Source organism: Guyparkeria sp. WRN-7 (genome assembly GCF_001641825.1).
Classification (GTDB): Bacteria; Pseudomonadota; Gammaproteobacteria; order Halothiobacillales; family Halothiobacillaceae; genus Guyparkeria.
This window is the reverse complement of record NZ_LRFH01000002.1, coordinates 56,869-114,539: the sequence shown is the minus strand read 5'-3', so window position 1 is coordinate 114,539 and position 57,671 is coordinate 56,869. Positions and strand designations below refer to the sequence as shown.

The window sequence follows — 57,671 nt, the reverse complement described above, 5'->3', positions numbered from 1 at the left end:
GTTCCAGCCAGCCCGCAAGCTTGGCCTGGTAGGCCGGGGCCTGATTGGCAAGGCTTTCGGCCGCGCCCTGCAGTGCCAGGAACAGCAGGAAGAAGGCCAGGCCCACCAGCAGGAACAGCAACAGGATCGAGATGATCCCGGGCACGCCGCGGCGTTGCATCCACGCAAGCGGCGGGGCGCTGATGATCGCCAGGAAGGCGGCAAGCAGGAAGGGCGTGACGATGTGGCTGACCGTCTGCAGCCCGGCAAGCAGGATGAATACCGCCGCCCCGCCGACCAGCCAGTGCAGCGCCCCCGCTTTCTGCGGTCGATCGGCAACCAGGCTCACGCGCGGGGTCCCGTCGATTCGGTGATCCCGTGCTGGCGCAACAACGGCTCGATGCTCGGCTCACGTCCACGGAAGGCCTTGAACAGCGCCATGGGGTCCTCGCTGCCACCTCGCTCGAGGATGTGGACCAGGAAGTCGGCACCGGTGCGCTCGTTGAACACGCCGTCCTCCTCGAAACGGGACCAGGCGTCGGCCGACAGCACCTCGGCCCACTTGTAACTGTAGTAGCCGGCGGCATACCCCCCGGCGAAAATATGGGCAAAACCGTGCTGGAAGCGGTTATAGGCGGGCGGCTGGATCACCGCCACCGAGCGACGCACTTCGTCGAGCGTTTCCTGGATGCGAGCGCCGGTGGCCGGGTCGTAGTCCTGGTGCAGCAACAGATCGAACAACGAGAATTCCAGTTGACGGACCATCTGCATGCCGGCCTGGAACTGGCGGGAGGCACGCAGTCGCTCGAACAGTTCCTGCGGCAGCGGCGCTCCCGTCTCGTGGTGGCGAGCGAACAAGTCAAGCGCCTCGCGCTCCCAGCACCAGTTCTCGAGGAACTGGCTGGGCAGCTCGACCGCGTCCCAGGCCACCCCGCTGATGCCGGCGACACTCGCGGCCTCGACCTGGGTCAGCAGGTGATGCAGGCCGTGGCCGAACTCGTGGAACAGGGTGGTGACCTCGTCGTGGGTCAGCAGCGAGGGCTTGCCGCCGACCGGCGGGGTGAAGTTGCAGGTCAGGAACGCGGCCGGTTGCTGGATCTGTCCGTCAGGCAATCGCCGGCGCTGGATCGCCCCGGCCATCCAGGCGCCGCCGCGCTTGTGGGGGCGGGCATAGAGGTCGAGATAGAAACGCCCGCGCGGACGGCCGTCCCGGTCCTCGATCTCGAAGAAACGCACGTCGTCGTGCCATGTGGTCACATCGCTGCGTTCGCGGACCCGGATGCCGAACAGGCGCCCGACCACTGCGAACAGGCCGTCGACCACCCGGTCGGCAGGAAAGTAGGGCTTGAGCTGTTCCTGCGAGATGGCGAAACGCGCTTCACGCAGCTTCTCGGCGTAGAAGGCGACATCCCAAGGCTGCAGGGAGTCCGGGCCGCCCGACTCGCGGGCGAAGGCCTCGAGCTCACCCAGCTCCTGTCGGGCCCGCGGTTCGGCCTGTTCGGCCAGATCCTGCAGAAAGGTCAGCACCTCGGCCGGATCGGTAGCCATTTTGGTCGCCAGCGAGCGCTGGGCGTAGTTGTCGAACCCGAGCAGCTGGGCGAGTTCGTGACGGATCGCCAGGATGCGGTCCATCACCGGGCCGTTGTCCCATTCGCCGGCGTGCGGACCGACGTCCGATGCGCGGGTGACGAATGCCTCGTAAACCGTTTCACGTAACGAGCGATCCTCGGCGTGGGTCATCACCGCGATGAAACTCGGCATCTCGAGCGTTACACGCCAGCCGGCCTGGCCGTCACGCTCGGCGGCGGCACGGAACATGGCTCGTGCCGAGTCGGGCAGGCCGGCCAGTCGGTCTTCGTCGTCGATATCCAGCGACCAGGCGTTGGTGGCATCGAGCAGGTTGTTCGCAAAGCGGGTGGTCAGTTGCGACAACTCGCTCTTGAGCGTCTTGTAGCGCGCCTTTTCCGCCGCCGGCAGATCGACACCCGCAAGGCGGAAATCGCGCAGGGCGTTCTCCACCACCCGGCGCTGCTCGATCGATAACGTGTCGAAATCGTCGCGTTCGCTGACGGCCCGATATGCGGCGAACAGTGCCTCGTTCTGGCCCAGCTCGGTGGCGTAGTCCGACAGCTTGGGCAGGCACGCCTCGTAGGCCTTGCGCAGTTCCGGTGTGTTGACCACCGCGTTCAGATGGCTCACCGGTGACCAGGCCCGATCAAGGCGGTCTTCGAGGGCCTCCATCGGGGCGACGAAATTGTCCCAGCTGTAGGGGGCCCCTTGTTCGAGGCGTTCGGCGATCGCCTGCCGATTCTCTTCGAGTATGTGATCGATCGCCGGCTCGATGTGCGCCGGCTCGATGCGATCAAAGGCGGGCAGGTCGGGGGTGTCGAGCAGGGGGTTGGACATTCTCGGCTCTCGGTGCGATGGGTATGGGGTTCTGAACGCGCGTGGCGCACGCTCACGCGGCCCCGCAGGTTAGCATTTTTTGCCCGAACGACTCGCGCGCGAGTGGCGCGAGCGGCAGTCGCTGGACTAGGCTTGATCCGTTTGAACACATGTTGGGTCGCGGGTTGGCGGACATTGCGCCAACCCTTGGCTCCGCTCCAGCCACGACGGACCGTGATCGAGATCATGAACCTGAACTTCACCCCGCTTGCCGGCCGGTTTTGCACGTTTCTACTGGGCGTCTCGCTTTTTGGCGCCGTGCCGGCAACGGCGGCCAACCCGCCCCAGGTGGTCGTGGAGGCGGCCGAAGCGACCGAGATCGTCGAGGTGGTGAATCTCGACGGGACGGTCAGGAGCCTGCACGAGGCCGAGCTTTCGGTACAGATCGGTGGGCTGGTAGAGGCGGTATTCGTCGATACGGGCGATCAGGTGGTCGCGGGAACACCGTTGCTCGAGCTGGACGCGGAGCTCGAACGTCTCTCGCTCGAGGAGCTGGAGGCGCAACGTCGGGAAGCGGCGGTGAGCCGGCGCGAGGCCGAACGCCGGTTGCGGGAAGCCCGCTCGGTGGGTGCCGGCCGTCATATCGCCGAGACCGAGGTGCAATCCCGGGCGGCTGCCCTTGCCGAAGCCGAGGCGCGCGAATCGCGGTTGTCCGCGGCAACGGCACGCGGCAAGGCCCGTGTGGATCGCCTGCGTGTCGATGCGCCGTTCGATGGCGCGATCGTGGCCCGGCACGCGGAGCGCGGCGAATGGGTCAGTCCCGGCGATGCCCTGTTCGAGCTGGTGGATCTGGATGCTGTTCGTCTGGATTTTCCGGTGCCGCAACGCTTCCATGACCTGCTGGGGGCGCACTCGCGTCTCGAGTACCGCCCGGACGGTGGCAATACCGAGGCATGGCGGCAGGCGAGGGTGGCAACGGTGGTACCCGTGACGGATCCCACCAATCGGACCTTTCTCTTGCGAGCCGACCCGCAGACCGACCAACGGCTCTTGCCGGGCATGGCCGTGGAAGGACGGTTGCGGTTGCCGACCGGCCGCCAGGGCCTGACGGTGGCCCGCGATGCCATCCAGCGTTATCCCGACGGGCGAACCACGGTCTGGGTTGTCACGGGCGACGGGCAGGACACCGTGATCGAGCGGCCCGTGACGCTGGCCGGTGGGTTTGATGAACAGGTCATCGTCACTCACGGCATCGAGGCCGGCGCGGCCGTGGTGGTCAAGGGCAACGAGTCGTTGACCGACGGCATGAGGGTGCGTGTTGCCGACGGGGAGCGGCGCTGATGTTTGCCGCGATCGCGCGCCACGGAACACTCGTGGCGGTCATCACGCTGATTCTCGCGATCCTGGGAGCGGTCGCTGCGCTGCGTATCCCGGTACAGATGATTCCCGATCTCGACGTGCGCACCATCACGGTCGAGACCCGTTGGCCCGGTGCCACCCCGCAGGACATCGAGAAAGAGATCCTGATCGAGCAGGAACGCTACCTGCGCACCATCCCGGCACTGGCCGAACTCAATGCCACGGCCTCCAGTGACCGGGCGGAGATCGAGCTCGAATTCCCCTACGGCACCGACATCACCGAGGCGCTGATCGAGGTCAACAACGCCCTGAGCCAGGTGCCCGATTACCCGCGCAACGTCGACGAGCCCCGCATCGCCGCGACCTCCTTCTCGTCGAATGCCTTCATGTATTTCCGGGTCTCGACACTGCCGGACAATCCGCGCGGGCTGGACATCGACCTGATGCGCGATTTCGTCAACGACGAGGTGCGCCCACGCATGGAAGGGGTGCCGGGAGTCTCGGAGGTAACGCTTCGCGGTGGCACCGAACGGCAGATGCAGATCCACGTCGACGAGCGTCGCCTGGGCCGGCGTGACCTGACACTGCTCGACCTGCGTGATGCGATCCGTGCCCGCAACCAGGACATATCGGGCGGCGAGGTCGATGCCGGCAAGCGTCGCTACCTGCTGCGCACCGTGGGACGTTTCGCCTCGGCCGAGGAGCTGGAACGCCTGGTGATCAGCCGCCGTGGCGACAGCGTGATTCGCCTTGGTGACGTGGCTCGCGTTGAGCAGGGCGGGGCACGGCAGCGCTCACTGGCGTTCGTCAACGGCGAGAAGGTGATCGGCCTGCAGGTGCGTCGCGAGAGCGGTTCGAACGTGATCGAGATCAAGCGCGGCATGCTCGCCGAGGTGGAGCGCATCAACGCGGAGATTCTCGAACCGGCCGGGATGCAGCTCGAACTGAATACCGACGATGCCCGTTACGTCGAGGCCTCGATCCAGAACGTGTGGACGAATCTCGGCATCGGTGCAGCCTTCGCGACCCTCGTGATGTACCTGTTTCTGCGCTCCGGTCGGGCGACCTTGATCGGGGTGGTGGGTATCCCGTTGTGCGCGATCGCGGCATTCCTCGGGCTGCTGATCACCGGGCGCACCATCAACGTGATCTCGCTGGCCGGTGTTGCCTTCGCAATCGGCATGACGGTCGACAACACCATCGTGGTGCTGGAGAACATCGAACGTCTGCGTCGGCGCGGCATGGAGCGTTTCGAGGCGGCCGTAGAGGGCGTGCGGGAGGTCTGGCCGGCCGTGCTCGCCTCCTCGGCCACCACGGTGCTGGTGTTCCTGCCGATCCTGTTCATCCAGGAGGAGGCGGGGCAGCTGTATTCGGACGTCGCGATCGCGATCGGCTCGGCGATCATCGCCTCGATGCTGGTGGCGATCACGCTCGTTCCCACGCTCGGGGCGCGCCTGGCGTTCGGTCGACCGTCACGGGCGTACGCGGATGATCCGCGCTGGCATCGAGGGGTCCAGTCGATGATCCGCGCCATGATCTGCCGGCCGCGGCGCCGGATCGTCACCATGGTCGCGGTGCTCGGGGCCAGTGTCGCGATCGTGCTGCTGCTTACTCCTCCTGCCGAGTACCTGCCGGAAGGCGAGGAGCCCAAGACATTCGCTGCCATGAGCGCGCCGCCGGGGTACAGCCTTGACGAGATGCGTGGCATTGCCGAACAGGTCCAGGCGCACCTGCTGCCGGCCCTCGATGCCGACCCGGCGGCTTTTCAGCCGGGCGAGGGGGCGGTTCCGCCGATCAAGCTGATGGTGATGCTCGTCAGTCCGACTCGGCTGCTGGTGATTTCGGAGACGGTCGAGCCCGATCACATCGAGGCCCTGATGGCGGAGATCACGCGTTTCTACGAAACGTTCCCCGGCATGCGTGCCTTTGCCGCGAAGGGGTCGATCATCTCCAGCAACGATGGCGGCACGCGCAGCATCAGTCTCGACATCGCGGGGGCGGACCTGGCCGATATCTACGCGGTCGCGCGGCGAGCCTACCAGCGCGCGGAGACCATCTTTGACCAGCCGCGCATCCAGACCCGCCCTTCGACGCTGGAACTGGCCCAGCCTCTGGTGGAAATACGCCCCGACTGGGACCGCGCCGCCGAACTGGGACTGGGCCTCGAGGCGATCGGCTTTTCCGTCTCGGCATTGACCGAGGGCGCCTACGTCGACGATTTCTTCCTCGACGACGACAAGATCGACATCTACCTCTATGGCTCGGAGGGGCGCGAGCCGCGCCTGGCGCGCCTGGACGAGATCCTGATCAAGAGCCCCAAGGGGGCGAGCCTGCCGTTATCGACCGTGGCCGATATCGAGACCACGGTCGACACCAGCATCGTGCGGCGCGTCGACGGCAAGCGCATGGTCACGCTCGACATCATTCCACCCGAGTCGGTCGCGCTGGAGACGGGCGTGGCTCGTGTGCGAGAGGAACTGGTTGGCGAGATGCGGGCGGCCGGCGAGATTCCTTCCGGGGTATCCCTGTCTTTGTCCGGGGCCAGCGATCAGCTCGATGCCACGCGCGAGGCGTTGGCGGGCAATTTCGTGATCGCGCTTGCCATTATCTACTTGCTGCTGGTCGCCATCTTCACCCACTGGCGCTATCCGCTTCTGATCATGACGGCGATTCCGCTCGGTATCGCCGGCGGCATCGCGGGCCTGGCATTGATGAATCTGGTGGGCACGCTGTTGCCATTGGTCGGGCTGCCGGCGATCAGTCAGCCGTTCGACATGATCACCATGCTGGGCTTCCTGATCCTGATGGGGACGGTCGTCAACAACCCGATCCTGTTGGTGGAACAGGCGCGTCGGAGCTTCGCCGAGAAGGGTGAGGCGGTCGCCGCGGTGATGGATGCCGTATCGGTACGGCTACGTCCGATCGTGATGACGACGCTCACCACGCTCAGCGGCCTGTCGCCTCTGGTACTGATCCCCGGGGAGGGCACCGAGCTTTATCGGGGCGTTGGTGTGATCGTCATGTTCGGCCTGCTGGGCGCCACCGTCGTGACCCTGACCTTCCTGCCCGCACTGACCGCGACAGTGCTCGCCGTGGTCAGGCGGCGGGCGTCGTCCGGTTGATGCGCGCACAAAAAAGCCCCGAGGCATCGCCCCGGGGCTTTCTTTTTCGATCTGGTTGCGGGAGCAGGATTCGAACCTGCGACCTTCGGGTTATGAGCCCGACGAGCTACCGGACTGCTCCATCCCGCGTCTGGTATGGCGCGCATTGTACGCAGCGGCGGTTGCCTGTCAAGGGATATCGTCGCGGATGTCGTGACAACAACGGACCCGAAAAACAAAAGGCCCCGGCGGTTGCCGGGGCCTTTATCGATCTGGTTGCGGGAGCAGGATTCGAACCTGCGACCTTCGGGTTATGAGCCCGACGAGCTACCGGACTGCTCCATCCCGCGTCTGGTATGAAGCGCATTATACACGGATGGCACCGTTTGTCATCCCCTCACGGAGACCGAAACCGCGAAAGAAAGCGATTTCGGCCCGCTCGACGGCAGACGTCGTTATTTAACGCGCGTACCGGGTGTCGCGCCCTCGTCGGGCGATAGGATGTGCAGATCCGAGCCACCCGAGCCGGCTGCCAGGACCATGCCCTCGGAGACGCCGAACTTCATCTTGCGCGGCGCGAGGTTAGCGACCATCACGGTGTGTCGACCCACCAAGGAGGCCGGGTCGTAGGCAGCCTTGATGCCGGCGAACACCTGGCGCGGACGCTCCTCGCCGATGTCCAGCGACAGGCGCAGCAGCTTGTCCGCCCCCTCGACGTGATCGGCCTCGAGGATCCTGGCGATACGCAGGTCGACGGCGCCGAACTGCTTGATGTCGATGGTCTCGGCGATCGGCTCGATCTCGCGCTTTTCTGCTTTTTCCTGCGGGGCCTTCTTCTGCGCGGCGTTACCACCCGCCTTGGTCTTGGCCTCGTCGGCCGCGTCCTGCTTGGCCGCTTCGAGCAGCGACTCGAGCGAGGATTCCTCGATGCGTTGCATCATCGGCTTGAACTTGTTGATCGGGTGATCGAGCAGCGGCTGATCCAGTCCCTGCCAGGTCAGCGCCTCCACGTTCAGGAAGTCGGCGGCCTTCGCGGCGAGTTTGGGCAGCACGGGCGAGAGGTAGGTCATCAGCACGGCGAAGGCGTTGATGCCGTCGGTGCAGATGTTTTGCACCTCGTCACGGGTGGCCTCGTCCTTGGCCAGCACCCACGGCTTGCGCTCGTCGATGTACTGGTTGGCCCGGTCGGCCAGCGCCATGATCTCGCGCATCGCGGCCGAGTATTCGCGGCGCTCGTAGCGCTCGGCGATGCCGGCGGCCGCATCGGTCATTTCGCGATGCAGTTCCGGACGCTCGAGCGCGGAGGCGAGTTTGCCGTCGAAGTGCTTCTTGATGAAGCCCGCGCAGCGGCTGGCGATGTTGACGACCTTGCCAACCAAGTCCGCGTTCACGCGATAGCGGAAGTCCTCGAGGTTGAGGTCGATGTCGTCGATGCCTGAGCCGAGCTTGGCGGCGAAGTAGTAGCGCAGTGCTTCGGGGTCAAGGTGCTCGAGGTAGGTCTTGGCCTTGATGAAGGTGCCGCGCGACTTGCTCATCTTCTCGCCGTTAAGGGTGAGGAACCCGTGGGCGTGGATGGCATCGGGGGTGCGCATGCCGGCGCCCATCAGCGTGGCGGGCCAGAACAGCGTGTGGAAGTAGGCGATGTCCTTGCCGATGAAGTGCACCAGTTCGGTGTCGGCATCCTTGCCCCAGAATTCGTCGAAGTCCAGGCCTTCGCGGCGGGCCAGCTCGATGAACGAGCCAATGTAGCCGATGGGGGCATCCAGCCAGACATAGAAGAACTTGCCGGGCGCGCCGGGGATCTCGAAGCCGAAGTAGGGCGCATCCCGGGAGATGTCCCACGACTGCAGACCGGACTCGAACCACTCGTTGAGCTTCGCCTTGATCGACGGCTGCACCTGGGCCTCGTCGAGCCAGGTCTGGAGGCGGTCGCCGATCTTGGGCAGGTCGAAGAAGTAATGCTCGGAGTCACGCTCGACCGGCGTGGTTCCGGAGAGGACCGACTTCGGGTTCTTGAGCTCGGTCGGCGAATAGGTCGCGCCGCAGGCCTCGCAGTTGTCGCCGTACTGGTCGTCGGTGCCGCACTTGGGGCAGGTGCCCTTGATGAAGCGGTCCGGCAGGAACATCTGCTCGGTCTCGTCGAAGGCCTGCTTGATGGTCTTGCGACTGATCAGCCCGGCGGCATCCAGCTTGCCGAAGATTTCCTCGGCCATACGGCGGTTGTCGTCGGTGTGCGTGCTGCCGAAGTTGTCGAAGCCGATGCCGAACCCCTGGAAGTCCGCTTCGTGGAGTCGATGGATCTTGGCGATCAGCTCCTCGGGCGTGATGCCTTCCTGCTTGGCGCGCAACATGATGGGCGTGCCGTGGGTGTCGTCGGCGCAGACATAGCGGCAGTCGTTGCCGAACAGGTTCTGCGCGCGCACCCAGATGTCCGTCTGGATGGTCTCGATGACGTGGCCGAGATGCAGTGGACCGTTGGCATAGGGCAGGGCGGAGGTGACGAGAATCCGGCGTTGGTTGTCCATGCGGTTCCGAGTTTCGTTGAACGTTGTGACTGGCCGGGAGACTAGGGCCGCGAGCGGCAGTGCATCCCGGGGGCGGCATTGGTGATGATTGGTTATTCAGGGCGCGGCAGTTTAGCATGCAGGCTTGCCCTGGATTCCGATCCGTCGAGCAACCGCCCACCACCTTCCGCAGGGGAGTGGACCCGCCGGCGACCGGGACGGCCGGTCGGACGGCCCGGGATTGTCGCGGACGGAATGGCAGGCAGCGCCAACCGTTTTCTTTTCAGGACGTCCGACCGCATGCGTATCGCGATTGTCGCCCCCGACCTCCCGGACGAGGTCATCCCCAGCTTTCCCGCCCTTACCGATGCTGCCCGAGCGAAGCCGGGCCTAGCGTTCAGTATCATTACCGGCCCTGCCGCGGCCGAATGGTTTCGTCGGCACCCCGCTGTCGACGAGGTGGTGGTGTTCGATCTTTCCGAACTGACCGCCTCGCGCTGGACGCCGGCGGGCTGGCGTGTCGGGCGCGCCTGGAAGGAGGTGCTGCGAGACCACCCGAAGCTCGAGGAAGCCGAGTACGCCATTGATCCCTACGGTCTTCCGGAAACGCTGGCGGCGACCAAGCGGCTGCGTGGCACGTCGGTTGGTGTGGCTCGTCCCTCCAAGGGCAAGCTCCCGACGCGGCAGCCGTACGATTCGCAATATCCGATCCCGGAAGACCTGCATCGCATTCAGGCAGTCCGCGTGCTGCTGGCCGCCGTGCTCGAATATTCGCTGTACGACCTCAACCCGGATTACGGCCTGTCCATCGAGGCCGAACCGGTGGTGACCGATCTGCTTTTCGATCCCGCGGCCTTGCCCTTCGATGCATCAGGCGTCGACCTGATCCGTCGTCGGCTCGAACAAACCGGTGTGTCGATCGATGACGTCGGTGCCCAGCCGCCCGCCGAGCCGGACGAGTGGCAGCGCCGCCTGACGCAGAGTCGCTACGTCCTGACAGGCAACAATCTCACCGGCTGGCTTGCCGCGGCGCTGGGCATCCCCGGGGTTTGCGTCTGTGCAGACGACGAGGCGAAGACCAACGGTGTGATCACCACGCGTCGTTCCAAGCAGAAGCTGATCAACGTCGATCGCCGCCCCATGAATCAACCGGAAATCGTGGTGGAGTCGATCATCCAGGTGATTACGCACGGCGAAGCCCCTATCGAGCTTCCGGAAGAATCCGAAGCGGTCGAGTCGGCGGCCGACGGCGAGTCCAGTGATGGTCGCGGTGAATGAACGGTACTGAACCGGGCCAGCAAACCCCGGCGTGGGAATGGCGCGAGGACATGGCGCTGGAGAATACCTTGCGCCTGCCGGCCCATGCATCACGGGCGCTGATCCTTCACCGTCTCGATAACGAGACCCTGACGCAGCCCGAGGTGGCGCAATGGCTCGCTGACCCGACGACGCGCGTGCTCGGTGGTGGTTCGAACGTGGTGTTCGTTTGCCCATGGCTCGAGCAGACCGTGCACCTGGCGGCCGCGAAGTGGTGGGTCGAACGCCACAGCGCCGATCGGGTCGACCTGGTGGCCGAAGGCGGAATGGGACTGGATCAGCTGGTCCGCGAGACGGCCGCCCGTGGCTGGTTCGGCCTGGAGGCGCTCGCCGAGATACCGGGGACTGTCGGTGCCGCACCGATGCAGAACGTCGGTGCCTATGGGGTCGAACTGGGTGACCGGGTTCGCTGGGTAGAAGCCTGGGACCGGAACGCCGGCTGCCTGCGTCATCTCGATCGGAACGACTGTCGCTTCGGCTATCGCAGCAGCCGTTTCAAGACCCAAGCCGGCCGATGGCTGATTTTGCGGGTGGGGCTGGCCCTCTCGACCACGCCGCCGGCCGACTGGCCGCCGACGGCCTATCCGGGCCTGGAAGACGCGCTGGCCGAGTGGCAGGAAACCACGGGACTGCCCGCGGCGGAGATGTCGCCACTGGCATACGCCGAAATGATCACGCGGGTGCGGTTGAGCAAGCTGCCCGACTGGCGGTCGCGATTACCCGGAAGCGCCGGCAGCTTCTTCCACAATCCCGTGGTGACGCCCTCGCGAGCACAGGCGCTGGCCGAACGCTGGCCGGGAATGCCACAGTTTCCGGTCGAGGAGGGCGTGAAGATCCCGGCCGGTTGGCTCATCGAACAGGCTGACCTGCGCGGTTATCGCGACGGGGCTGTTGGGGTGTCAAGCCGACATGCCCTCGTGCTCGAGCATTACGGTGGGTCTAGCGGCGAGGTTTTCGCACGCTTCGCCGAATTCGTGCGGGCGCGGGTCAGGGACATCTTCGCCATCGACCTGGTCGTCGAGCCCGAATGCATCACCGATCGATCCCTCGCCGAGCGCGGGTGAGCGAGCGGGAAGGGGCCGGAGCGAAGGCGACGAGTGCATCGCTTGGTACTTTTCCCGGATATCCCCTTGGTGCCTCGGGCCAAAGCAAGTGAACACGCCCCCCGGCTCATGCCGGGGTTTTTCATGTCAGTCCTGTGACTTGCCGTGCTTTTTCGCGATCTCCGCGTCCAGCAGGGCATCGATGTCGTCGAGGTCGAACTCGTTGGTGTCCCCGTTCGAGGTTTCCTTTTCCTCTTCGGGGATCTCGACATCGTCGAGATCGATCACGCCGTTGTCGTCGGCATCCTCGTCACCGGTTTCGCTTGGGCTCTCGTTCGTCTCCGGGGCTTCGCGCTCCGGTGTGGCCGCCGCGGGCGCCGGCGACTCGGCAGGGGTTTCAGCCGCCATGTCCTCTTTCCCCGCGTTCTCCGGCTCATCGGGCATTGGCGCAGTGGTCGTGGCTGTCGCCGTGGGCTGGTCCGGCTCGGCCGCTATGTCCGTGTCCGATGCCTCCGCGTTGGTGGCTTTTTGTCCATCGTCGGCAGAAGCGCTCGCCGCTTCGGTGGCCGCGGCAGTCGCCGCAGTGGATTCCTGAGCCTGGGCGATCAGTGCGTCGATATCCTCGTCACCGCTTCCTGCGTCGGTCTCGGTTTCGGTCTCGGGGGCGGGAGTTGCCGCTGCGCTGTCACCCGGTTCGCTTGTCGCGGCCTCCATTGCCTCGGTCGGCTCTCGACGACCGGTCTGCTCACCACCGACGTCGATGCTGTCGGTGTCGGTGGAGGCGGCGGATTCCATTGCCATTGCCGCGGCCATTTCGTCCGCGGCGTCGATTGACTCCGATTTTGCGGCGGCGGAATCCTCAGCCGCCGGATCCTCACTCTCGGCGGGCGCGGTCTCTTCGACCGGGGCGGCCGACGCCACCAGGTCCTCGCTGAAAATGTTCTCGGCGCGTTGCTGGGCGGTTTCGCAGTCCGCGCCGGCTTCCATCTCCTCGATCATCACGATCGCCTTGAGCACGGTGGCGACGTGGGGCTCCTCGTTGTAGTCGAACTTGCGTCCGTACTCGCGCACCATGACGTTGACGGTTTCCAGCGATTCGTTGAGGTGATTGGCCTGTCGGTCGCGTTGCGTGCGCAGTTCCTCGACTTCCTGTTCCAGCTCGGTCACGCGTTCGTCGTCGGCCTGACTGGCATCCGCGTGTTCTCGGGCCAGGGACAGCAGCTGCTCCAGGTCTTCCTGCCGGACCCGCTGGAATTGACGGGCGACGCCACTGAGGTCATGTCGTTTCGGCTCGAGCCACGGCTCGACCATGGCCTCGACCGCATCAAGGCTGCGGTCGGCGTAAATCTGTTGTTGCTCTTCGTCGAGCTTCATGCCCGGCCAGATACGTTCGATCTGCCGCCCGACCATCTCTTCGGTGGCCTTCAGGATGGGGTCGCGGTCGTCCAGTAAGCGTTCGGCGGCGTCACTGTGGCGGCGCTGACCTCGCCAGACCAGGACCGCCAGGATCACGCTGAGAACGAAGAAGCCGGCCAGCAGTTCGGTGGCGATGATGGCCCAGTCGGAACTCATGAAGTAGTCGAGCATGTGTCGGGATTCCGTGCTGTGTCGAATTGGCGAGTAATGGTTTGGTTTCAGGCGCGTGCCGCGCGAATCAGACGCTGTTTCTTGCGTTTGTTGGCGGCGTGCCAGAGCCAGCCGATCAGTGCGAGCAGGGCGAGCCCGGCCAGCCCGATGAGCGCGGCGATCCACGGGTTGCCTTGCTTCTGGTGCGCCTCGTCGCCGGCGGCGGGCTCGGGTGATTCGGTCTTGTCTTTGGCCGCTTCGACCGGTTCGACCCCCGGCACCTCAAGCGCCAGGGGGAGCGTGATGTCGCGGCCATCGCGGGTCCGGCCGGTAATCTTGCCGGACAACTGGCAGTCCTGTCGGATCGTCCCGGCGGGAAGGTCGATGCGATTGGTTGCGGCGGCGAGCGAGGCCTCGATCGCCGTCGGCCCGGACGCCGAGCACAAGATCCGCGCCTCGATCCGCGAGGCGGCCGGGGCCAGTACCGAAACGTCCTGCTCGACGACCAGGCGGCGTTGCGCAGGCGTCGCCTGCGTTCCCTCGCCATTGTCCGTGGCGGCTTCGATCTCGACGCGGGCCTCGAATGGTTGAGTTCGTGCCAGGGCCACCTTCTTGCGAATCACCCGCTCGAAGGTCGGACCGCTGGCGCGTCCTTCCAGCGTGTAAATGCCGGGGTCGTCGGTGATGTGAATGCGGAAGTGATAGACCCCATCACCGCCGAGCACGTCGGGATCGGCGCCCACATCGTTGAGCGCGAGCTCGTCGACGGAATTTCCCACGGGATCACTGACCTGGACCGACGCGTTGATGTCGTCGGTGAGTCGCGGTTCGACGATCGGTTCGCCGTGGTTGGTGAGAAGCAGCTGGCCGTCGATGGTCTCGCCCGGGTAGATGCGGCTGGGAAGGTCGGGCATGCCGAGCTTGAGGTCGGTGATGACCAGGGCACGATTGTCGGGGTCCTCGGCAGCGAGGATCTGCCAGCTGCCGGCCGGTGGGTCGGTGATGGTGATCAGGTCGCGCCCGGCGCTGTCGTCCCAGCGCCAGTCCTCGAGGCGCGCGGCCAGCGTCGCGTCGACTTCGCCGCCGTCGGGAAGCTTGATACGTGTCGGTTCGGCCCCATCCTCGCGAAAGACGACCAGGGTCAGTTCACTGATGCTGTCGTCGACGCGGAAACGGTTTTCCACCAGCGGCACCCCGGTGCGCGGGGCGGTGGCCTCGAACAATGACAGGAACACGCGCTGCAGATCGGCGTTGCTGCGTGCGCTCAGAGCCAGCCCGCCCGTGCGTTCGGCAATCTCGGTCAGGATTGCGGCATCGGCCGCCTCCGACAGGGCCACGGTATGCACCTGCACGTCCTTGTCGATCAGCGTCGGGATGACCTGTTCGCGCAACCGGGCGGTGGCGCGTTCGTTGACTGCCTCGTCGGGCGAGATGTCCACCTTGCCGTCGGACAACAGGATGATGTTCCGTTGCGTCTCCTCGCCCCAGACGCGGTTTGCGGCCTCGAGTGCGGCGGGTATGTCGGTGAATGGTTCGTTGGAGCGGATGCGTCCCGCCGCCTCGCGCATGCCGCGCTTGGTTTCGCCGGTCGCCTCGGAGGCGGGCAGCACGGTGGTGATGCGGTTGCCGAACAGGTCGACCTGCACGCGGCTCTGTTCCGGTACCAGGTCACCCAGCAATCGCAGGGCCGGCTTGCGCAGGTTCTCGGGGTCGGTCTTCTTCATCGAGCCGGATACGTCGATCAGGACGTGCAGTTCCGGTTTTGAGGCCGCGTGTGCGCCGGGAAGGGCCAGGGCGGCGATCAGCAGGATGAGCAGGGTCGTCAGGGCAAGGCGGTTGGCCCCCGACCCGTCCGGCCGCCAACTGCGCAGGTCGGGCTGGTTCGAGGGGCAGGGGGCATCAAGTCGCGGCACAGTGCTGGTATCCTTGTGATCAAACGCGGTCACTATCTTGCGGGATAGTGCCGCTTCATTTCGTTTGCAACAACACAAAATATCGACGAATCCTATGGCTCAATACATCTTTACCATGAACGGCGTCGGCAAGGTCGTCCCGCCGAAGAAGCACATCCTCAAGGACATCAATCTCAACTTCTTCCCCGGTGCCAAGATCGGCGTGCTCGGCTACAACGGCGCCGGCAAGTCGACGCTGCTGCGCATCATGGCCGGTGTCGACACCGACATCATCGGCGAGGCGCGGCCCCAGCCCGGCACCAAGATCGGTTACCTGAAGCAGGAGCCGGACCTCGATCCCGAGAAGGACGTGCGCGGCAACGTCATGGATGGTGTCGGCGAGATGGCCGAATTACTTGAGCGCTTCAACGAGGTCTCCAACCAGTTCGCCGACCCGGACGCGGACTTCGAGGCGCTGATGGAGGAGCAGTCCACGCTGCAGGACAAGATCGAAGCCGGCGGCGGCTGGGATCTCGACCGCAAGCTCGAGGTGGCCGCCGATGCGCTGCGTCTGCCGCCGTGGGAGGCTGACGTGACCAAGCTCTCCGGTGGCGAGCGCCGTCGTGTCGCCCTGTGCCGTCTGCTGTTGTCCAACCCGGACATGCTGATCCTCGACGAGCCGACCAACCACCTGGATGCCGAGTCCGTCGCCTGGCTGGAGCGCTTCCTGCAGGAGTTCTCCGGCACCGTGGTCGCGGTTACTCACGATCGCTACTTCCTCGACAACGTTGCCGGCTGGATCCTGGAGCTGGACCGCGGCCAGGGTATCCCGTTCGAGGGCAACTATTCGCAGTGGCTGGAGGCCAAGGAGAAGCGTCTCGAGCAGGAAGAGAAGGCCGAGTCCGCCCACCAGAAGGCAATGAAGCAGGAACTCGAGTGGGTGCGCCAGAACCCGAAGGGTCGCCAGGCCAAATCCAAGGCGCGCATGAAGCGCTTCGAGGAACTGCAGTCCGAGGAGTACCAGAAGCGCTCCGAGACCAACGAGATCTACATTCCGCCCGGCCCGCGTCTGGGCGACAAGGTCATCGAGGCAGAAAACCTCACCAAGGCCTTCGGCGACCGCGAGCTCTACCAGGGGCTGTCGTTCTCCGTGCCCAAGGGCGGCATCGTGGGCATCATCGGCCCGAATGGCGTGGGCAAGTCGACGCTGTTCCGCATGCTGATCGGCGAGGAGCAGCCGGACGGTGGCAATATCGAGATCGGCGAGAGTGTCGATCTGGCCTATGTCGGCCAGTCTCGTGAGGACATGGACGACACCAAGACCGTCTGGGAGGAGATTTCGGACGGTTACGACTACATTACCGTCGGCAAGTTCGAGATGCCCTCACGTGCCTATCTGGGCCGCTTCAACTTCAAGGGCCAGGACCAGCAGAAATTCATGAAGGACCTGTCGGGTGGTGAGCGCAACCGCGTGCACCTGGCCAAGCTGCTTAAGTCCGGTGGCAACGTGCTGCTGCTTGACGAGCCGACCAACGACCTCGACGTCGAGACCCTGCGGGCACTGGAAACCGCGCTGCTCGACTTCCCGGGGTCGGCACTGGTGATCTCGCACGATCGCTGGTTCCTCGACCGGATCGCCACGCATATCCTCGCTTTCGAGGACGACGGTTCGGTGCAGTTCTTCGAGGGCAACTTCCAGGAGTACGAGGCCGATCGGCGCAAGCGTCTCGGCGATGCCGCCGACCAACCCAAGCGCGTGAAGTACACTCGTCTCGCGGACTGATCGTGACGGCCGTCGCCCGAAGGGGGCGATGGCGCCTTTCTAGGGAGAAGAAAACGTGGCCAATCCGGCACTCGAACAGGCGATCATCAACAAGATCCGGGACAAGGGCATTGCCCTGCCGGTGCTGCCCGACGTGGCGCTGCGTGCCCGACGGGTGATCGACGACCCCAACAGCTCGGCCAGCGACCTGGTCGAAGTGATATCGCAGGACCCGGCGATTGCGGCCCGTCTGATCCAGGTGGCGAACAGCCCGATGTATCGGGGCGCCCAGCACATCGACAATCTCGCCCAGATCGTCTCGCGGCTGGGCATGCGTACGGTGAGTCAGCTGATCGTCTCCTTGTCGACCAAGCAGCTGTTCCAAGCCGACACGCCGACGATCAAGCGGGTGATGAAGGATCACTGGGCGTTCGCCACGCAGGTGGCGGCCTTGTCGAACCACATCGCCAAACGGCACACGAAGCTGGATGCCGACCAGGCACTGCTGGCCGGGCTGCTGCACAGCGTCGGCGGCATTCCGGTGATCGTCGTCGCCGAGGATATCCCCAAGTTGCTGGAAGCGCCGGCGGTACTCAACGAGCTGGTAGAGAGCCTGCAGTCACGCCTGGGTGGCAACATCGTCAAGGCCTGGGATTTCCCCGACATGTTCGCCGAGGTGATCGAGCACTGCGGCGACCTGGGGTATCAGCACGACGGTGACCCGAATTACAGTGACGTGGTGATCTGCGCGATTGCCCAGGCACGCGGCATTGACCGCACGCCGGACGATCGGCCGATCATGGCCGCCGAAAAGCTGGGTGTGGATCTCGAGTCCAGCATGATCGACGACGAGCTGGACGAGGCGATTCGAGCCCTCGGCGGCTAGGATCGTCATTAGCACGGCGTCACGGTCAGGAACCGAGACACATGACCCCGGTCTCCCCGTGAGCCGGGGTCTTTTTATTGAAGCCCTGCTGACATTCGACACCGCGAAATGAGGTCGCCTGCCATGCGTTTTCCGCTCGTCGTTTCCCTGTTGGCTGTTTTGACGGTCGTGGCCGGTTGCACCACGCACCCGGTCACCGGAAGGAACCAGCTGATGATCATGCCGGAAGGGCAGGCCAACCAGATGGCCTACCAGGCCTATACGCAGATGGCGCGCGAAAAGGACACGTTGCCTGCCTCGTCGCCGATGAGTCGCCGTGTGACCCGGATCACCCAGCGGATCGTGCCGCAGGCGATCCGTGTCTATCCGGCGTCGGCCGGCTGGGCGTGGGAGGCCCGAGTGTTCCATGACGAGAGCATCAATGCCTTCGCGCTGGCCGGCGGCAAGGTGGGCATCAATACCGGCATGCTGAACAAGCTGCGCCCCACCGACGACGAACTGGCCCAGGTGATCAGCCACGAGATTGCCCACGCGCTCTCCGGGCACACGCGCGAGAAGATGTCGATGGCCATGAGCCAGCAGATGGGCTTGTCGGTCGCCTCGGCACTGGGCGGGCTGGACGGACGTACGGCTGCCATGGCGCAGCAGATGGCGACGGTGGCGATCGATCTGCCATTCAGCCGACGGATGGAATACGAGGCGGACGAGGTCGGCCTGCTGCTTGCGGCGCGTGCCGGCTACGACCCGCGCGCGTCCGTGTCGCTATGGCGCAAGATGCAGGCGCACGGCGGTGGTGGTACGCCGGAGTGGCTCAGCACGCACCCGGCCAGCGCCAATCGCATTCAGGCATTGCAGCGCGCGATTCCCTCGATGATGCCTGTCTACCGACAGGCCACGGGCCGCTGAGTCACGATCGATCCATGACGGTCAGGGCCGGAGGGTACTCGCTGCGCTCAGCGGAGCGGGCCGGCGATTCGGTAGCGAGGTTGAGCCGAACCTCGCCCGGGTGAAAGGGCTTGTGGCGGCGGACGACGAGACCGCCTTCGCCACGGCGAACCGCGAGCTGCACGCCGGCCGGACTGGCCGTGCTGCCCGGTTGACCCGGGTAGGGCGTGACCAGGCAGCTGCGGCCGGACTCGGCGGCCAGCTTCAGCCGCCTTCGCAGGGCGAAGCCCAACGGCGGCAGCCAGCTCAATACCAGCGGATAGATGCCGGCCTGCAGCACCTCCTCCGTGGCCCAGCCCAGCTCGCGCGTGTCGCGCGGCCTCACCAGCAGCAGATTTTCCAGCGACACGCCCTCGCGTTGCCAGCGCTCGGCACAGGGCCGGGCCGGCGGGTTGATCAGCGCCACCCGCTCGGTGCGGGAGAGCTCGGCGATCCAGGGAAGTAGCAGGGCGGTGAGACCGTACCCCAGCGAGGCCTGGAACCAGTCACGAAATCCGCTGAGCGGTGTGCGCTCGAGCCGATCGAGGGGGTGTCCGTCGTGTCGAGGGGGCGGGGCGTCGGCGTACAGCTCCACCAGTCCGTCTCGCGGCCAGCCGCCGCCCAGCAGCTCATCCAGCACCGACCATCCGCTGGGGAAGCTGTCTTGTGCCAGCCCGCCGGCCGGCCGGGTCTGTCGCCCGCGCCAGATGTCCTGTCGCGCCAGCAGGTCGGTGAGCGCCTTGCCGTCCAGTTCCCGCTCTCCCATGGTGTCTCGTGACCTCCCTCAGTCGAAGGTGCGCAACACGCCGACGACCCGTCCCTCGACGATCAGCTCCTCGCGTTTCAGGTCGACCTCGATCGGCGTCATCTCGCTGTTCTCCGGGATCAGCCAGACCTTGGCGCCACGACGGCGGTAGCGCTTGACCGTGACCTCGTCAGCCAGGCGCGCGACCACGATCTGACCGTTGCGCACCTCCTCGGTGCGATGCACCGCGAGCAGGTCGCCGTCCATGATCCCGGCATCCCGCATGCTCATGCCGCGCACGCGCAGCAGATAGTCCGCCCGTGGCTGGAATAGCGACGGATTGACCGGGACCTGTGTCTCGACGTGTTCGGCGGCCAGCACCGGGCTGCCCGCCGCGATCCGCCCGACCACGGCCAGTTCCTCGCGGTGGCCGTCGTCGGTCAGGCGGATGCCACGCGAGCGCCCGCCCAGCAGTTCGATCACCCCCTTCTTCGCCAGTGCCTTGAGGTGGCTCTCGGCGGCATTGGGCGAGCGAAAGCCCAGCGCGGCGTTGATCTCCGCCCGGGTCGGCGGCATGCCGGTCTCGTGAATGGTGTCGCGAATGAACGCGAGGATCTCGGCCTGGCGGGGCGTGAGCGGTCTTTGGGGTGTCGATTCGGTCATGGCGCGGCGATAGCGAAAACGGATGACTGAGTGTACTGTAAAAAAGAACAGTATTCACGTTGCGGAGTGATCATGGCCACTGATTCCACCACCAAGACGCCGCCACGAGAAGACACCTTCTGGCTGGCGTTGCGTTTTCCCGAGGCCTGGTTCGAATGCCGTTGTCCCGAGGATGACCGGCGGAACCGACCGGCGGCCGTGCAGCTGGTCGAGCAGGCCGGGCGCTCCCGGGTCGTCGCGGCAAATCGACCGGCGGCAACCCTGGGTATCGAGCCAGGCCAGAGTCTCGCGGTCGCCCGTTCCCGCCACCGGGACGGAGCGACGACGGGCGCAACGCCGTTACGCTGTCTCCCCGCCGACGAGAAGGCGGTGATCGACTGGCTGTCGCAGTGGGGCGAATGGGCCGGGACATATACCTCGCGCGTGACGTGTCCACCGGCGGATGTCATGCCGGGGTTGCTGCTGGAACTGGGTGGCAGTGCCGCACTGTTCGGCGGGCTGGAGGCGCTGGTGCAGACCGTGATGGCTGCCCTGACCGAGCATCACCTGGCGGTGCGGGCGGCCGGAGCGCCACATCCGCGGGCGGCCTGGGCCCTGGCGGCTGTCGTACCCGAGGAAGAAGGCCCATGGCTGTGTGGCCGCCGCACGCAGCTGGCAGCGGTCAGCCGTCTGCCGCTGGCCGCGCTCGACTGGCCCGCGGACTGGATCGGCCGCTTCGAGGAACTGGGGCTGAAGCGGCTGGGCGATGTCCGACGCCTGCCGCGGGATGGTCTGGGCATGCGCACCGACCCGACCCTGCTCGTCGACCTGGATCGCCTGTTCGCCGAACGGGACTGGCCGCTGCCCGATCTGGAGTTGCCGGCCCGTTATGCCCGCGATGTCAGCCTCTGGGACCCGGCGGGGCAGGTCGAACGACTGCTGCTGCTTGCCCGCGCGCCGCTGGTGGGGCTGGCCGATTTCCTGCGACGCCGTCGCCTGGTGACCGCATCGTTCCGCGTGTTGCTGGGGCACGAGATCGGTCCGGCCACCGACGTGACGATCGCCACGGCCGAACCGGGACGGGACGAGCGTCTCTGGCTGGAACAGCTGCGACTGCGTCTGGAAGCCGTCGACGGGATGAGATCGGTCACGTGGCTGCGTGTCGAGGCCGATCGCTTCGTGACGCCGTCATCGGGGCAGGGCAGCCTGTTTGCCGATGACGGCGAGCGCGATCGTGACGAACGGGCGTTGTGGCATCGCCTCCAGGCCCGGCTGGGTGACTCGGGTGTCGGCCGGTTGCAGCGAACCCCCGGTCTGGTGCCGCCGTCGTGCTCGCGGTTGGCAGCGGTCGAGGCCGGCGAGGCCCCGGGTTTGTCGGCCTTGCCGTCGGCGGCGCGATTCCGGCCGCTGTGGTGGCTGGAGGGGACGCAACGCCCCGAGGCGCCCCTGTGTTGCCGGGCGGAGGTCGAGCGGGTGGAGACGGGCTGGTGGTCGGCGGCCGAGGAGGCGGCCGATTACTGCGCGGGCGAACTGCTCAGTGGTCGGGCCGTCTGTCTGCGCCGTGGGCGGGCAGCGGGCGACTGGGAACTGGTCGGTCTCGATGGCTGACGTCTTGGCTGCTACCCCGGCTCAACGTCGGGAGCGACCGTCCGGGTGCAGTCCGCCCCAGCGCCACCAGAGCGTGATGGCCACCAGCAGACCGCTGCTGCCGAACAGGAGGAAGAAGGTCGGCAGCTCGATCGCGAACACGGCGAACAGCAGCATGCCCATCACGCTGCTCACCACCATTGCCAGCGCGTTCTGCACGTTGAGCGCGGCGATCAGCCGGGCACGCTGAGAGGGGCGAGAGGCGCGTTGCAGATGACTGTACAGCGGTACCACCAGCCCGCCGGCGCACAGGCCGGTCAGTGCCACATCGAGCCCGACGCGCCACAGGGTCGGGGCCGCCGCTGAGGCGACGAGGTACCAATCGATGGCGATCAGTGCGACACCCAGTGTCATGAATGGTGCCAGCGCCCGCGGCGGGCGTCGTCCGCCCAGGTAACCGACCGCCAGCCCGCCAGCGGCGATACTCACGGCGAACAGGGCCAGCAGGCCGGTTGCGCCGTCCGCCGGCAGATTGAGCACGTCCTCGGCAAAGCGGGGAAACTGCGTCAGGTAGCCCGCGCCGACAAACCAGAACCAGCTGATCAGCCACATCGATTGGCGCAGCGATGACGGTTGGCGCTGCAGGAGCTGCCAGGTGGCCACCCAGCTCTTGATCGGACCGGCATGGTCGGGCAGCCGACCGGGCGGTGGGGCGGACGGGATCAGGCGGGAGGCGAGCACCCCGGCCACGGCCACGCCGACCACCAACGTACTGGCCAGCAGCGTCGCCCGTTCGCCGGTGGCGGCCAGAAGCCCGCCGGTCAAGGTGCCTAGCAGGATGGCGGCGAAGGTGCTCGCGGTCACCCAGCCATTGGCCCGCATCAGCATGTCGGCGGGCAGGTGACGAGGGACGATGGCGTATTTCAACGGCCCGAACCAGGCCGATTGGGTCCCCATCAGGAACACCAGCAGCATCAGCAGCGTGATGCTCTGCCACCAGAAGGCCGCGACGGCCGTGAGCATCAGCCCGAGCTCGGTCCACTTGAGCACCCGCGCCAGGCGAGCCTGATCGAGCCGGTCGGTCCAGTGGCCGGCCATGGGCGAGAAGATCAGTCCCGGCAGGATGAACAGGCCGGCGGCCAGGTTCATCAGCACGTCGACTTCGCCGTTGCCCGCCTCGCTGATCTCGTAGGTGATCAGGAACATCACCGAGAAGCGGAAGGCGTTGTCGTTGAACGCGCCCAGCGCCTGGGTGAAGAAGTAGGGCAGGAATCGCCTCGAGAGCAGGCGGGCCGGCGTGGGGCTGGGCATGGATCGGTGGCCTCCAGCGAAGGAAGTCGGCATTGGAACACGCGGGGCAGGGCGGACCAAGCGCCTCACCCTGCGGCTTGGAGATCGTGCTAGGGTTTCGCCCCTGACGATCAGGAGGAATGCATGGCAGAAACAGTCGATATTCGCGCGCTGCTCGACTATTGCGAGCAGCTGCTCGAACCCGAGTCCTACCGCGACTATGCGCCCAACGGCCTGCAGGTCGAGGGGCGACGCGAGATCCGGCGACTGGTGACCGGCGTGACCGCCTGCCAGGACCTGCTCGATGCCGCGGTCGAGGCGCAGGCCGACGCCGTGCTGGTGCATCACGGCTATTTCTGGAAGAACGAACCGCAGGTGATCACCGGCATGAAGCGGCGTCGTATCGCGACCCTGCTGGCCAACGACATCAACCTGGTCGGCTACCACCTTCCGCTCGATGGTCACGAGGGTATCGGCAACAATGCCTGGCTCGCGGGGCTGGTGGGGTTGAACGTGACCGAACGCTTCGGTCATCAACAGCTGGCCGTCGCCGGTCGCCTGGAGACACCCTGCACCGGTGCGGAACTGGGCGCACGGCTGGAATCGGCCCTTGGTCGTACGCCGCTGGTGGTCGGACCCACCGACCGGCCGATCGAGCGCATCGGCCTGTGTACCGGTGGCGCGCAGGACATGCTGGGCGAGGCGATCGATCTTGGCCTGGACGCCTTCATCTCCGGCGAGATCTCCGAGCGCACCACCCACATGGCCCGCGAATCCGGCGTCACGTACGTTTCCGCCGGTCACCATGCGACCGAGACCGGCGGGGTACGTCAGCTCGGCGAGCGCCTTGCGGAGGAATTCGGTATCGAGCACCGCTTCATCGATATCGACAATCCGGCCTGACTTCCGGCCGGGAGTGGCTCCCGCTACCGGTGAGTTGCCTACCCAACCTAATAAAACCTCGGTTCGATGGTATTAAGCCCGCTTGTTTGACGGTCGGGGCCAGATGTCTAAACTAGCCCGGCCGTAAAAATGGCAGATGCTGTGCATCGATGTTGCCCATACGCGACCCGGGACTGTCCGGGTGTTTTTTCGCCGGGCGCAGGGAAGCCAACGATGCGTGTCAGCAACACGAATGCCCGGGATCCCGTCTTCCCGGTGCGATCGATTGACGGACAAACTCCAGGAGTACGACGTAACAATGGCTGATTCTCCCTCCAACCCGGCACGGCGCCGGTTCCTGACCGGCGCGGCGACGGCGGTGGGCGCGGTGGGCGTCGGCTTTGCCGCCGTGCCGTTTCTGAGCTCGTTCCAGCCGAGCGCCAAGGCCCAGGCGGCCGGTGCGCCGGTTGACGTGAACGTCGGCAAACTCGCCCCGGGGCAGATGACCACCGTGGCCTGGCGCGGCAAGCCCGTCTATGTGGTGCACCGCACCGAGCGCATGCTCGAGACCCTGCCCGAGGTGACCGACAAGCTGCGTGACCCGGATTCTGCCGTGGAAAGCCAGCAACCGGCCTTCGCGACCAATCTGTACCGGGCACGCGAGGAGAACCAGCAGTTCCTGGTGATCGTCGGCCTGTGCACGCACCTGGGCTGCGCGCCCACCTATCGCCCCGAGGTCGCCCCGGAAGATCTCGGCGAGGACTGGAAGGGCGGCTTCTTCTGCCCCTGCCACGGGTCGAAGTTCGACCTGTCGGGCCGCGTCTACAAGGGCGTGCCGGCGCCGACCAACCTGGAGGTTCCCCAGTACACCTACGTGAGTGAGCAGGTCATCCGCGTGGGTGGCACCGAGGAGGAAGCAGCATGATCAAGAGCCTGGGCAAGTGGGTGGACGATCGCCTGCCGGTGTCGCATTTCTGGAATGCGCACCTGGCGAAGTACTACGTCCCCCACAACTTCAACTTCTGGTACTACTTCGGCTCGCTGCTGCTGGTGGTGTTCGTCCTGCAGATCGTCACCGGCATCTGGCTGACGATGAGCTACAAGCCGTCGGCCGAGAACGCCTTCGCCTCGGTCGAGTACATCATGCGTGACGTCGAATGGGGGTGGCTGCTGCGCTACCTGCACTCGACAGGCGCCTCGTTCTTCTTCATCGCGGTGTACCTGCACATCTTCCGCGGGATGATGTACGGCAGCTACAAGAAGCCGCGCGAGCTGATCTGGATCTTCGGTGTCCTGATCCTGCTGGTGCTGATGGCCGAGGCCTTCATGGGCTATCTGCTGCCGTGGGGCCAGATGTCCTACTGGGGCGCGCAGGTGATCATCTCGCTGTTCACCTCGATTCCGGTCATCGGTCCGGACCTGGCGCAGTGGATCCGCGGTGACTTCGTCGTCTCGGATGCGACCCTGAACCGCTTTTTCGCCCTGCACGTGATCGCGCTGCCGCTGGTGCTGCTGTTCCTGATCGGCGGCCACATCATGGCGCTGCACGAAGTGGGTTCGAACAACCCGGATGGCGTGGACATCAAGGAGAAAAAGGACGAGCACGGCAAGCCGGTCGACGGGATTCCGTTCCACCCGTACTACACGGTGAAGGACCTGTTCGGGCTGGGCGTGTTCATGTTCATCTTCGCCGTGGTGCTGTTCTACTGGCCCGACGGCGGCGGCCTGTTCCTGGAGCACCCGAACTTCACCCCGGCCGATCCGCTGAAGACCCCAGAGCACATCGCGCCGGTGTGGTACTTCGCGCCGCATTACGCGATCCTGCGAGCCGTTCCGGACAAGTTCCTCGGCGTCGTGGCGATGACCGTCGCCATCCTGATCCTGTTCGTGCTGCCGTGGCTGGATCGCAACCGCACCCGGTCGATCCGCTACCGCTCGACCGCGTTCAAGGTGAACCTGTTCGCCTTCGCGGCCGCGTTCATCGGCCTGGGCTACCTGGGAACCCAGCCGCCGACGCCGCTCGGCACGCTTTCAGCCCAGCTGCTGTCCGCCGTCTACTTCGGCTTCTTCATCGCGCTGTTCTTCATCAGCCGTCGTGAACGTACCAAGCCCGTGCCGGAGCGCCTGCAATGATCCGACTGACCTTTTTCCTGTTCCTCATCGGTCTGCTGGCCGCACCCAACGCCAAGGCCGCCGGCAGCAGCTATCCGCTCAAGGATGCCGAAGTCGATCTTGGTGACGAGGCATCGCTGTTCCGGGGCGCGCAGACCTTCATGCAAAGCTGCTCGACCTGCCACAGCGCGAAGATGATGCGTTTCGGCCGGATCGGCGAGGATCTCGGTCTGACCGACGAGCAGCTCGCCATGCTGATGCCCAGCGAGACCAGCAAGCCGGGCGACACCATCCAGACCCGCATGCCCGAGGACTATGCCAACAAGACCTTCGGCATCGTGCCGCCGGACCTGACCCTGGTGGCCCGTGTGCGCGGCGGCGACTGGCTGTACACCTACCTGACCACGTTCTACGAGGACCCCGATGCGCTCTGGGGCGTGAACAACGCGGTCTTCCCGGGCGTGGGCATGCCGCATGTCATGGCCGCCCAGCAGGGCCTGCTGCAGCCTGTCTACGAGACCCGGGGCGAGGGCGAGGATGCCAGGCAGGTGCTGGTCGACCTGGAGTCGCCGGAACGCCCCGGCACCATGAGCGAGGAGGAGTTCGAGCAGGAGATGCGTGACCTGACCGCGTTCATGGTCTACATGGCCGAGCCGGCCGCGCTGTTGCGGGCCCACTACGGGCCGTACGTGCTGGCGTTCCTGTTCCTCTTCACCCTGATCATGTATCTGCTGAAGAAGGAATACTGGCGCGACATCAAGCACTGATGCGCCCTCTAGGCCGCCCCGCAGGGCGGTCAGATTGCCCCGAAACCCGGCCTTGAGGCCGGGTTTTTGTTATCATGGCGTTTTAAACCTTTGCATCACGGGAGGCGCCAATGGCGACCGTCAATCGTCGTTCGGTCATGACCTTGTTCACTAGCCCGGATTCGCCGGATTGTCACCGCACCCGGATTGTCCTCGCGGAAAAGGAACTGACCGCCGAGATCATCGACCTGTCCGAGCAGGAACCGCCGGAAGACTTCTACGACCTGTCGCCCGAGGGCACCGTTCCGGTCCTCGCTGATCGTGACTTGGTGCTGACCAACGCCCGCGTGATCATGGAGTACCTCGACGAGCGCTTTCCGCATCCGCCCCTGATGCCGGTCGACCCGGTCAGCCGCGCCAAGGTGCGCACCGCGCTCTATCGGATCGAGAACGACTGGTATGGCCTTCTGCCGGAGTTCGAGCGCGGCGAGAAGACCGTGGCGCGGGCCCGCAAACAGCTCAAGGAAAGCCTGCTCTCGGCCGCCCCGATCTTTTCGGCAATGCCGTTCTTCATGAGCGAGGAATTCTCGCTGGCCGATGTCACGCTTGCCGCACTGCTGTGGTACCTGCCGAAATACGGCATCGAGCTCAGCGGTCCCAACGCCAAGCCGATCCTCGACTACATGGATCGCGTCTTCAGCCGGCCGACCTTCCAGGCGAGCCTCACCGAAGTCGAACGCGAGATGCGCGAAGCCTGATCATGCTGTCCAAGCGCCCCTACCTCGTACCTGCCTTCTACGACTGGATCGTCGATCAGGGCCATGTCCCTCACCTGGTCGTCAATGCCGATGCCGAGGGCGTCATGGTCCCGACGAACTTCGTCGAGGATGGCCACATCCAGTTGAACGTCGGGCCGAACGCGGTTCGCGATTTTCACATGGACCGCGTCGGTATCTCCTTCGAGGCCCGCTTCGCCGGGCAGCCGGAGCAGATCTACGTACCGATGCATGCCATCCGCGCGATCGTCGATCGGGATTCCGGGCAGGGTGCGACCTTCGCCGACGAACCGGAAGAAACCTTCCCGCAGGACGATGACATGAGCTCGGCGCCATCCGTGGCACCTGGCGAGGGTCGCAAGGGACGCCCGCAGCTTCGGGCGGTGCCCGGTGGGGAGGACGGTAACGACAAATCCGAACCGCGCGGCGACGACAAGTCGAAGGACCGTGGTGAGGGGCCGGATGACGATCCGCCACCGAGCGGTGGTGGCGGCGGCAAGGGCGGCCCGAGCCTGCGGGTGGTCAAGTAGCCGGCTGCTCCTCGTCCGGATGGAAGGCCAGGCAGATGCTGTTGATGCAGTAACGCAAGCCGGTCGGGTCCGGCCCGTCTTCAAAGACGTGGCCAAGGTGGGCCTGGCAGCCGGAGCACAGCACCTCGGTGCGAATCATGCCGTGGCTGGTATCCCGTCGCTCGATCACGGCCTGGTCGTCCACCGGGCGGAAGAAGCTGGGCCAGCCCGAACCCGAATCGAATTTGCTGTCGCTGACGAACAAGGGTTGGCCGCAGCAGACGCAATCGAAGCGCCCCGGGCGCTTTTCGTCGTTCAGGGCCCCGGACCACGGCGCTTCGGTGCCGCCCAAGCGGCAGACGCGGTACTGCTCCTCGGTCAGATTCTCTCGCCAGAAATCGGGTTCGTTGCTCATTGATGACCTCTTAATGGAACGGATGCGCGATGATGAAGTCGCTAGAACGATGATAGCCAACGCCGTGCGCGGTCAAGGGATGGTGGCTCTGAAGCGACCTTGGTGACCGCCGGCAGGTCGGGTATCATCCCACTCGACGCATCACTCTAGGAATGCGCAATAAGCCATTGACTAAGTTAAGGATAGGCGGCCAGAAATGCCCGGAATGACCAAGCCCGCGATCTTCCGTCCCCAGCTTGCCCTGTTGGAGCTTGCGCTGCTGGTCGTGTCGCTGATGCTTGGCGTATACCTGCTGGCACTGCTGAGTTACGTCCCCAGTGACCCGGGTTTCAGCGTGACCGGCGGGCAGGTGCAGAATGCCGCGGGGCTGGTCGGAGCCTGGGTGGCGGATGCGTCACGCTACCTGGTCGGGCTCGGCGCCTACATGGTGGTGCCGGCCCTGCTGCCGCTCTTGTGGCGCACCTTCCGTCGCGCACGACAGGGGCTGCCCTGGGCGGATCTGCCGTTCGCGGTTCAATGGCTCGGTGCATTGCTGCTGGTGCTGTGCGTAAGCGTGCTGGCCGCGATCAATCATGCCCCGTTTTCCTCGCCGGATGGCCTGTCCGCGGGCGGGGTCGTGGGTCTGGTACTGGCCGAGGGCATGGTGCGTCTGCTCGGTGCGCTCGGCAGCACTCTGGTCCTGCTGGGGCTGGGCATGCTGGGTATCTCGGCAACCACGGGCCTGTCCTGGTTCGCCTTGTTCGACCTGATCGGCGCGCTGTTGATCCGGGCGTGGGAAGGCCTGCGCGCCGCCGGCGGTTGGGTAGCCAAACGCATGCCCTGGTCGCGCAAGACCGGCGCGAAGCCGATCCCCGAGGTCGGGGCGAGCTATGCGGAGGTCGAACAGCGACGCCGTAAGCAGGAGCCGAAGGTGGATCCGCCGGTGGCGAAGCCGGCACCGACGAAACCCGCTCCAGCCAAGACGCCCCCCAAGGCTGCACCGAAGAAGACACCGGCAGGCAAGCCGCCGCAACCGGAACTGGGAACAGCAGACGGCAAGCCGATCCTGGAGCTTCTCGATCGGCCGGTGCAACAGAGCAGTGGCTTCGACAAAGATGATCTGCAGCGCATGTCCGAAGTGATCGAAGCACGCTTGTCGGAGTTCGGCGTGTCCGTTGAGGTGGTCGCCGCCCATCCGGGACCGGTCATCACGCGCTTCGAGCTGCAGCCGGCGCCGGGCGTGAAGGTGAGCCAGATCTCCAATCTGGCCAAGGATCTTGCTCGGGCACTCTCGATCGTCTCGGTTCGGGTGGTTGAGGTGATCCCCGGCAAGTCGACCGTCGGTCTCGAGATCCCCAATACCTCCCGGGAAATCATTGCGTTGCGTGAGCTGCTCGAGTCGCGCCGTTACCGCGAGGCACGCTCGCCGCTGACCGTGGCGCTGGGCAAGGACATCGGTGGCGAGCCGATCATGGCCGATCTCTCGCGCATGCCGCACCTGCTGGTCGCCGGCACCACCGGCTCGGGCAAGTCGGTGGGCGTCAACGCCATGATCCTGAGCCTGCTCTACAAGGCCACGGCGGAAGAAGTCCGGCTGATTCTCATCGACCCGAAGATGCTGGAGCTGTCGGTCTACGAGGGCATCAGCCACCTGCTGGCACCGGTCGTCACCGACATGAAGGAGGCGTCCAACGCCCTGCGTTGGGCGGTCGGCGAGATGGAACGCCGTTACCGATTGATGGCAAAGCTGGGCGTGCGCAACATCGCCGGTGCCAACGAGAAGATTCGCGAGGCGATCGCCCGCGGCGAGCCGATCAAGGATCCGTTCTACGATCATGCCCAGGCGTTCGATCCGGATCAGCCGCCGCCGACCCTCGAACCGATGCCGTATCTGGTGATTGTCGTCGACGAATTCGCCGACATGATGATGGTGGTCGGCAAGAAGGTCGAAGAGCTGATCGCGCGCCTGGCACAGAAGGCCCGTGCGGCAGGCATCCACCTGATCCTGGCGACGCAACGGCCGTCGGTGGACGTGATCACCGGCCTGATCAAGGCCAATATCCCGACACGCATCGCCTTCCAGGTCTCCTCGAAGGTCGATTCGCGCACCATCCTCGACCAGATGGGGGCAGAGCACCTGCTCGGCCACGGCGACATGCTCTACCTGCCGCCCGGCAGCGGCATGCCCATGCGGGTGCATGGCGCGTTCGTCGACGACGAGGAGGTCCACCGGGTGGTCGAGGCGCTCAAGACGCTCGGCGAGCCCGAATACGTCGACGAGGTGCTCTCGGAGGCAACCGCTGCCAACGTGACGCTGCCGGGTGAAAAGCCGGTACGCGCCGACGGCGAGGAGGTCGACGAACTCTACGACCAGGCCGTCGCCATCGTGACCGAGTCGCGCAAGGCGTCGATCTCCTATGTCCAGCGCCGTCTCAAGATCGGCTACAACCGTTCGGCCCGCCTTGTCGAGCAGATGGAGGCCGACGGCGTCGTTGGCGAGCTGGGTGCCAATGGCAGCCGCGAGGTCCTGGCACCGCCCCCGCCACGCTGACCGACGTCACATTCGGTGCCCGGTATGGAACCCGGCGCCCGTCCGCGCATCGAACATGCCTCGCAACGTATAGGTTCCCCCTCATGAGCTTCCGAACATTCCGTCGATTCGCCGCCTTCGTTCTGATCGTCACCGGCCTGTTCGCGACCCCGGCAAAGGCCGAAACGCCGCATAGCGTCGATGCGCTGGTCGAGCAACTGTCAGCCATCGATACCTTTGCCGCCGATTTCGTTCAGGAACGTCGGGATGCCGAGGGCAGCCTGCGCCGCGAGTCCAGTGGCCATTTCGTTCTCGATCGGCCAGGGCGCTTCTACTGGCGCTACGAGAAACCCTACGTCCAGGAGCTGATCGCCAGCGACGACGTGCTGTGGGTCTACGAGCCCGATCTGCGTCAGGCGACTCGGTCCCCGCTGGAGGCCACGCAGGGCGCACCGATCGCGATCCTGATGGGAGAGCGCCCGGTCGACCAGGTATTTCGCATCCGCGCGCTCGAAAGCGATGGGCCGCTGGCCTGGTTTGCGTTGCGCCCGCGCGGTGAGACCGGGGACTTTCGCGAGGTGCTGCTGGGTGTCGACGACCGCGGCGTGGTCGAGATGCGCTTTATCGATCAGCTCGATCAGACCACCCGTGTGGCATTCGATGCGCGCGAATACAACCAGCCGGTGGACGAGAGCCGTTTCCGCTTCGATGCCCCGGAGGGCGTCGACGTGGTGGAAGCCACCCAGCCGCCGGGCGTGCGCTGATTCGGCATGAACGCCGGCACGCCTCCGCAGAATGACCTGTTCGGCAGCGACGAAAGCGCTCCCGAACCCAAGCCGTCGGAACCGTCCAACGCGTATCGACCGTTGGCCGATCGCCTGCGCCCGCGGGATCTGTCGGATTTTGCCGGTCAGGTCCGGGTGGTCGGCGACGATGCGCCGTTGCGAGTGGCCATGGACAAGGGGCAGGCGCATTCCTGCCTGCTGTGGGGGCCGCCAGGAGTCGGCAAGACCACGCTCGCCCGGCTGTATGCCGAACGGCTTCAGGCGGAGATCGTGCATCTGTCCGCGGTCGAGGCGGGGGTGCGTGAACTCCGCGGCGTGATCGAGGGCGCGCGCTCCCGGCGGCAGGCGACCGGCCGCCTGACCGTACTGTTTCTCGACGAGATCCATCGCTTCAACAAATCCCAGCAGGATCAGCTGCTGCCGTCGGTAGAGCGCGGCGTCCTGGTGCTGGTTGGCGCGACCACAGAGAATCCGTCGTTCTCGCTCAATAACGCCTTGCTGTCGCGGCTGCGGGTCTATCGACTCGAATCCCTGGGCGATGAGGCGTTGAAGGCGTTGCTGCAGCGGGCACTCGAGCATCCCGAGGGGGTGCGTGAGACCACCGGCGGGCAGGGCCTGACGATGGCGCCGGAGATCGCGGATCGTCTGGTGGCCGCTGCCGACGGCGATGCCCGACGCCTGCTGACATTGCTCGAACTGGCAGCCCAGCTGGCGCACGAGACCGACGACGGCGCATCGCGGCGGGTGGATGACGCCACGCTGGAGGCGCTGATGTCGCAGTCACCGCGACGATTCGATCAGGGCGGTGACGAGTTCTACGACCAGATATCGGCGATGCACAAGGCGATCCGCGGTTCCAACCCGGATGCCGGCGCCTACTGGCTGTTGCGCATGCTGGATGGTGGGGCGGATCCGGCCTATCTGGCCCGCCGGCTGGTACGGATCGCCTCGGAGGACATCGGTAATGCCGACCCGCGCGCATTGAACGTGGCGCTGGATGCCTGGACCGCCTACGACCGGCTGGGGATCCCGGAAGGCGAGCTGATGCTGACGCAGGCCGCCATGTACCTGGCGGTAGCGCCCAAGAGCAATGCCGTCTACAACGCGCACAACGCCATCCTCGCCACGGTGAAGCGGCGCGGTACCGACCCGGTGCCGATGCACCTGCGCAATGCGCCTACCTCGTTGATGGAGCGCGAAGGTTGGGGCAAGGGCTATCGCTATGCTCACGACGAGCCCGACGCGTATGCCGCCGGGGAAACCTATCTCCCCGAGGGCCTCGCGGGCGAGCGCTTCTATCGCCCGGTCGATCGGGGGCTGGAGCGCACCATCGCCGAACGGATGGCCCACTGGGCGCAACTGGACGAGCGGGCCGGGTCCCGGCGCCGCCCCACGCAGAGCGAGTCCGACTAGTCGGGACGGGCCGCGACGCCTTCCACGGCCAGCAAGGCTGCCTTGACGGCGGTACCTCCCGCATAGCCACCCAGCGAACCGTCCCCGGCCAGCACGCGGTGGCAGGGCACCAGCGGTGCCCACGGATTGGCGCCGACGGCCTGGCCGATGGCACGCGCCGCCCGCGGGCGGCCGACGCGCCGTGCCAGTTCCCCGTAGCCTACCGTCTCACCAGGCGCGAGCTCGCACAGGGCGCTCCAGACCGCACGCTGAAAGGCAGTGCCCCCACGTGGAAAGGCTGGGTGCCGTGTCCAGTCCCGGGGGCTCGTTTCCGACCCGGGCCAGGCGGCGAGGGCGGCGATCACGTCGGTCCATGCCATTGCCGCGTCGGGATGTGGCTCGCCGGCGTTTCCAGCCTCGACCCGCATGCGCTGAATGCCGCTCGCATCACCGCGGAGAGAAACGCTCAGGGACGAACGGCCCAGCGGGGCGATCGCTTCCCAATACGCGGCCATCGACATCGCGCTCCCTCCTTTACGTTTCCAGCCCCTTTCGGCGTCGTCCGAACACCTTCTCGCTGGTCGTCTGCAGCAGCTCGAAGAACATCGGTATGAAGAGGATAGCCACGTAGGTCGCGAGGATCATGCCGCCGACGATTGGCGTGCCGAGCGAGTTGCGCGCCGCTTCACCGGCCCCGGTGGCGAGCGCCAGCGGCAACACGCCGAGGATGAAGGCCATCGACGTCATGATCACCGGACGGAAGCGGATACGTGCGGCCTTGAGCGCGGCCTCCTTGATCGACAGACCGTCCTGCGTGTGCATCTTGGAGGCGAACTCGACTACCAGGATGGCGTTCTTCGCCGACATGGCGATCAGTACCAGTAGCCCCACCTGGAAGTAGATGTCGATGTTCAGGTCGCGTATCCAGATGGCGATCAGCGCGCCGAGCACCGCGAAGGGCACGGCGGTGATCACCGCGAATGGCAAGGACCAGCGTTCGTACTGCGCCGCCAGGATCAGGAAGACCATGATCACGCCCAGCAGGAAGGCGATCGAGCCGGCCGAGCCCGAGCTCAGTTCCTGAAAGGCCGAGCCCACCCAACCGATGGTGTAGTCGCCGCCACCCAGCGTCTCGTCGACCACCGCCTGCATCGCATCGAGCGCCTGGCCCGAGGAGTAGCCCGGTGCGGGCTGGCCCATGATCTTGGCCGCGGGGAAGATGTTGAAGCGGTTGATCACGTCGGCGCCAGTGGTGCGGGTCAGCGACACCACCGAACTGATCGGCACCAGCTGGTCGTTGCCGCCGCGGACGAACACTTGTTCCAGGTCCTGTGGTTCGGCGCGGTGTTCGGCCTCGGCGGCGAGATTCACCTGAAAGTTGCGGCCGAACAGGGTGAAGTCGTTGACGTAACGGGTGCCGAAGGTGCCCTGCATGGTGCGGAAGATCGCGGCGACCGGCACGTCGAGCGCGTAGGCCTCCTCGCGGTCGACGTCGATACGGAACTGCGGCGTGTTGTCGACGAAGGTACTGCGTACGCCGGCCAGTTCCGGGCGCTGATTGGCCGCGGCCACCAGGGCGTTGGTCGCCTGGGCGAGGGCCTTGACGTCTGCCGATCCGCGCTGCTGCAGGTAGGCCTCGAAGCCACCGGTGGTCGACATGCCGCGGATCGGCGGCGGCACGAACGACATGATGAACGCCTCCTCGATCTGGGCGCCGGCCCCCATCGCCTTGCCGACCGCCGCCTGCACGCTCTGATCGTCATCCGGCCGCTCCGACCAGTCCTTCAGGCGCGTGAACGCCACCCCCTTGTAGGAACGCTGGGTACCGGCCAGGAGGTCGTAGCCAGCGAAGGCCACCTGCATGTGTACGTCGGGGTTCTGGCGCACCCGCTCGGAATACTCGTCGCGCACCTCGCCGGTACGTTCGAGACTCGCGGCCGGATCGAGATTGATCGCCGAGATGAAGTAGCCCGGGTCTTCTTCGGGTACCAGGCCGGTCGGCGTGCTCCGGAGCATCAGCACCGCGGCGACGACGACGCCGGCAAATACCAGCAGGCCGATCGGCCAGGCCACGAGGAAGAAGTGCACCAGCTTCATGTAGCCGTCGCGGAAGGCGTCGAAGCCGCGGTTGAACACGCGGAACGGCAGGGAAGGCTGCCTCTCCTTGTGATTCTTCAGGAGCAGGGCGGTCATCGACGGGGTGAGGGTCAGGGCAACCACCCCGGAGAGCACTACCGAGATCGACAGCGCCACGGCGAACTGGCGGTACATCTCGCCGGCCAGTCCGGGGATGAAGGCGACCGGTACGAACACGGCCAGCAGCACCAGCGTGGTGGCGACGATCGGGCCGGTGACCTGTTCCATCGCCTTGATCGAGGCCTCGCGGGCCTTGAGCCCCTCCTCGCGCATCAGTCGCTCGACGTTCTCGATCACGATGATCGCGTCGTCCACCACGATGCCGATGGCGAGCACGAAGCCGAACAGCGTCAGCAGGTTGATCGACATGCCACTGAGGAACAGGCCGGCCAGCGCACCGATCAGCGCCACCGGAATGGCCACCAGCGGCACGATGGTCGCGCGCGGCTTCTGCAGGAAGACGAAGATCACCAGCACCACCAGCACCAGGGCCTCGACGAAGGTCTTCAGAACCTCCTTGATCGAGATGCGGACGAAGTCGGTCGTGTCGAGCGGGATCCGGTAGTCCATGTCGCCGGGGAAGCGCTCGGCGAGCTGCTTCATCTGCTCGCGGACCTGGTCGACGGTCTCCAGCGCGTTCGCGCCCGGGGCGAGGTACAGGCCCATCGGCACGGTGGGCTTGCCGTTGTAGGTTGCGTTGAAGCCGTAGGTCTTGGTGCCCAGCTCCACCCGGGCGACGTCCTTGAGGCGCAGCGTGCCGCCGTCGCCGCCCGCCGCGAGGATGATGTCCTCGAATTCCTCGACCTCGGAGAACCGCCCCTCGGCACTGATGGTGTAGGTGAAGGCTTCGCCCGCCTTGTTGGGCGAGGCGTTGAACTTGCCGGCGGCGAACTGGGCGTTCTGCTCGCGAATGGCGGTGGCGATGTCGTCCTGCGTCAGGCCGAAGTGGGCCAGCTTGGCCGGATCGAACCAGACCCGGATGGAGTAGTCCTGCGCACCGAACAGACGGGCGTCACCGATGCCGTCGACGCGCTTGAGCGAATCGAGGATGTTGATCAGGCCGTAGTTGCTGAGGAACTTGGTGTCGAACTGCTCGTTCTCCGAGAGCAGGGTGATCACCATCAGCAGGGCGCTGCTTTTCTTGTTGACCACCACGCCCTGGTCGCGCACCTCTTGGGGCAGCTGCGGGAGGGCGCGCTGGACGCGGTTGTTGACGTCGATCGCCGCCTGGTCCGGGTCGGTGCCGGTCGCGAAGGTGATCGAGAGGTTCATGGTGCCGGCGTCCGAGCTGCCCGAGGTCATGTAGAGCATGTCGTCGACACCGTTGATCGCCTGTTCGAGCGGGGCGGCGACCGACTCGGCGATGGTCGCGGCATCGGCGCCGGCGTAGGTGGCCTGGACCTCGACCTCGGGCGGCACGATCTTCGGGTACTGCTCGACCGGCAGGCCCGTGAACGCGGCACCACCGGCGATCATGATCACGATCGCGAGAACCGTCGAGAAGATGGGGCGGTCGATGAAGAATTTCGAGAACATCGTTGGTCTCCGGGCCCGTGATGAAGCGTGTCACGGCGGGCAGGGTGGCTCGACGGACGGGGCTCAGCCGCTGGTCTCGTCGCTCGGGGTCTGCGGATTGACCGGCGCGCCCGGGCGCACCTTGAGCAGGCCGTCGATCACGAGGCGCTCACCGGCGGACAGGCCGGATTCGACGATGCGGCCCTGGTCACTCATCGGCCCGAGCTGAACGCGTTTCTGCTGGGCGGTACCGTCCTCGCCGACGACGTAGATCACGGTGCTGCCGGGCTCCGGCCCGGTGCCGATCGCGGTTTCCGGCACGATGATCGCGTCGCTGACCGTGGCCACCCGGATGCGGACCCGGACATAGCGGTTGGGGCGCAAGACGTCGCCGGGGTTGGCGAACACCCCGCGCAGCCGAATCGAGTTGGTCTGCTCGTCGATGGCGGCGGTGCGATAGTCGAGCTTGCCCGCCAGGGGCTGCCCATCCGGGCCGGTGATCCCGACCACCTCGGCCGGAGTCGGACGGTCGGGGGTCGGGTTGAGTGCCTGGCTGTCGGCGAACGGGTCGTCGAGCGGGTAGGAGAGCACGATCTGGATCGGATCGATCTCGTCCAGGCTCACCAGCCGGTCACCCACCTCGATCAGGTTGCCGGCGGCGACCGCGCGTCGACCGGCGATGCCGGGAATCGGTGCCGAGACCGTGGTGTAGTCGAGATCGACCTGGGCCGATTCCAGCTGGGCCTCGGCCACCTTCACGCCGGCCTGCGCGGTTTCCAGCGCCGAGCGGGCGTCATCGCGCTGCTTCTCACTGGCCACGCCGCGATCGAACAGGGAGTCGATCCGGCGCCAGTCGCGCCGCGCCGCGGCAAGGGTAGCCCGCGCGGCGGCCAGATCCGCCTCGGCCTCGTGTACCGCCGCTTCATAGGGGCGGGCGTCGATGCGGAACAGCGGATCGCCTTTTTCGACCCGCGCGCCCTCGGTGTACTCGCGACTCTCGAGAATGCCATCGACCTGGGCACGCACCTCGACGTGCCGGTTGGCCTCGGTCCGCCCCGGATACTCCTTGTGGACCGCCGCGTCTGCCGTCTCGACCGTGATCACCGGCACCTTGGGCGGGGGCGGTTTCTGCCCGCCGGATTGCGCCTGTGCCGCCAACGTCGGCGCGAGCAGCAATGCGATCGCCATCAGGGGCAGCCCAGGGCGATTGGCCCGGGCGATCGGACGTACGAGTTTGGGAAGCATGGAGCGGTACCGTGTGGTGAGCCAGCGGGGGATGGCGTTACGTGTCCACGTCACGCTGCCATCCGGAGTTATCGCGACGTAGAAAAGATAGCATACTAATGGATATTGCAACTAGCAAAACGCGTAGCTTGTAGCCGGGGCACGCCGGAGAGCGGTGAACTTAGGCTAAGCTGGGGGCGAATTCACTACGTCCGAGGCAGGAAAACCGTGAGCGAGACCATTTTCAGCAAGATCATCAACCGGGAAATCCCGGCCGACATCGTGTTCGAAAACGAGCGGATCCTGGCTTTTCGCGACATCAATCCGCAGGCGCCGGTGCACGTGCTGATCATCCCCAAGAAGACAATCCCGACCGTGAATGACATCGCACCGGAAGACGCGCCGTTGATCGGCGAGCTGTTCGTGGTGGCCGGGGAGATCGCCGCCCAGGAGGGGATCGACGAGTCGGGGTTCCGGACGGTGTTCAACTGCAATCGTGATGGGGGGCAGGACGTCTACCACCTCCACCTGCATCTGCTGGGCGGGCGTGCCATGCAGTGGCCGCCGGGCTAGGCGCCCAGAGGCGTTACCGCGTCCGGCTGGCCTCGAGCAGGGACTGGTACTGCTCAAGGCGTCGCGGCAGGATCTCGCCGTCCTCCACGGCCTGTCGCACGGCGCAGCCGGGCTCGTTGCGATGGCGGCAGTCGTTGAACCGGCAATAGGCTGCCGTGTCCGTGATCTCCGGGAATGCCGCGGCCAATGCCTCGTCGGTGATCGTCTCGAGGGGGAAGTCGCGCACCCCCGGGGCATCGATCAGGCCACCTTCGCCATCGGGAAATCGGTATAGCGTGCTGGCGCGCGTGGTATGCGTGCCTTCGCGATTGAAGGCCGATATCTCCCCGATGGCCGCCTGGTCGGCCGTCGGCGTGATCTCCCGTGTCAGCGAAGTCTTGCCCACGCCCGAGAGGCCGACGGTGAGCGTGATCTGCTCGTGCAGGCGCTCGCGCAGCACGTCGATGCCTTCGCCGGACTTGACCGAGGTCCGGATCACCTCGAACCCCAGCGATGTCCACAATCGCAGTGTCCGCTCGATCTCCTCTCGGTCGGCCTCCGGCAGGGAGGGCAGCAAATCCGCCTTGTTGAGCACGATCACGGGGGCGGCCGGCAGGGCGAGCACGGCGACCAGGGTGCGCTCGACCACCTCTGGGTTCATCCAGGGCAGGGCGGAGGTCACCACCAGCACCTGGTCGATGTTCGCCGCCATCATCTTCTTCTTGCCGTAGGCATCCGGCCGGATGAGCAGATTGCGCCGATCCTCGCGCTGCTCGATCACGATGTTGTCCTGCTCGTCGCGTTGCCAGCGGATCCGGTCGCCGGTGGTCAGGCGGCCGACCGTGCGGCGGGCGCGGCCACGCAACAGTTGATGAGAGGCATCCTCGATCAGCAGGTCGTGGCCGTGATGCGTGACCACGATGCCGCGTTCGAGCGAGTCGTCCTCGACGGAACGCACGCGCCGTCGGCGGTCGATCTTGCGTTGCTGCTGTTTGCTCAGTCGTATCTTGGAACCCATCGCAGCGCTCAGAGCAGGAACAGGGTGGCCAGCCCGAGGAAGATGAAGAAGCCGCCGGAATCGGTGATCGCCGTGATCATCACCGCGCTGCCCAGCGCCGGATCACGCCCCATCCGCGTGCGCAATATCGGAATGGTCACACCGAAGAAGGCCGCGCTCAGGAAGTTCAGGGTCACGGCAGCCAGCATCACGGCCGAGACGCCGGGGTTCTGATACATCAGGAAGGTGACGATGCCGAGCACGCCACCCCACACCACACCGTTGATCAACGCGACCTTCATCTCCTTGCCGTAGAGCAGGCGGATGTCACCGCCGCCCAGTTTGCGGAAGGCCAGTTCGCGCACGATCATCGTGATGGTCTGGTTGCCGACATTGCCGCCCATCCCGGCGACGATCGGCATCAGCGCGGCCAGGGCCACCAGCTTCTCGATCGAGCCCTCGAACAGGCCGATCACCTGGGCGGCAATCAGGGCGGTGACTAGGTTCACGGCGAGCCACGGCGCGCGGTTGCGGACCGACTTGCGCACCGGGGCGAAGATGTCCTCTTCCTCGGAGAGGCCGACCTGCGAGAGGCGCTCCTCGTCGCTCGATTCGCGAATGAAGTCGACCACCGCGTCGATCGTGACCCGGCCGACGAGCCGATCGACCTCGTCGACTACCGGGGCGCTCACCAGGTCGTAGCGTTCGAAGGCATCCGCACCGTCACGGGCGCTGTCCTCGGGGTGAAAGCGCACCACGTCACTCTGCATGACCTCGTCGACGATCGTTTCGGGGTCGTTGAGCAGCAGGGTCTTCAGGTGGATCACGCCCTCGAACAGGCCATCACGATCGACCACGAACAGCTTGTCGGTGTGATCCGGCAGGGAGTCCATCCGCCGCAGGTAGCGCAGCGCCACCTCGATGGTGACGTCGCCACGGACGGTCACCAGGTCGAAGTCCATCAGCGCCCCGATCGTGTCGTCCTCGTAGGACATGACGAAGCGCAACTTCTCGCGATCGTCGATCGGCAGGGCCGTAAAGACGTCCTGCATCATGCCCTCGGGCAGGTCGGGGGCAAGATCGGCAAGCTCGTCGGTATCCAGCATCGAGGCGGCGTTGAGGATCTCCTCGCGGTCCATTGCCTCGATCAGGGTGTCGCGCACCGAGTCGGAAACCTCGAGCAGCACGTCGCCGTCGCGATGCGAATGCACCAGCTCCCAGATGATCAGGCGTTCGTCCCGAGGCAGGGACTCGAGCACCTTGGCAATGTCGGCCGCGTGCAGACGCTCGATCTTGCGCGCCAGACGTCCGAGGTCGCGGTCGCGCAGAAGATCCTGGAACGGCGGCGTCCTTCTCTCGCCCTGAGCGGCCTCGCCACTAAGCGCTTCGTGATGCGAAAGGGTGTCCCGGATCTCGTGGATCAGCGAATCGAGCTCGTCCTGACGATCAATGTCGGTGAGTTCGGCCATGTTTGCGCGCTACCAGGCTGGATTGGCGGGGTGAACGAGTGCCGGGCGGGGCGTCGGGAGGGAGCCCCGGGCGACCCGCCGGACAGTATAGCGAAGCCAGCGCCGGCCATGTCGTCCGGCTCGGGCTTCGGCCATGGGGCGGCTGCCACGTGCTAGTCTCGTGGGCCTTCGGCCACGTCGCCACCGATTCAATCAGGAGAGACTCAATGCACGCTCCGGAAGACAATCTCATCTGGATCGATCTCGAGATGACCGGGCTCGATCCGGTCAACGACACGATCATCGAGATTGCCACGCTGGTCACCGACAAGCATCTCAACGTCCTTGCCGAGGGGCCGGTGATTGCCATCCGGCAACCCGAATCCGCGCTCGACGGCATGGACGAATGGAACCAGCGCGTGCACGGTCAGAGCGGCCTGATCGAACGGGTCCGGGCAAGCGACAGCGACATGCGCGCAGCCGAGCTGCGCACGCTGGAGTTCCTGCGCCAGCATGTGCCCGAACGCGCCTCGCCGATGTGCGGCAACAGCATCTGTCAGGACCGGCGCTTCCTTGCCCGGCTGATGCCGGAGCTGGAGGCCTATTTCCACTACCGCAACCTGGACGTGTCGACCATCAAGGAGCTGGCGCGCCGCTGGGCCCCGGATGTGCTGGCCGGATACCGGAAACATTCCAATCACCAGGCGATGGACGATATCCGCGGCTCGGTCGCCGAGCTGTCCCACTATCGGGCGGGTTTCTTCAAGCTGTAAGCCATTGGGGCGCGATGCGCTTGATAGACTGCGCGCCAACATGCAAAACCAGAGGACCAGGCAAAACGTCATGAGTACACGTGTCGGGGTAGTTGGCGCCAACGGGCGCATGGGTCGCCGCCTGATCGAGGCCGCGCACCAGGGTGGACACACGCGCATGGGCGCGGCATTCGCTCGATCGGGGAGCCCCCTGATCGGCCAGGACGCCGGGCAGATCGCCGGTATCGGCCAGATCGGCGTGCCGGTGGTCGACGACATGCTCGCCCACAGCGATGATTTCGACGTGCTGATCGACTTCACCTCGATCGACGCCACCATGCGCCATCTGGAAATGTGCCGCGAAAGCGGCCGGGCGATCGTGATCGGCACGACCGGCCTCTCCGAGGCGCAGAAAGACACACTGGCCGACGCGGCACGCGACATCCCGGTCGTGTTTGCGCCCAACATGAGCATCGGCATCAACGTGCTGTTGCAGGTGCTGGGTCAGGTCGCCACCATGCTCGGTGACGACTACGACGTCGAGATCATCGAGGCACACCATCGGCACAAGGTCGACGCGCCGTCGGGCACGGCCCTTCGCCTGGGCGAATCGGTCGCCGATGCGCTCGACCGCGACCTGCAGCGTGTGGCGATCTACGGCCGCGAGGGCATCACCGGGGAACGGGATGCGGAGACCATCGGCTTTTCGACCATCCGTGGTGGCGATGTCGTCGGTGATCACACCGTGCTGTTCGCCGGTATCGGCGAACGGGTCGAGATCACCCACAAGGCCTCCAGCCGCATGACCTTCGCCAAGGGCGCGGTGCGCGCCGCGCACTGGGTGGCCGACAAGCCGGCCGGTCTGTACGACATGAGTCACGTGCTTGGCCTGAAGCCGGTCTGATACTGACCGCAGCCGGCTGCGACCAGAAGCGGTCTTCCGGAATGGCGGCAAAACGACGGCCGCCCCGGACAAACGGCGTTTCGCCGTGGACAGCATCGGGGCCTTTCAGTCATAATTGCGCCGCGAAACCGAGGGGGCGGCGCTGCCTCGGCGGCCAGCGCCGACTCGGGCGGGGCGACATGACAAATCTGTGGGGGAAAGTTCTTGGATAGCACGGTCTCAGACGCGAACACCGGGCTCCCGGCCAACACGGCGCTCCTGGCTCTCGAAGACGGGAGCGTTTTTTACGGTACCTCCATTGGTGTCGATGGGGAGTCCGTGGGCGAGGTGGTGTTCAATACCGCGATGACGGGCTACCAGGAGATCCTCACCGACCCGTCCTACCGCCGTCAGATCGTGACCCTGACCTACCCGCACATCGGCAACGTCGGCACCAACGACGAGGATGCCGAGTCCGATTCGGTCCACGTCGCCGGGCTGGTGATTCGCGATTCCGGCCAGATGAGTTCCTGGCGCGGCGAGGAAACCCTTGAGGACTACTGCCGCAAGCACGGCGTGGTCGCGATTTCCGAGATCGACACCCGCGAACTGACCCGCCGCCTGCGCGACCAGGGGGCGATGAAGGGTTGTATCGTCGCCGGCGACGACCTGGATGCGACCACGGCGATCGAAAAGGCACAGGGCTTCGCCGGGCTGGCCGGCATGGACCTGATCCCGGAGGTCGGCACGCGCGAGGTGCGCGAGTGGACCGCCGGTTCCTGGTGGGTCGAGGATGCCGACCGGCCGGCCGCCACGCGCCATATCGTCGCCTACGACTACGGCTTCAAGCACAACATCCTCAGGAAGCTGGTCGACCGCGGCTGCCGCATCACGCTGTTCCCGGCCGACGCGCCGGTGGAGGACCTGCTGGCCAAGAACCCGGACGGCATCCTGGTCGGTAACGGCCCGGGCGATCCGGCCGCCTGCACCAAGGCGATCGGCGACATCGAGCGGTTCCTGGAAAGCGGCATCCCGCTGTTCGGCATCTGCCTCGGCCACCAGCTTCTCGCGCTCGCCAGCGGGGCGAAGACCAGCAAGATGAAGTTCGGCCACCATGGTGCGAACCATCCTGTCCAGGACATCCACGGCAAGCGCGTGCTGATCTCCAGTCAGAACCATGGCTTCGCGGTCGAGGAGGACAGCCTGCCGGCCCACCTCGAGGCCACCCACCGATCATTGTTCGACGGCAGCCTCCAGGGCATCCGCCGTACCGATTGTGCGGCGTTCAGCTTCCAGGGGCACCCCGAGGCCAGCCCGGGCCCGCACGACCTGGACCTGCTCTTCGACCAGTTCGTCGAGAGCATCGACGCCCGTGGGCGCCCCGACGCTGAATAACCGACAATCCCGATCCCAGAATAACCAACTGCCCAGCCACGGCTGGCAGGTGAGTCGAGCATGCCAAAGAGAAACGATATCCAGAGTGTACTGATCATTGGCGCCGGCCCGATCGTCATCGGCCAGGCCTGCGAGTTCGACTATTCCGGGGCTCAGGCCTGCAAGGCCCTGCGCGAGGAAGGCCTGCGGGTCATCCTGATCAACTCGAACCCGGCGACCATCATGACCGACCCGGAGATGGCCGATGCGACCTACATCGAGCCGATCACCTGGGAGGCGGTCAGCGCCATCATCGAGAAGGAGCGCCCTGACGCCGTCCTGCCGACCATGGGCGGTCAGACCGCGCTCAACTGCGCGCTGGATCTCTATCGCCACGGCGTGCTCGACAAGTTCGGCTGCGAACTGATCGGCGCGAGCCAGGACGCCATCGACATGGCCGAGGACCGCGACCGCTTCAAGGAAGCGATGACCGAGATCGGTCTGTCGACCCCGGCCTCGACGGTGGTACACACCTTCGATGCGGCGCTCGCCGCGCAGGCCGACATCGGTTTTCCGGCGATCATCCGACCCTCGTTCACCATGGGTGGCACGGGCGGCGGCATCGCCTACAACCGCGAGGAATACGAGGAACTGGTCCGCCGCGGTCTCGACCTGTCGCCGACCAACGAGCTGCTGATCGAGCAGTCGGTGATGGGCTGGAAGGAATACGAGATGGAAGTCGTGCGCGACAAGGCCGACAACTCCATCATCATCTGCTCGATCGAGAACCTCGACCCGATGGGCGTGCATACCGGTGATTCGATCACCGTCGCGCCGGCGCAGACCCTGACCGACAAGGAATACCAGGTGATGCGCAACGCCTCGCTCGCGGTGCTGCGCAAGATTGGGGTCGAAACGGGCGGGTCGAACGTCCAGTTCGCGGTCAACCCGGCCAACGGCGACATGATCGTGATCGAGATGAACCCGCGCGTGTCGCGCTCCTCGGCGCTGGCCTCGAAGGCGACCGGCTTCCCGATCGCCAAGATCGCCGCCAAGCTCGCCATCGGCTACACCCTCGACGAGCTCAAGAACGACATCACGGCCGGGGCCACGCCGGCGTCGTTCGAGCCGACCATCGACTACGTGGTCACCAAGATTCCGCGCTTCACCTTCGAGAAGTTCCCGGTCGCCAACGACCGCCTCACCACCCAGATGAAGTCGGTGGGCGAGGTGATGTCGATCGGCCGCACCTTCCCGGAATCCCTGCAGAAGGGCCTGCGCGGGCTGGAAATCGGCCGTGACGGCCTCGACGAGGTGCTGGACATCAACCTCTCGGACGACGATGTCGAGGACAGGCTGGTGCGCGAACTGCACTCGCCGGGCGCGGAGCGGCTCTGGTACGTCGCCGATGCCTTCCGTCAGGGTTTCGACCTCGAGCGCGTTCATCGCCACTCGTCCATCGACCCGTGGTTCCTGCGCCAGATCGAGCATCTGGTACGCACCGAGGAGGCGCTGCGCGGCGGTCGTTTGAAGGAAATGGGCACGGCGCAGATGTACCAGCTCAAGCGCCTGGGCTTCTCGGATGCGCGTCTGGCCAAGCTGCTGGACGAGACCGAGAGCACCGTGCGCAAGCATCGTCACGCCCTAGGCGTGCGGCCGGTCTACAAGCGAGTCGATACCTGCGCGGCCGAGTTCCCGACCTCGACGGCCTACATGTACTCGACCTACGAGCCGTTCTGCGAGGCCGAGCCGACGAGTCGCGACAAGATCATGATCCTCGGCGGCGGCCCCAACCGGATCGGGCAGGGGATCGAGTTCGACTACTGCTGCGTCCACGCCGCGCTCGCGCTGCGCGAGGATGGCTACGAGACCATCATGGTCAACTGCAATCCGGAGACGGTGTCGACCGATTACGACATCTCCGACCGGCTGTACTTCGAGTCGCTGACGCTCGAGGACGTGCTCGAGATCATCGAGGTCGAACAGCCGCGCGGCGTGGTGGTGCAGTTCGGCGGCCAGACGCCGCTCAAGCTCGCCCGTGACCTGGAGAAGGCCGGCGCGCCGATCATCGGCACCACGCCCGATGCGATCGACCGGGCCGAGGATCGCGAGCGCTTCCAGGACATGATCAACAAGCTTGATCTCATGCAGCCGCCGAACCGGACCGCGAAGTCCGCCGACCAGGCCATTCACCTGGCCGCGGAGATCGGTTACCCGCTGGTGGTGCGCCCGTCCTACGTGCTGGGTGGCCGCGCGATGGAGATCGTCCACGACGAGGAAGGCCTCAAGCGCTACATCCGCGACGCGGTCAAGGTATCCAACGACTCGCCGGTGCTGCTCGACCGCTTCCTCGACGATGCCACCGAGATGGATATCGACGCGGTCTGCGACGGCGAGAACGTGGTGATCGGCGGGCTGATGGAGCACATCGAGATGGCGGGCGTCCATTCGGGCGACTCGGCCTGCTCGCTGCCGCCGTACACCGTGCCGCGTGCCGTACAGGATCGCGTCCGTGAGCAGATCAAGGCGATGGCCCGCGAGCTCAACGTGGTCGGCCTGATGAACACCCAGGTCGCGATCCAGGGCGACGACATCTACATCATCGAGGTCAACCCGCGTGCCTCGCGGACCGTGCCGTTCGTCTCCAAGGCGGTGGGCGTGCCGCTAGCGAAGGTCGCCGCACGCACCATGGCCGGCATCAGCCTTGAGCGGCAGAACATCCTTGACGAGCGCGTTCCGCCGTTCTACTCGGTGAAGGAAGCGGTGTTCCCGTTCATCAAGTTCGCCGGCGTCGACCCGCTGCTCGGTCCGGAGATGAAGTCCACCGGCGAGGTGATGGGCGTGGGCCGCGAATTCGGCGAGGCGTTCGCCAAGGCGCAGGCCGGGGCGAGCAACTCGCTGCCGCTGTCGGGTACGGCGTTCATCTCCGTGCGCAAACAGGACTATCAGGGCGTGCTCACCGTCGCGCGCGCACTGGAGGAGTGGGGCTTCTCGCTGGTGGCCACGCGTGGCACGGCCCGTTTCCTCGACGAGAACGGCCTCACGGTCACCACGGTCAACAAGGTCACCGAGGGACGCCCGAACGTGGTGGACATGATCAAGAACAAGGACATCGCCATGATCGTGAACACCACCTCGAACAGTCAGCAGTCGCGCAGCGACAGCTACGAGATCCGTCGCGAGGCGCTGCACTATCGCATCCCGTACTTCACCACGCTTGCCGGTGCCGAAGCCATGGCCCTGGCACTGAAAACACTGCACCAGCCGGTGACCGTCAACCGGCTCCAGGACCTGCATCAGGAGTGCGCTTCATGAACCAGACCCCGATGACGGCTGCCGGTGCAGCCCAGCTGGAGGAAGAGCTCAAGCGTCTGCGTAGCGTCGAGCGGCCTCGCATCATCGAGGCGATCGCCGAGGCTCGCGAACTGGGCGACCTGAAGGAGAATGCCGAGTACCACGCCGCCCGTGAGGAACAGGGCTTCGTGGAAGGGCGCATCAAGGAAATCGAGGCCAAGCTCTCGCATGCGCAGATCATCGACGTGACGCGCATGCCACCGGGCGACAAGGTGATCTTCGGCGCCACGGTCGAGCTGCTCGATCTGGATACCGACGCCGAGACGCGTTACAAGATCGTCGGTGACGACGAGGCCGACATCAAGCAGAACCTGATCTCGATCCATTCGCCCATCGCACGGGCACTGATCGGCAAGTCGGTCGGAGACGAGGTCACCTTCAATGCGCCGGGCGGCAGCACCCGGACATTCGAGATCGTCGAGGTCGAGTACCTCGCCTGACTGATCCGCCGCCGGGCCGTGTCGCCCGGCACTCGTTTTCCCCACCCGATACGCTGGACACCCCATGCTTGACGCCCGAGTTCTTCGCCAGGAAACCGACCAGGTCGCCGAACGTTTGGCCAAACGCGGCTTCGCGTTTGATCGCGAGCGTTTCGACTCGCTGGAATCCGAGCGAAAGTCGTTGCAGGTCGAGACCGAAACGCTGCAGGCCGAGCGCAATGCCGAATCGAAGAAGATCGGCAAGGCCAAGGCGGCCGGCGAGGACATCCAGCCGCTGATTGCGGCGGTCGGTGAACTGGGCGAACGGCTGGACGCGGCCAAGTCGCGCCTGGGCGAGATCGCCGAGGAGCTCGACACGTTCCTCGCGGGGATTCCCAACCTGCCGGACGCCGACGTGCCGGTTGGCGAGAACGAGGACGACAATGTCGAGGTACACGCCGTCGGCGACATCCCGACATTCGACTTCGCCGTACGGGATCACGTCGATCTGGGTGCCGGACTGGCCGGCATGGACTTCGAGGCGGCCGCCAAGCTGACCGGCGCGCGGTTCGTCACCATGGCCGGTGGCGTGGCGCGCTTGCACCGCGCGCTTGCCCAGTTCATGCTCGATCTGCAGAGCGAAAAGCACGGCTACACGGAAGTGCAGGTGCCTTTCATCGTGCATGCCGACTCGCTGTTCGGCACCGGCCAGCTGCCCAAGTTCGCCGAGGATCTGTTCCGGCTCGAGGGTGAGGCGCCGTGGTACCTCATCCCGACCGCGGAGGTGCCGGTCACCAATCTGGTACGCGATCGCATCCTCGAGCGTGATGAACTGCCGGTGAAGATGGTCGCGCACACGCCATGCTTCCGCTCCGAGGCCGGCTCGGCCGGCCGCGACACGCGCGGGCTGATCCGGCAGCACCAGTTCGAGAAGGTCGAGCTGGTGCAGATCGTCCCGGCGGGCGAGTCCGAGCGCGCGCTCGAGGAACTGACGGGCCACGCCGAAGCGGTGCTGGACGCACTCAAGCTGCCGTATCGCCGCCTGATCCTCTGCACCGGAGACATGGGTTTCTCGGCGGCGAAGACCTATGACCTGGAAGTTTGGCTTCCGGCACAGGAGCGTTATCGGGAAATCTCCTCCTGTTCGAATACCCGTGACTTCCAGGCACGCCGCATGCAGGCGCGCGTCCGGGGTGCCGATGGCAAACCGGAGCCCGTGCACACCCTGAACGGGTCCGGCCTGGCCGTGGGACGGACGCTGGTCGCCGTGCTGGAAAACTACCAGTGCGAAAACGGGGACGTGATCGTTCCCGATGTGCTGCGGCCTTACATGGGTGGGATCGAGCGACTCGAGGCCGGGGCATGACCGCAGCCGCCGAAGGTCGCGATCCGGTTTTCGAGCTGGTGCGGGACGTAATCGTCCAGACGCTCGACCTGCCCGGGCCGAAACAGCGCTTTACGCCGGCGAGCGGTCTGTTCGGCGAGATTCCCGAGCTCGATTCCATGGGCGTGGTGCTGTTGCTCACGGCCCTGGAGGATCGCTTCGACATTCAGTTGTCCGACGACGAGATCGACGCCGAGTGGTTCGAGACGTTCGGTTCGGTGACCGAATTCATCCGGCCTCGTATCGAGGAGGGCGGCTGAGCGCGATTCACCCATTGATCGCCTGAAGGACAAAAAGAAAAGGCCCGCCGGATTGGCGGGCCTTTCTCGTATCCGTTTCCGAAACGGCGCCGGAATCAGTTGCCGGTCAGCTTGTGGTACTTCTCCATCAGCTGATCTTCGGTTTCCTCGTTCTCCGGGTCGGTGATGATGCAGTCGACCGGGCAGACCTCCACGCACTGGGGCTCGTCGTAATGCCCCACACATTCGGTACAGGAATCCGGAGTGATCTCGTAGATCTCGTCACCCTGGGAAATGGCGCCGTTCGGGCATTCCGGTTCGCAGACGTCGCAGTTGATGCATTCGTCGGTAATCAGCAGGGACATGCGGAATCCTCCCCAAATATCTCGTCAGTCACTGGCGCACAGGATAACAGGTAAACGCGTTTTTGGCGCGGTTCGGAAGAAAATAACCCAGTATTACGCTCGGTCAATTTCCGCGAGCGCCTGGACCACAGCCGGCGGGACAAAGTCGGCGACGTTGCCGCCGAGGCGGGCCAGCTCGCGCACAATGCTCGAGGAAACGAACCCCAGATCCTCGGCCGGCGACAGGAACACCGTCTCCAGCTCGTTGTTCAGACGACGGTTGATCGCGGCCAGCTGAATCTCGTACTCGAAGTCACTTACCGCGCGCAGGCCGCGCACCAGGGCGGTCGCCCCGCATTCCTCGGCAAAGTTGACCAGCAAGCCGTCGAAGGAGGCAACCCGGATCTTGCCGGGACAGTCGGCGATAGCCGACTCGGCCAGTTCCGTGCGCTTTTCAAGCGGGAAGAGGGTGTTCTTGCCCGAATCCCCGGCCACCGCCACGATCACCTCGTCGAACAGGCGTGCGGCGCGCTGGGCCAGATCGACATGACCGTAGGTAATCGGATCGAACGTGCCGGGGTAGATGGCGATGCGGCGCTCGTTGGACATGAGAGATCTCCGCGAAGTCAGGCCAGGATCATGTGCAGCCCCAGCCCCATCAGCACGAACGCGAAGATGCGCTTGAGCGTGCGGGCCGGAAGCACCTGGGCGAGTTTGGCACCGATGGGCGCGAAGAGCACCGAAAACACCACGATACCGGCCAGTGCCGGCAGATAGACATAACCGGCACTGAGTTCGGGCAACCCTTCGGTCGTCCAGCCGCTGACCACGTAGCCGATGGCACCGAACAGGGCCGTGGGCAGGCCGAGCGAGGCGCTGGTCGCAATCGCATTGCGGGCCGTGATGTTGCAGTAGAGGAAGAATGGCGTGGTCATGGCGCCACCGCCCATGCCCATGATCGAGGCGATCGCGCCGAACGTGGTGGACACCCCGGTCAGCGGCACGATTCTCGGGAGCTGACGGCTTGCCGGCGGCTGCCGCCCGAAGGCCATCTGCAGGGCGACCACGATCTCGAGCACGCCGAAGACCGCCTTGAGAACGTCACCGGGAAGGTAGTGAGCCACCGTCGAGCCGAGCATGGCGCCGATCACCATCCCGGGCGCAAAGCGGGCGAACACTCCCCAGAGTACCCCCCCGTGTCGGTGATGGCTGTAGACGGAGGTAATCGAGGCGAACACGATCGCCGCGAGCGACGTCCCGATGGCGATGTGGACGAGATGAGCGCCACTGATGCCGATGGTGGGGAAGATCATCAGCAGCACCGGCACCATGATCAACCCGCCACCAATCCCGAGCAGACCGGCGGCAAGCCCGCCGACCATGCCGAGAATGGCGAACAGCAGGTATTCCACTCGAGTCCTCCCTGAACGCTCTTATCAGCGCTTCTTCGGCGGCAGCAGGTCCGTGATGGTGCCCTCGGCCATCTCGGCGGCAAAGCCGAGCGTCTCCGACAGGGTGGGGTGCGGGTGGATGGTCAGGCCGATGTCCGCCATGTCGGCACCCATCTCGATCGCCAGCATGGCCTCGGCGACCAGTTCGCCGGCATTCGGGCCGACGATGCCCGCGCCGAGCAGGCGGTGCGTTTCCTTGCAGAACAGCGCCTTGGTGAGACCCTCGTCGCGACCCAGGCTGAGCGAGCGGCCCGAGGCGGCCCAGGGGAAGGCGCCTTTCTCGTAGTCGACGCCCTCGGCCTTGAGCTCGTCCTCGGTCTTGCCGGCCCAGGCGACCTCGGGATCGGTGTAGGCCACGCTCGGGATGCCCATCGGCGTGAAGGCCGACGGCAGGCCGCAGATTACCTCGGCGGCCACCTTGCCTTCGTGGACCGCCTTGTGGGCGAGCATCGGCTGGCCGACCACGTCGCCGATGGCGTGGATGTGTTCGACGTTGGTGCGTTGGCGCTCGTCGACGGCAATGAAGCCGCGATCGTCGACCGAGACGCCGGCATTCTCGGCGTCGATCTTCTTGCCGTTCGGCGAGCGACCGACGGCGACCAGAATGCGATCGAAAACAGCGGTTTCCGGTGTCTTCTTGCCCTCGAACGTGACGTGCAGCCCGTCCTTCTTGGCCTCGACGTTGGTCACCTTGGCGCCCAGGAAGATGTCCTCGTAGCGCTTCTTCAGGATCTTGAGCAGCGGACGGGTCAGGTCCTTGTCGGCACCCGGAATGATGGTGTCGGCCAGCTCGACGATCGAGATCTCCGCGCCGAGCGAGTGATAGACCTGCGCCATCTCCAGGCCGATGATGCCGCCGCCGATGACCAGCATCTTGCCCGGCACTTCCTCGAGCTCGAGCGCGTCGGTGGAGTCCATCACGCGCGGGTCGTCGTGCGGGATGAACGGCAGCTTCACCGGCTGAGAGCCGGCGGCGACGATGGCATTGTCGAAGCGCACCAGCGTCTCGTTGCCTTCGTCATCGACCACCTTGACGTGGTGCGGGTCGACGAAGCGACCGTAGCCGCGCACGATCTGCACCTTGCGCTGCTTGGCCAGGGCCTCGAGACCGCCGGTCAGCTTCTTGATGGTGCTGTCCTTGAAACCGCGCAGCTTGTCGAGATCGATTTCCGGCTCGGCGAAGGTCACGCCGTGGTCGCTCATCGAACGGGTCTCGTTGAGGACCTCGGAGACGTGCAGCAGGGCCTTTGACGGGATGCAGCCGACATTGAGGCAAACGCCACCAATGACCGGGTAGCGTTCGATCAGGACGACCTTCTTGCCCAGATCCGCGGCACGGAAGGCGGCCGTGTAGCCGCCCGGGCCGGAGCCCAGCACGCAGACATCGCACTCGACGTCGGCCTTCTCGTCGGTGGCGGCCGCAGCCGCCGGGGCGGGGGATGAGGACTCGCTGGTCGCCCCGCTGGCTTCCTCGGTCGGAGTGTCGGCCTCATCGTCACCGCCATCGCCTGCGGCTGCGGGCTCGTATTTCGCAATCGGCTTGCCGGTACTGACCTTGTCGCCCACGCCGACCAGCATCTCGGTGATGGTGCCGGAGGCCGGAGCGGGGATCTCCATGGTGGCCTTGTCGGTTTCCAGGGTGAGCATCGAGTCCTCGGCCTCGACGGTGTCACCGGCCTGGACCAGCACCTCGATGATTTCGACTTCGTCAGCGTTGCCGATGTCCGGCAGATTGATGGTTTCGATGGTCATCCGGCGCTCCTTACAGCATCAGTTCGCGAAGATCGGTGAGCGTACGCGAGAGCGTGGTCATGAACCGCGCGCCCTCGGCGCCATCGATGACGCGGTGATCGTAGGACAGCGCCAGCGGCAGCATCAGGCGCGGCTCGAACTCCGAGCCGTTCCAGACCGGCTGCATGCTGGCCTTGGAGACGCCCAGGATGCCGACTTCCGGTCCGTTGACGATCGGGGTGAACTGGGTCCCGCCGATGCCACCGAGACTGGAGACGGAGAAGGTGCCGCCGGAGAGGTCCGCGCCGGTGAGCTTGCCGTCACGGGCGCGGGCGGAGATGTCCATCAGCTCCTCGGACAGCTCGAATACGCCTTTCTGGTCGACATCGCGCACCACTGGCACCACGAGACCGTTCGGCGTATCCACGGCCACGCCGAGGTTGATGTACTTCTTGACGATCAGGTTTTCACCGTCCGGGGCGAGCGAGGCGTTCATGTTCGGGAACTCGCGCAGGACGTGCGCCAGCGCCTTGAGGATGAACACCAGCGGGGTCATCTTGATGCCGGCCTTCTCGGCACGCGGCTTGAGCGACTTGCGGAAGGCTTCGAGCTCGGTGATGTCGGTCTCGTCGAACTGCGTGACGTGCGGGATGTTCAACCACGCGGTCGACAGGTGCTTGCCGGAGAGCTTCTTGATGCGCGAGAGAGGCTTTTCCTCGATCTCGCCGAACTGGGAGAAGTCGATCTCCGGCAGCGGCGGGATGCCCGCGCCGCCGACAGCGCCTTGAGCGGCGCCTTCCATGACCTTCTTGATCGCGCCCTCGACGTCTTCCTGCAGGATGCGGCCCTTCGGGCCCGTACCGGTCACGTTGGCCAGATCCACGCCAAGCTTGCGGGCGAACAGGCGTACCGATGGGCTGGCGTGGGATTTCGCACCGGCACTCTGGCGGTTGACCGGCGTCGGAGTATCGGCCGCCGGAGCCGCGGGTTCGGGGGCCTTTTCGGCGGCCGGGGCCGGTGCCGGCTCTTCCGCTTTTGCAGCCGGCTGTTCCTCGGCCGGCTTCTCGGCGGCCTCTTGCGGCTTTTCCTCCGCTGCCGGCTCTTCGGCCTCTTCCTCGGCCTCGATCTCGGCGATCAGATCACCCTGGTTGAGCGTGTCGTCGACCTTGACCAGCACCTTCTTGATCTCGCCCGTGTAGGGGGACGGGATCTCCATCGTGGCCTTGTCGGATTCCAGCGTGATCAGCGAGTCTTCCTTTTCGACCCGATCACCGGGCGAAACCAGCACCTCGATGACCGGGGTGTTGTCGTAGTTGCCGATGTCGGGGAGGGTGATCGACTTGGTGGCCATCAGCCTGTCTCCATGAAAGGTTGCATGCGCGTCCGCCAGAGGGCGGACGTCGGATCGAATTGGGCCGTCGCCCCGACCATGTCGGGATGAGCCGGGGCAGGGCGGCGGGTCTTAGCGCTCGATCGGCGGGGCGCAGTCCGGATCGATGCCGTACTTCTTGATCGCTTCGGTGACCTTGGAGGCAGGGATCGCCTCCTCGTCGGCCAGCGACTTGAGGGCGGCGACCACGATGTGGGCCGCGTCGACCTCGAAGAAGCGGCGCAGGGCGGCGCGGGTGTCGGACCGGCCGTAGCCGTCGGTGCCCAGCGTGGTGTACGAGCCGGGCACGAAGCGACGGATCTGGTCCGGATAGGCCTGGATGTAGTCGGTCGCGGCGATCACCGGGCCGCTGCGCTTTTCCAGCGCGGCGGTGATATACGGCTTCTGCGGCTTGGCATCCGGGTGCAGGCGGTTGTGGCGCTCGCAGGCCTGGCCTTCGCGGGTCAGCTCGGTAAAGCTGGTCGCGGACCAGACGTCGGCGGCGATCTTCCACTCGTCCTCGAGCATCTTCGCGGCCGCTTCGGCCTCGCGCAGGATAGTGCCGGAACCCATCAGCTGGACACGGTTCTTGAGCTTCTTCTTGCTCTCGCGCAGCAGGTAGGCACCCTTGAGAACCCCTTCCTCGACGTCCTCCGGCATGGCCGGGTGCGAGTAGTTCTCGTTCATCGCGGTGATGTAGTAGTAGCAGTCCTGCTTTTCCTCGACCATGGCCTTAAGGCCGTCACGGATGATGATCGCCATCTCGTAGCCGTAGGTCGGATCAAAGACGCGGCAGCTCGGCACGGCCGAGAACATCATGATGTTGTGGCCGTCGTTGTGCTGCAGGCCTTCGCCCTCGAGCGTGGTCCGACCGGCGGTCGCGCCGATCAAAAAGCCGCGGGCGCGCATGTCGCCAGCCAGCCAGGCGAGATCGCCGATGCGCTGGTAGCCGAACATCGAGTAGTAGATGTAGAAGGGCACCATCGCCTCGCCGTAGTTGGCGTAGGCGGTCGCGGCGGCCAGCCACGAGGACATCGAGCCGGCCTCGTTGATGCCTTCCTGCAGCACCTGGCCGTTGGCCGCCTGCTTGTACCAGGCGACCTGGTCGGCATCGACCGGCTCGTAGAGCTGGCCGGCCGGGTCGTAGATGCCGACCTGGCGGAACAGCCCCTCGAGACCGAAGGTGCGTGCCTCGTCCGGGATGATCGGCACGACGCGCTTGCCGAGCTTCTTGTCGCGCAGGATCATCGCCAGGATGCGGCCGAACAGCATGGTCGAGGACATCTCGCGCTCGCCGGTGCCCTTGAGGATCATGTCGAACGCGGACAGATCCGGCGCCGGCAGCGACTCGGCGCGGTCGACGCGTGCGGGCAGGTAGCCGCCGAGCTCCGCGCGGCGCTCGTTCATGTACTTGATCAGCTCGTGGCTGTCGTCCGGCTTGTAGAACGGGACGTTCTTCTCCAGCTGTTCGTCGGAGATCGGCAGGCCGAAGCGGTCGCGGAAGTACTTGAGGCCCTCGGTGTCGAGCTTCTTCTGCTGGTGCGCGGACATCGCGCCCTCGCCGAACGGGCCCATGCCGTAACCCTTGACCGTCTTCGCGATGATGACGCTCGGCTTGCCCTGGCACTCGTTGGCCGCCTTGTAGGCCGCGTACATCTTGCGCGGGCTGTGGCCGCCACGGGTAAGCGAGAAGATCTCGTCGTCGGTCATGTTCTTGACCAGTTCGGCGGTCTCCGGGTACTTGCCGAAGAAGTGCTTGCGTACGTACGCACCGTCCTTCGCCTTGTAGGCCTGGTACTCGCCGTCGACGGTCTCCATCATCAGCTGCTTCAAGCGGCCGGACTTGTCGCGGGCGAGGAGCTCGTCCCAGCCCGGTCCCCACAGCACCTTGATCACGTTCCAGCCCGCACCGCGGAAACTGCCCTCGAGCTCCTGGACGATCTTGCCGTTGCCGCGTACCGGGCCGTCGAGGCGCTGCAGGTTGGCGTTGACGACGAACACCAGGTTGTCGAGCTTCTCGCGGACGGCCAGGCCGATCGCGCCGAGGGATTCCGGCTCGTCCATCTCGCCGTCACCGAGGAAGGCGTAGATCTTGCGGTTGCCCGCCTTGGCGAAGCCGCGCGCTTCCATGTACTTCATGAAGCGCGCCTGATAGATCGCCATCAGCGGGCCGAGGCCCATGGAGACGGTCGGGAACTGCCAGAAGTCCGGCATCAGCCAGGGGTGCGGGTAGGAGCTCAGCGCCTTCTCGTTGGCCGCTTCCTGTCGGAAGTTGAGCAGGTGCTCCTCGGAGATGCGGCCCTCGAGGTAGGCGCGGGCGTACATGCCCGGGGCAACGTGACCCTGGAAGAACACCATGTCGGCGCCGTCCTCGTGGTCGTGGCCCTTGAAGAAATGGTTCAGCCCGACCTCGTACATGGTGGCACTGGACTGATAGGAGGCGATGTGACCCCCGACCGCGTTTTCCTTGTTGGCCCGCACGACGATCGCCATGGCGTTCCAGCGGATCAGGGCGCGCAGGCGCTGCTCCATCTGGCGATCGCCCGGGTATTGCGCCTCGTCTTCCGGCGGGATCGTGTTGATGTAGGGGGTGGTAGCGGCGTACGGGGTGTCGATGCCGTGCTGGCGAGCCAGCTCGATCATGTGGCCGATCAAGTGTCGGGCCTTTTCCGTGCCTTCAAAGCTGACCACCGCCTCGAGGGCGTCGAGCCATTCGCGGGTTTCCTGCGGATCCTGATCGATGTAATCGGTCACAAGCACTCCTCAAAGCTGTCGTTGGATGCGTTCGCTACACCCCGGTAATCGCGTCGGCATGGGGTTGCGACAGTCGCACCGGACCAAAATTTGTGGCTCATTATGCGTGATTCCGCCGATATTTCCTATGCACAAGCGCGCAACGAAGCGGTCTCGTGGGCTCCATGACGCGCCTCGTGCCGATGTTAAGTGCCGCGATGACGCGGCCCTCGGCGGCGTAATCGGGGGATCGAAAAACGCTATGCCCTGTGAACGCGCGGTGGTGTCTATATAATGGCGCGATCTCGTACGCATTACATCGAAAACACAAATCGAATTCAGGAGTTCTGATGAGCAATCCCTCGGCCCCCAAGAAGCTCGGCAAGGTGGTTCTGGCCTATTCCGGCGGCCTGGACACCTCGGTGATCCTCAAGTGGCTGGAAGAGACCTACGACTGCGAAGTGGTCACCTTCACCGCGGATCTGGGGCAGGGCGAGGAGCTCGAGCCCGCCCGTCAGAAGGCCGAGCAGATGGGCGTCAAGGAAATCTACATCGACGACGTGCGCGAGACCTTCGTCCGCGATTACGTCTTCCCGATGTTCCGCGCCAACGCCATCTACGAGGGTGAATACCTGCTCGGCACCTCGATCGCCCGCCC

Annotated in this window: 46 protein-coding genes and 2 tRNA genes (2 of these 48 only partly in view); 26 read left to right on the top strand and 22 right to left on the bottom strand. The window is 65.6% G+C overall.

Annotated features, from left to right (window positions below; translation table 11 throughout):
* Positions 1–328, bottom strand: the 5' portion of a protein-coding gene (locus AWR35_RS00790; RefSeq protein WP_058574056.1) for an AI-2E family transporter. 752 nt of this gene lie to the left of the window's left edge; only the first 328 of its 1,080 coding nucleotides appear in the window; its start codon is at positions 326–328; its stop codon lies off the left edge, out of view.
* The gene (prlC, locus tag AWR35_RS00785; RefSeq protein WP_058574055.1) at positions 325–2,385 is read right to left on the bottom strand and encodes an oligopeptidase A; all 2,061 of its coding nucleotides are present in this window, start codon (positions 2,383–2,385) and stop codon (positions 325–327) included. Before prlC ends, AWR35_RS00790 begins: the two co-directional genes overlap by 4 nt.
* A gap of 213 nt (positions 2,386–2,598) precedes the next feature.
* Here prlC and AWR35_RS00780 point away from each other — a divergent pair, with 213 nt between their 5' ends.
* Both AWR35_RS00780 and AWR35_RS00775 read left to right on the top strand, forming a co-directional pair.
* Positions 2,599–3,705 carry an efflux RND transporter periplasmic adaptor subunit gene (locus AWR35_RS00780; RefSeq protein ID WP_058574054.1) on the top strand — a complete coding sequence of 369 codons (1,107 nt, stop codon included), beginning with the start codon at positions 2,599–2,601 and terminating at the stop codon, positions 3,703–3,705.
* Positions 3,705–6,845, top strand: a complete 3,141-nt coding sequence (locus AWR35_RS00775; RefSeq protein ID WP_058574053.1) for an efflux RND transporter permease subunit — start codon at positions 3,705–3,707, stop codon at positions 6,843–6,845. Before AWR35_RS00780 ends, AWR35_RS00775 begins: the two co-directional genes overlap by 1 nt.
* 52 nt (positions 6,846–6,897) lie before the next feature.
* On the opposite strand, the gene AWR35_RS00770 is transcribed toward AWR35_RS00775, so the two are convergent.
* The 3 genes from AWR35_RS00770 to metG form a co-directional block, all read right to left on the bottom strand.
* Positions 6,898–6,974, bottom strand: a tRNA-Met gene (locus AWR35_RS00770).
* A gap of 123 nt (positions 6,975–7,097) precedes the next feature.
* Positions 7,098–7,174, bottom strand: a tRNA-Met gene (locus AWR35_RS00765).
* Between the two features lie 105 nt (positions 7,175–7,279).
* The gene (gene metG, locus AWR35_RS00760) at positions 7,280–9,409 is read right to left on the bottom strand and encodes a methionine--tRNA ligase (RefSeq protein ID WP_282096944.1); all 2,130 of its coding nucleotides are present in this window, start codon (positions 9,407–9,409) and stop codon (positions 7,280–7,282) included.
* Positions 9,410–9,430: 21 nt separating this feature from the next.
* On the opposite strand from metG, the gene AWR35_RS00755 reads away from it, so the two are divergent.
* Together AWR35_RS00755 and AWR35_RS00750 are read left to right on the top strand one after the other, a co-directional pair.
* Positions 9,431–10,606 (top strand): hypothetical protein, encoded by a 1,176-nt coding sequence (locus AWR35_RS00755; protein WP_156413887.1) that lies wholly within the window; start codon positions 9,431–9,433, stop codon positions 10,604–10,606.
* Positions 10,603–11,709, top strand: coding sequence for an FAD-binding protein (locus AWR35_RS00750; RefSeq protein ID WP_066185010.1), 1,107 nt, complete (start codon positions 10,603–10,605; stop codon positions 11,707–11,709). Before AWR35_RS00755 ends, AWR35_RS00750 begins: the two co-directional genes overlap by 4 nt.
* Before the next feature lie 126 nt (positions 11,710–11,835).
* Here AWR35_RS00750 and AWR35_RS00745 read toward each other — a convergent pair whose 3' ends face one another.
* Together AWR35_RS00745 and AWR35_RS00740 are read right to left on the bottom strand one after the other, a co-directional pair.
* Positions 11,836–13,275 (bottom strand): hypothetical protein, encoded by a 1,440-nt coding sequence (locus AWR35_RS00745; RefSeq protein WP_058574049.1) that lies wholly within the window; start codon positions 13,273–13,275, stop codon positions 11,836–11,838.
* 47 nt (positions 13,276–13,322) lie between these two features.
* Positions 13,323–15,167 carry a VWA domain-containing protein gene (locus AWR35_RS00740; protein ID WP_156413886.1) on the bottom strand — a complete coding sequence of 615 codons (1,845 nt, stop codon included), beginning with the start codon at positions 15,165–15,167 and terminating at the stop codon, positions 13,323–13,325.
* A 94-nt stretch (positions 15,168–15,261) separates the two neighbouring features.
* On the opposite strand from AWR35_RS00740, the gene ettA reads away from it, so the two are divergent.
* The 3 genes from ettA (at position 15,262) to AWR35_RS00725 (ending at position 18,700) form a co-directional block, all read left to right on the top strand.
* Positions 15,262–16,929 carry an energy-dependent translational throttle protein EttA gene (gene ettA, locus AWR35_RS00735; protein ID WP_058574047.1) on the top strand — a complete coding sequence of 556 codons (1,668 nt, stop codon included), beginning with the start codon at positions 15,262–15,264 and terminating at the stop codon, positions 16,927–16,929.
* A gap of 55 nt (positions 16,930–16,984) precedes the next feature.
* The gene (locus AWR35_RS00730; RefSeq protein ID WP_058574046.1) at positions 16,985–17,794 is read left to right on the top strand and encodes an HDOD domain-containing protein; all 810 of its coding nucleotides are present in this window, start codon (positions 16,985–16,987) and stop codon (positions 17,792–17,794) included.
* 123 nt (positions 17,795–17,917) lie between these two features.
* Positions 17,918–18,700: a M48 family metallopeptidase gene (locus AWR35_RS00725; RefSeq protein ID WP_058574045.1), complete on the top strand. Its 783-nt coding sequence runs from the start codon at positions 17,918–17,920 to the stop codon at positions 18,698–18,700.
* A gap of 1 nt (position 18,701) precedes the next feature.
* Here the strand turns inward: AWR35_RS00725 and AWR35_RS00720 are convergent, their stop codons facing one another.
* On the bottom strand, positions 18,702–19,484 hold the full coding sequence (locus AWR35_RS00720) for a hypothetical protein (protein WP_058574044.1): 783 nt from the start codon (positions 19,482–19,484) through the stop codon (positions 18,702–18,704).
* A gap of 18 nt (positions 19,485–19,502) precedes the next feature.
* A complete protein-coding gene (lexA, locus tag AWR35_RS00715; protein WP_058574043.1) occupies positions 19,503–20,126 on the bottom strand; it encodes a transcriptional repressor LexA in 624 nt (207 codons plus the stop codon).
* A 72-nt stretch (positions 20,127–20,198) separates the two neighbouring features.
* Between lexA and AWR35_RS00710 the strand changes: the two genes are divergently transcribed.
* Complete coding sequence (locus AWR35_RS00710; RefSeq protein ID WP_058574042.1) at positions 20,199–21,713, top strand: DNA polymerase Y family protein; 1,515 nt, start codon at positions 20,199–20,201, stop codon at positions 21,711–21,713.
* Between the two features lie 21 nt (positions 21,714–21,734).
* Here AWR35_RS00710 and AWR35_RS00705 read toward each other — a convergent pair whose 3' ends face one another.
* A complete protein-coding gene (locus AWR35_RS00705) occupies positions 21,735–23,003 on the bottom strand; it encodes an MFS transporter (protein WP_058574041.1) in 1,269 nt (422 codons plus the stop codon).
* Between the two features lie 123 nt (positions 23,004–23,126).
* Here AWR35_RS00705 and AWR35_RS00700 point away from each other — a divergent pair, with 123 nt between their 5' ends.
* From AWR35_RS00700 to AWR35_RS00675, 6 genes are all read left to right on the top strand, one after another.
* Positions 23,127–23,885 carry a Nif3-like dinuclear metal center hexameric protein gene (locus AWR35_RS00700; RefSeq protein ID WP_058574040.1) on the top strand — a complete coding sequence of 253 codons (759 nt, stop codon included), beginning with the start codon at positions 23,127–23,129 and terminating at the stop codon, positions 23,883–23,885.
* A gap of 298 nt (positions 23,886–24,183) precedes the next feature.
* The gene (gene petA, locus AWR35_RS00695) at positions 24,184–24,789 is read left to right on the top strand and encodes a ubiquinol-cytochrome c reductase iron-sulfur subunit (RefSeq protein WP_058574039.1); all 606 of its coding nucleotides are present in this window, start codon (positions 24,184–24,186) and stop codon (positions 24,787–24,789) included.
* On the top strand, positions 24,786–25,997 hold the full coding sequence (locus tag AWR35_RS00690) for a cytochrome bc complex cytochrome b subunit (protein ID WP_058574038.1): 1,212 nt from the start codon (positions 24,786–24,788) through the stop codon (positions 25,995–25,997). The genes petA and AWR35_RS00690 overlap by 4 nt, the downstream gene beginning before the upstream one ends.
* Positions 25,994–26,743: a cytochrome c1 gene (locus AWR35_RS00685; protein WP_058574037.1), complete on the top strand. Its 750-nt coding sequence runs from the start codon at positions 25,994–25,996 to the stop codon at positions 26,741–26,743. The genes AWR35_RS00690 and AWR35_RS00685 overlap by 4 nt, the downstream gene beginning before the upstream one ends.
* A 110-nt stretch (positions 26,744–26,853) precedes the next feature.
* Positions 26,854–27,480, top strand: coding sequence for a glutathione S-transferase N-terminal domain-containing protein (locus AWR35_RS00680; protein WP_058574036.1), 627 nt, complete (start codon positions 26,854–26,856; stop codon positions 27,478–27,480).
* A gap of 2 nt (positions 27,481–27,482) precedes the next feature.
* Positions 27,483–28,028, top strand: a complete 546-nt coding sequence (locus AWR35_RS00675) for a ClpXP protease specificity-enhancing factor SspB (RefSeq protein ID WP_066185008.1) — start codon at positions 27,483–27,485, stop codon at positions 28,026–28,028.
* Here AWR35_RS00675 and msrB read toward each other — a convergent pair.
* A complete protein-coding gene (gene msrB, locus AWR35_RS00670; RefSeq protein ID WP_058574035.1) occupies positions 28,021–28,422 on the bottom strand; it encodes a peptide-methionine (R)-S-oxide reductase MsrB in 402 nt (133 codons plus the stop codon). The two genes, AWR35_RS00675 and msrB, sit on opposite strands and share 8 nt — an antisense overlap.
* A gap of 196 nt (positions 28,423–28,618) precedes the next feature.
* Here msrB and AWR35_RS00665 point away from each other — a divergent pair, with 196 nt between their 5' ends.
* The 3 genes from AWR35_RS00665 to AWR35_RS00655 all read left to right on the top strand — a co-directional run bounded on the left by AWR35_RS00665 (position 28,619) and on the right by AWR35_RS00655 (position 33,129).
* Positions 28,619–30,952, top strand: coding sequence for a DNA translocase FtsK (locus AWR35_RS00665; protein ID WP_058574034.1), 2,334 nt, complete (start codon positions 28,619–28,621; stop codon positions 30,950–30,952).
* A gap of 83 nt (positions 30,953–31,035) precedes the next feature.
* Complete coding sequence (gene lolA, locus AWR35_RS00660; protein ID WP_058574033.1) at positions 31,036–31,695, top strand: outer membrane lipoprotein chaperone LolA; 660 nt, start codon at positions 31,036–31,038, stop codon at positions 31,693–31,695.
* A gap of 6 nt (positions 31,696–31,701) precedes the next feature.
* On the top strand, positions 31,702–33,129 hold the full coding sequence (locus AWR35_RS00655) for a replication-associated recombination protein A (protein ID WP_082663812.1): 1,428 nt from the start codon (positions 31,702–31,704) through the stop codon (positions 33,127–33,129).
* Here the strand turns inward: AWR35_RS00655 and AWR35_RS00650 are convergent.
* The 3 genes from AWR35_RS00650 to AWR35_RS00640 form a co-directional block, all read right to left on the bottom strand.
* A complete protein-coding gene (locus tag AWR35_RS00650) occupies positions 33,126–33,629 on the bottom strand; it encodes a methylated-DNA--[protein]-cysteine S-methyltransferase (RefSeq protein WP_058574032.1) in 504 nt (167 codons plus the stop codon). The genes AWR35_RS00655 and AWR35_RS00650 overlap by 4 nt on opposite strands.
* A 13-nt stretch (positions 33,630–33,642) precedes the next feature.
* Entirely contained in the window at positions 33,643–36,780 is a 3,138-nt protein-coding gene (locus tag AWR35_RS00645) for a multidrug efflux RND transporter permease subunit (protein WP_058574031.1), read from the bottom strand.
* Between the two features lie 63 nt (positions 36,781–36,843).
* Positions 36,844–38,004 carry an efflux RND transporter periplasmic adaptor subunit gene (locus AWR35_RS00640; protein ID WP_058574030.1) on the bottom strand — a complete coding sequence of 387 codons (1,161 nt, stop codon included), beginning with the start codon at positions 38,002–38,004 and terminating at the stop codon, positions 36,844–36,846.
* Positions 38,005–38,211: 207 nt separating this feature from the next.
* Here AWR35_RS00640 and AWR35_RS00635 point away from each other — a divergent pair, with 207 nt between their 5' ends.
* The gene (locus AWR35_RS00635; RefSeq protein WP_058574029.1) at positions 38,212–38,556 is read left to right on the top strand and encodes a histidine triad nucleotide-binding protein; all 345 of its coding nucleotides are present in this window, start codon (positions 38,212–38,214) and stop codon (positions 38,554–38,556) included.
* Between the two features lie 13 nt (positions 38,557–38,569).
* Here AWR35_RS00635 and rsgA read toward each other — a convergent pair whose 3' ends face one another.
* Together rsgA and mgtE are read right to left on the bottom strand one after the other, a co-directional pair.
* On the bottom strand, positions 38,570–39,553 hold the full coding sequence (gene rsgA / locus AWR35_RS00630; RefSeq protein ID WP_058574028.1) for a ribosome small subunit-dependent GTPase A: 984 nt from the start codon (positions 39,551–39,553) through the stop codon (positions 38,570–38,572).
* Positions 39,554–39,561: 8 nt separating this feature from the next.
* On the bottom strand, positions 39,562–41,001 hold the full coding sequence (mgtE, locus tag AWR35_RS00625; RefSeq protein WP_058574027.1) for a magnesium transporter: 1,440 nt from the start codon (positions 40,999–41,001) through the stop codon (positions 39,562–39,564).
* Between the two features lie 206 nt (positions 41,002–41,207).
* On the opposite strand from mgtE, the gene orn reads away from it, so the two are divergent.
* The 7 genes from orn to AWR35_RS00590 all read left to right on the top strand — a co-directional run bounded on the left by orn (position 41,208) and on the right by AWR35_RS00590 (position 49,406).
* On the top strand, positions 41,208–41,753 hold the full coding sequence (orn, locus tag AWR35_RS00620; RefSeq protein WP_058574026.1) for an oligoribonuclease: 546 nt from the start codon (positions 41,208–41,210) through the stop codon (positions 41,751–41,753).
* A gap of 70 nt (positions 41,754–41,823) precedes the next feature.
* A complete protein-coding gene (dapB, locus tag AWR35_RS00615) occupies positions 41,824–42,636 on the top strand; it encodes a 4-hydroxy-tetrahydrodipicolinate reductase (RefSeq protein ID WP_058574025.1) in 813 nt (270 codons plus the stop codon).
* Positions 42,637–42,840: 204 nt separating this feature from the next.
* Positions 42,841–44,010, top strand: coding sequence for a glutamine-hydrolyzing carbamoyl-phosphate synthase small subunit (gene carA / locus AWR35_RS00610; RefSeq protein ID WP_058574024.1), 1,170 nt, complete (start codon positions 42,841–42,843; stop codon positions 44,008–44,010).
* Between the two features lie 60 nt (positions 44,011–44,070).
* Positions 44,071–47,304: a carbamoyl-phosphate synthase large subunit gene (gene carB / locus AWR35_RS00605; protein WP_058574023.1), complete on the top strand. Its 3,234-nt coding sequence runs from the start codon at positions 44,071–44,073 to the stop codon at positions 47,302–47,304.
* Positions 47,301–47,783, top strand: coding sequence for a transcription elongation factor GreA (gene greA / locus AWR35_RS00600; protein ID WP_058574022.1), 483 nt, complete (start codon positions 47,301–47,303; stop codon positions 47,781–47,783). Before carB ends, greA begins: the two co-directional genes overlap by 4 nt.
* Positions 47,784–47,847: 64 nt before the next feature.
* Positions 47,848–49,128 (top strand): serine--tRNA ligase, encoded by a 1,281-nt coding sequence (serS, locus tag AWR35_RS00595; RefSeq protein ID WP_058574021.1) that lies wholly within the window; start codon positions 47,848–47,850, stop codon positions 49,126–49,128.
* A complete protein-coding gene (locus AWR35_RS00590) occupies positions 49,125–49,406 on the top strand; it encodes a phosphopantetheine-binding protein (protein ID WP_058574020.1) in 282 nt (93 codons plus the stop codon). Before serS ends, AWR35_RS00590 begins: the two co-directional genes overlap by 4 nt.
* A 95-nt stretch (positions 49,407–49,501) precedes the next feature.
* Here the strand turns inward: AWR35_RS00590 and AWR35_RS00585 are convergent, their stop codons facing one another.
* The 6 genes from AWR35_RS00585 to aceE all read right to left on the bottom strand — a co-directional run bounded on the left by AWR35_RS00585 (position 49,502) and on the right by aceE (position 57,034).
* Entirely contained in the window at positions 49,502–49,750 is a 249-nt protein-coding gene (locus tag AWR35_RS00585) for a YfhL family 4Fe-4S dicluster ferredoxin (protein ID WP_058574019.1), read from the bottom strand.
* 93 nt (positions 49,751–49,843) lie between these two features.
* Positions 49,844–50,338, bottom strand: a complete 495-nt coding sequence (coaD, locus tag AWR35_RS00580) for a pantetheine-phosphate adenylyltransferase (RefSeq protein ID WP_058574018.1) — start codon at positions 50,336–50,338, stop codon at positions 49,844–49,846.
* A 17-nt stretch (positions 50,339–50,355) separates the two neighbouring features.
* The gene (locus AWR35_RS00575) at positions 50,356–51,141 is read right to left on the bottom strand and encodes a sulfite exporter TauE/SafE family protein (protein WP_231723529.1); all 786 of its coding nucleotides are present in this window, start codon (positions 51,139–51,141) and stop codon (positions 50,356–50,358) included.
* Positions 51,142–51,165: 24 nt separating this feature from the next.
* Positions 51,166–52,932 carry a dihydrolipoyl dehydrogenase gene (gene lpdA, locus AWR35_RS00570; RefSeq protein ID WP_058574017.1) on the bottom strand — a complete coding sequence of 589 codons (1,767 nt, stop codon included), beginning with the start codon at positions 52,930–52,932 and terminating at the stop codon, positions 51,166–51,168.
* Between the two features lie 10 nt (positions 52,933–52,942).
* On the bottom strand, positions 52,943–54,265 hold the full coding sequence (aceF, locus tag AWR35_RS00565; protein ID WP_156413885.1) for a dihydrolipoyllysine-residue acetyltransferase: 1,323 nt from the start codon (positions 54,263–54,265) through the stop codon (positions 52,943–52,945).
* 108 nt (positions 54,266–54,373) lie between these two features.
* Positions 54,374–57,034, bottom strand: coding sequence for a pyruvate dehydrogenase (acetyl-transferring), homodimeric type (aceE, locus tag AWR35_RS00560; RefSeq protein WP_058574015.1), 2,661 nt, complete (start codon positions 57,032–57,034; stop codon positions 54,374–54,376).
* 329 nt (positions 57,035–57,363) lie between these two features.
* Here aceE and AWR35_RS00555 point away from each other — a divergent pair, with 329 nt between their 5' ends.
* Positions 57,364–57,671: the 5' portion of an argininosuccinate synthase gene (locus AWR35_RS00555; RefSeq protein WP_058574014.1), read on the top strand. It continues 928 nt past the right edge of the window; the window shows 308 of its 1,236 coding nt (coding positions 1–308); it begins with the start codon at positions 57,364–57,366; its stop codon lies beyond the right edge, outside the window.

Excerpts from the sequence above, each read along its gene's own strand:
- prlC (WP_058574055.1), bottom strand. The coding sequence starts at position 2,385 with ATGTCCAACCCCCTGCTCGACACCCCCGACCTGCCCGCCTTTGATCGC.
- AWR35_RS00775 (WP_058574053.1), top strand. The coding sequence starts at position 3,705 with ATGTTTGCCGCGATCGCGCGCCACGGAACACTCGTGGCGGTCATCACG.
- AWR35_RS00750 (WP_066185010.1), top strand. The coding sequence starts at position 10,603 with ATGAACGGTACTGAACCGGGCCAGCAAACCCCGGCGTGGGAATGGCGC.
- AWR35_RS00745 (WP_058574049.1), bottom strand. The coding sequence starts at position 13,275 with ATGCTCGACTACTTCATGAGTTCCGACTGGGCCATCATCGCCACCGAA.
- ettA (WP_058574047.1), top strand. The coding sequence starts at position 15,262 with ATGGCTCAATACATCTTTACCATGAACGGCGTCGGCAAGGTCGTCCCG.
- AWR35_RS00725 (WP_058574045.1), top strand. The coding sequence starts at position 17,918 with ATGCGTTTTCCGCTCGTCGTTTCCCTGTTGGCTGTTTTGACGGTCGTG.
- AWR35_RS00720 (WP_058574044.1), bottom strand. The coding sequence starts at position 19,484 with ATGGGAGAGCGGGAACTGGACGGCAAGGCGCTCACCGACCTGCTGGCG.
- lexA (WP_058574043.1), bottom strand. The coding sequence starts at position 20,126 with ATGACCGAATCGACACCCCAAAGACCGCTCACGCCCCGCCAGGCCGAG.
- AWR35_RS00710 (WP_058574042.1), top strand. The coding sequence starts at position 20,199 with ATGGCCACTGATTCCACCACCAAGACGCCGCCACGAGAAGACACCTTC.
- AWR35_RS00705 (WP_058574041.1), bottom strand. The coding sequence starts at position 23,003 with ATGCCCAGCCCCACGCCGGCCCGCCTGCTCTCGAGGCGATTCCTGCCC.
- AWR35_RS00700 (WP_058574040.1), top strand. The coding sequence starts at position 23,127 with ATGGCAGAAACAGTCGATATTCGCGCGCTGCTCGACTATTGCGAGCAG.
- petA (WP_058574039.1), top strand. The coding sequence starts at position 24,184 with ATGGCTGATTCTCCCTCCAACCCGGCACGGCGCCGGTTCCTGACCGGC.
- AWR35_RS00690 (WP_058574038.1), top strand. The coding sequence starts at position 24,786 with ATGATCAAGAGCCTGGGCAAGTGGGTGGACGATCGCCTGCCGGTGTCG.
- AWR35_RS00685 (WP_058574037.1), top strand. The coding sequence starts at position 25,994 with ATGATCCGACTGACCTTTTTCCTGTTCCTCATCGGTCTGCTGGCCGCA.
- AWR35_RS00680 (WP_058574036.1), top strand. The coding sequence starts at position 26,854 with ATGGCGACCGTCAATCGTCGTTCGGTCATGACCTTGTTCACTAGCCCG.
- AWR35_RS00675 (WP_066185008.1), top strand. The coding sequence starts at position 27,483 with ATGCTGTCCAAGCGCCCCTACCTCGTACCTGCCTTCTACGACTGGATC.
- msrB (WP_058574035.1), bottom strand. The coding sequence starts at position 28,422 with ATGAGCAACGAACCCGATTTCTGGCGAGAGAATCTGACCGAGGAGCAG.
- AWR35_RS00665 (WP_058574034.1), top strand. The coding sequence starts at position 28,619 with ATGCCCGGAATGACCAAGCCCGCGATCTTCCGTCCCCAGCTTGCCCTG.
- lolA (WP_058574033.1), top strand. The coding sequence starts at position 31,036 with ATGAGCTTCCGAACATTCCGTCGATTCGCCGCCTTCGTTCTGATCGTC.
- AWR35_RS00655 (WP_082663812.1), top strand. The coding sequence starts at position 31,702 with ATGAACGCCGGCACGCCTCCGCAGAATGACCTGTTCGGCAGCGACGAA.
- AWR35_RS00650 (WP_058574032.1), bottom strand. The coding sequence starts at position 33,629 with ATGTCGATGGCCGCGTATTGGGAAGCGATCGCCCCGCTGGGCCGTTCG.
- AWR35_RS00645 (WP_058574031.1), bottom strand. The coding sequence starts at position 36,780 with ATGTTCTCGAAATTCTTCATCGACCGCCCCATCTTCTCGACGGTTCTC.
- AWR35_RS00640 (WP_058574030.1), bottom strand. The coding sequence starts at position 38,004 with ATGCTTCCCAAACTCGTACGTCCGATCGCCCGGGCCAATCGCCCTGGG.
- rsgA (WP_058574028.1), bottom strand. The coding sequence starts at position 39,553 with ATGGGTTCCAAGATACGACTGAGCAAACAGCAGCAACGCAAGATCGAC.
- mgtE (WP_058574027.1), bottom strand. The coding sequence starts at position 41,001 with ATGGCCGAACTCACCGACATTGATCGTCAGGACGAGCTCGATTCGCTG.
- orn (WP_058574026.1), top strand. The coding sequence starts at position 41,208 with ATGCACGCTCCGGAAGACAATCTCATCTGGATCGATCTCGAGATGACC.
- dapB (WP_058574025.1), top strand. The coding sequence starts at position 41,824 with ATGAGTACACGTGTCGGGGTAGTTGGCGCCAACGGGCGCATGGGTCGC.
- carB (WP_058574023.1), top strand. The coding sequence starts at position 44,071 with ATGCCAAAGAGAAACGATATCCAGAGTGTACTGATCATTGGCGCCGGC.
- greA (WP_058574022.1), top strand. The coding sequence starts at position 47,301 with ATGAACCAGACCCCGATGACGGCTGCCGGTGCAGCCCAGCTGGAGGAA.
- serS (WP_058574021.1), top strand. The coding sequence starts at position 47,848 with ATGCTTGACGCCCGAGTTCTTCGCCAGGAAACCGACCAGGTCGCCGAA.
- AWR35_RS00590 (WP_058574020.1), top strand. The coding sequence starts at position 49,125 with ATGACCGCAGCCGCCGAAGGTCGCGATCCGGTTTTCGAGCTGGTGCGG.
- AWR35_RS00585 (WP_058574019.1), bottom strand. The coding sequence starts at position 49,750 with ATGTCCCTGCTGATTACCGACGAATGCATCAACTGCGACGTCTGCGAA.
- coaD (WP_058574018.1), bottom strand. The coding sequence starts at position 50,338 with ATGTCCAACGAGCGCCGCATCGCCATCTACCCCGGCACGTTCGATCCG.
- lpdA (WP_058574017.1), bottom strand. The coding sequence starts at position 52,932 with ATGACCATCGAAACCATCAATCTGCCGGACATCGGCAACGCTGACGAA.